Source organism: Micromonospora sp. NPDC007230 (assembly GCF_042869115.1).
Classification (GTDB): Bacteria; Actinomycetota; Actinomycetes; order Mycobacteriales; family Micromonosporaceae; genus Micromonospora.
Genome location: NZ_JBIAFE010000012.1, coordinates 173015 through 230685, shown reverse-complemented (window position 1 = coordinate 230685; position 57671 = coordinate 173015). Strand labels below are relative to the sequence as shown.

General features: G+C 70.6%; 32 protein-coding genes and 2 pseudogenes (2 of these 34 running past the window's edge). 14 read left to right on the top strand and 20 right to left on the bottom strand.

The genetic code is table 11. The features are described from left to right. The 3 genes from ACFYML_RS19290 to ACFYML_RS19280 all read left to right on the top strand — a co-directional run. A protein-coding gene (locus ACFYML_RS19290) for a hypothetical protein (protein WP_387421901.1) crosses the window boundary here: on the top strand, positions 1–679 show its 3' portion. It extends 20 nt beyond the left edge of the window; only the last 679 of its 699 coding nucleotides appear in the window; its start codon lies beyond the left edge, outside the window; its stop codon occupies positions 677–679. Positions 680–1164: 485 nt separating this feature from the next. Further along, complete coding sequence (locus tag ACFYML_RS19285; protein WP_387421900.1) at positions 1165–2151, top strand: hypothetical protein; 987 nt, start codon at positions 1165–1167, stop codon at positions 2149–2151. A 62-nt stretch (positions 2152–2213) separates the two neighbouring features. Next, positions 2214–2810: a hypothetical protein gene (locus ACFYML_RS19280; protein WP_387421899.1), complete on the top strand. Its 597-nt coding sequence runs from the start codon at positions 2214–2216 to the stop codon at positions 2808–2810. Here ACFYML_RS19280 and ACFYML_RS19275 read toward each other — a convergent pair. After that, the gene (locus ACFYML_RS19275; RefSeq protein WP_387421898.1) at positions 2787–5408 is read right to left on the bottom strand and encodes a transcriptional regulator; all 2622 of its coding nucleotides are present in this window, start codon (positions 5406–5408) and stop codon (positions 2787–2789) included. The two genes, ACFYML_RS19280 and ACFYML_RS19275, sit on opposite strands and share 24 nt — an antisense overlap. A 294-nt stretch (positions 5409–5702) precedes the next feature. On the opposite strand from ACFYML_RS19275, the pseudogene ACFYML_RS19270 reads away from it, so the two are divergent. From ACFYML_RS19270 to ACFYML_RS19260, 3 genes and pseudogenes are all read left to right on the top strand, one after another. Then, positions 5703–6665 (top strand): annotated as a pseudogene (locus ACFYML_RS19270) (hypothetical protein); the annotation flags it as partial. A 261-nt stretch (positions 6666–6926) separates the two neighbouring features. After that, entirely contained in the window at positions 6927–7628 is a 702-nt protein-coding gene (locus ACFYML_RS19265; RefSeq protein WP_387421937.1) for a hypothetical protein, read from the top strand. A gap of 103 nt (positions 7629–7731) precedes the next feature. Next, on the top strand, positions 7732–7983 hold the full coding sequence (locus ACFYML_RS19260; protein ID WP_387421897.1) for a hypothetical protein: 252 nt from the start codon (positions 7732–7734) through the stop codon (positions 7981–7983). Positions 7984–8039: 56 nt separating this feature from the next. Here ACFYML_RS19260 and ACFYML_RS19255 read toward each other — a convergent pair whose 3' ends face one another. After that, positions 8040–11798, bottom strand: coding sequence for a carbohydrate-binding domain-containing protein (locus tag ACFYML_RS19255; RefSeq protein ID WP_387421896.1), 3759 nt, complete (start codon positions 11796–11798; stop codon positions 8040–8042). 197 nt (positions 11799–11995) lie between these two features. On the opposite strand from ACFYML_RS19255, the gene ACFYML_RS19250 reads away from it, so the two are divergent. Continuing rightward, positions 11996–12583, top strand: coding sequence for an IS607 family transposase (locus ACFYML_RS19250; protein WP_387421895.1), 588 nt, complete (start codon positions 11996–11998; stop codon positions 12581–12583). Then, positions 12580–13956, top strand: a complete 1377-nt coding sequence (gene tnpB, locus ACFYML_RS19245; RefSeq protein ID WP_387421894.1) for an IS607 family element RNA-guided endonuclease TnpB — start codon at positions 12580–12582, stop codon at positions 13954–13956. Before ACFYML_RS19250 ends, tnpB begins: the two co-directional genes overlap by 4 nt. 194 nt (positions 13957–14150) lie before the next feature. Here the strand turns inward: tnpB and ACFYML_RS19240 are convergent, their stop codons facing one another. The 3 genes from ACFYML_RS19240 to ACFYML_RS19230 all read right to left on the bottom strand — a co-directional run bounded on the left by ACFYML_RS19240 (position 14151) and on the right by ACFYML_RS19230 (position 20007). Then, positions 14151–15242, bottom strand: a complete 1092-nt coding sequence (locus ACFYML_RS19240) for a LacI family DNA-binding transcriptional regulator (protein ID WP_387421893.1) — start codon at positions 15240–15242, stop codon at positions 14151–14153. A gap of 160 nt (positions 15243–15402) precedes the next feature. Then, complete coding sequence (locus ACFYML_RS19235; RefSeq protein WP_387421892.1) at positions 15403–17985, bottom strand: NPCBM/NEW2 domain-containing protein; 2583 nt, start codon at positions 17983–17985, stop codon at positions 15403–15405. A 93-nt stretch (positions 17986–18078) separates the two neighbouring features. After that, a complete protein-coding gene (locus tag ACFYML_RS19230; protein ID WP_387421891.1) occupies positions 18079–20007 on the bottom strand; it encodes a glycoside hydrolase family 97 catalytic domain-containing protein in 1929 nt (642 codons plus the stop codon). Between the two features lie 535 nt (positions 20008–20542). Here ACFYML_RS19230 and ACFYML_RS19225 point away from each other — a divergent pair. Further along, a complete protein-coding gene (locus ACFYML_RS19225; RefSeq protein WP_387421890.1) occupies positions 20543–23203 on the top strand; it encodes a glycoside hydrolase family 97 catalytic domain-containing protein in 2661 nt (886 codons plus the stop codon). Between the two features lie 480 nt (positions 23204–23683). Here ACFYML_RS19225 and ACFYML_RS19220 read toward each other — a convergent pair whose 3' ends face one another. Beyond that, complete coding sequence (locus ACFYML_RS19220) at positions 23684–25066, bottom strand: alkaline phosphatase PhoX (protein WP_387421932.1); 1383 nt, start codon at positions 25064–25066, stop codon at positions 23684–23686. Positions 25067–25399: 333 nt separating this feature from the next. On the opposite strand from ACFYML_RS19220, the pseudogene ACFYML_RS19215 reads away from it, so the two are divergent. Beyond that, a pseudogene (locus ACFYML_RS19215) lies at positions 25400–25480 on the top strand (IS5/IS1182 family transposase); the annotation flags it as partial. Between the two features lie 248 nt (positions 25481–25728). Here the strand turns inward: ACFYML_RS19215 and ACFYML_RS19210 are convergent. After that, positions 25729–26283 (bottom strand): M23 family metallopeptidase, encoded by a 555-nt coding sequence (locus ACFYML_RS19210; protein WP_387421889.1) that lies wholly within the window; start codon positions 26281–26283, stop codon positions 25729–25731. Positions 26284–26354: 71 nt separating this feature from the next. Continuing rightward, the gene (locus ACFYML_RS19205; RefSeq protein ID WP_387421888.1) at positions 26355–26675 is read right to left on the bottom strand and encodes a hypothetical protein; all 321 of its coding nucleotides are present in this window, start codon (positions 26673–26675) and stop codon (positions 26355–26357) included. A gap of 381 nt (positions 26676–27056) precedes the next feature. Between ACFYML_RS19205 and ACFYML_RS19200 the strand changes: the two genes are divergently transcribed. Genes ACFYML_RS19200 through ACFYML_RS19190 form a run of 3 tightly spaced genes read left to right on the top strand, consistent with a single transcriptional unit; the run spans position 27057 to position 29816 of the window. Beyond that, positions 27057–28091 carry a sensor histidine kinase gene (locus tag ACFYML_RS19200; protein ID WP_387421887.1) on the top strand — a complete coding sequence of 345 codons (1035 nt, stop codon included), beginning with the start codon at positions 27057–27059 and terminating at the stop codon, positions 28089–28091. Next, positions 28084–29181, top strand: coding sequence for a hypothetical protein (locus tag ACFYML_RS19195; protein ID WP_387421886.1), 1098 nt, complete (start codon positions 28084–28086; stop codon positions 29179–29181). Before ACFYML_RS19200 ends, ACFYML_RS19195 begins: the two co-directional genes overlap by 8 nt. After that, the gene (locus ACFYML_RS19190) at positions 29160–29816 is read left to right on the top strand and encodes a DNA-binding response regulator (RefSeq protein WP_387421885.1); all 657 of its coding nucleotides are present in this window, start codon (positions 29160–29162) and stop codon (positions 29814–29816) included. The genes ACFYML_RS19195 and ACFYML_RS19190 overlap by 22 nt, the downstream gene beginning before the upstream one ends. A gap of 106 nt (positions 29817–29922) precedes the next feature. Here the strand turns inward: ACFYML_RS19190 and ACFYML_RS19185 are convergent, their stop codons facing one another. From ACFYML_RS19185 to ACFYML_RS19165, 5 genes are all read right to left on the bottom strand, one after another. Continuing rightward, on the bottom strand, positions 29923–30501 hold the full coding sequence (locus tag ACFYML_RS19185; protein ID WP_387421884.1) for a hypothetical protein: 579 nt from the start codon (positions 30499–30501) through the stop codon (positions 29923–29925). 430 nt (positions 30502–30931) lie between these two features. After that, on the bottom strand, positions 30932–33097 hold the full coding sequence (locus ACFYML_RS19180) for a 2-oxo acid dehydrogenase subunit E2 (RefSeq protein WP_387421883.1): 2166 nt from the start codon (positions 33095–33097) through the stop codon (positions 30932–30934). Then, positions 33094–33999: a thiamine pyrophosphate-dependent dehydrogenase E1 component subunit alpha gene (locus tag ACFYML_RS19175; RefSeq protein WP_387421882.1), complete on the bottom strand. Its 906-nt coding sequence runs from the start codon at positions 33997–33999 to the stop codon at positions 33094–33096. The genes ACFYML_RS19180 and ACFYML_RS19175 overlap by 4 nt, the downstream gene beginning before the upstream one ends. Next, on the bottom strand, positions 33996–34229 hold the full coding sequence (locus ACFYML_RS19170) for an acyl carrier protein (protein ID WP_387421881.1): 234 nt from the start codon (positions 34227–34229) through the stop codon (positions 33996–33998). The genes ACFYML_RS19175 and ACFYML_RS19170 overlap by 4 nt, the downstream gene beginning before the upstream one ends. A gap of 109 nt (positions 34230–34338) precedes the next feature. Then, the gene (locus tag ACFYML_RS19165) at positions 34339–35364 is read right to left on the bottom strand and encodes a 3-oxoacyl-ACP synthase III family protein (RefSeq protein WP_387421880.1); all 1026 of its coding nucleotides are present in this window, start codon (positions 35362–35364) and stop codon (positions 34339–34341) included. Between the two features lie 30 nt (positions 35365–35394). Here ACFYML_RS19165 and ACFYML_RS19160 point away from each other — a divergent pair, with 30 nt between their 5' ends. After that, entirely contained in the window at positions 35395–37716 is a 2322-nt protein-coding gene (locus ACFYML_RS19160; protein ID WP_387421879.1) for a lantibiotic dehydratase, read from the top strand. Here ACFYML_RS19160 and ACFYML_RS19155 read toward each other — a convergent pair. The 7 genes in view from ACFYML_RS19155 to ACFYML_RS19125 are tightly spaced (each overlapping or abutting the next) and all read right to left on the bottom strand, a layout consistent with a single transcriptional unit that may run on beyond the window. After that, positions 37678–43014, bottom strand: a complete 5337-nt coding sequence (locus ACFYML_RS19155; protein ID WP_387421878.1) for an amino acid adenylation domain-containing protein — start codon at positions 43012–43014, stop codon at positions 37678–37680. The two genes, ACFYML_RS19160 and ACFYML_RS19155, sit on opposite strands and share 39 nt — an antisense overlap. Further along, positions 43011–47372, bottom strand: a complete 4362-nt coding sequence (locus tag ACFYML_RS19150; RefSeq protein ID WP_387421877.1) for an SDR family NAD(P)-dependent oxidoreductase — start codon at positions 47370–47372, stop codon at positions 43011–43013. Before ACFYML_RS19150 ends, ACFYML_RS19155 begins: the two co-directional genes overlap by 4 nt. Next, a complete protein-coding gene (locus ACFYML_RS19145) occupies positions 47369–49684 on the bottom strand; it encodes a lantibiotic dehydratase (protein ID WP_387421876.1) in 2316 nt (771 codons plus the stop codon). The genes ACFYML_RS19150 and ACFYML_RS19145 overlap by 4 nt, the downstream gene beginning before the upstream one ends. Further along, on the bottom strand, positions 49681–53184 hold the full coding sequence (locus ACFYML_RS19140) for an amino acid adenylation domain-containing protein (RefSeq protein ID WP_387421875.1): 3504 nt from the start codon (positions 53182–53184) through the stop codon (positions 49681–49683). The genes ACFYML_RS19145 and ACFYML_RS19140 overlap by 4 nt, the downstream gene beginning before the upstream one ends. Continuing rightward, positions 53181–54860, bottom strand: a complete 1680-nt coding sequence (locus ACFYML_RS19135; protein WP_387421874.1) for a beta-ketoacyl synthase N-terminal-like domain-containing protein — start codon at positions 54858–54860, stop codon at positions 53181–53183. The genes ACFYML_RS19140 and ACFYML_RS19135 overlap by 4 nt, the downstream gene beginning before the upstream one ends. Further along, positions 54857–57226 (bottom strand): non-ribosomal peptide synthetase, encoded by a 2370-nt coding sequence (locus ACFYML_RS19130; RefSeq protein ID WP_387421873.1) that lies wholly within the window; start codon positions 57224–57226, stop codon positions 54857–54859. The genes ACFYML_RS19135 and ACFYML_RS19130 overlap by 4 nt, the downstream gene beginning before the upstream one ends. Beyond that, positions 57220–57671, bottom strand: the 3' end of a protein-coding gene (locus ACFYML_RS19125) for a DUF6002 family protein (RefSeq protein WP_387421872.1). The gene runs 910 nt beyond the window's last position; only the last 452 of its 1362 coding nucleotides appear in the window; its start codon lies beyond the right edge, outside the window; its stop codon occupies positions 57220–57222. The genes ACFYML_RS19130 and ACFYML_RS19125 overlap by 7 nt, the downstream gene beginning before the upstream one ends.

Here is a 57671-nt window from a genome sequence, read left to right as displayed (position 1 = left end):
GCCCTTTGATTCCGATGCCATCGCAGCCACCTTGCCGAGCCTGGACCTGGTGTTCGTCGAGGCGGGCTCGTCTGAGGTGCACCGCCTGCCGCAGCAGTGGCAGCCGGTCGCTGCGGACACCGATCCCGGGAACCGGCTGGCGATGGCCCTGGCACTGTGGAACGAGCCTTTCCTGACAGCCCTCCCCCGGTTCACCACGGCGCTAAGGACTCAGTTCGTTGACGTCAGGCCATGCCTTGCAGACGGCGAGCCGGCCTTGGTCTATCTTGCGACTGACGACGCCGGCGACCTGGTGTCGTGGATCGGACTCGACCCGGCCGGCTTCGTCGAACCTCATTTCTGGGGGAACTTTCCCGGGCCGTTGCGGGTTTTTCAGCGGCAGGTTCATGCCGGATTCACCTCTGAGGAACCGGACACGTTCGGGCCGATGCACCCGCGATACATGGAGACCATCGCCGAGCGGGCTGGGGAGCCCGACGGCTTCCCGGACTGGGACGAGGTCCAGGAGATCGCCTCGACGCGGTTACTGTTGATTACGTCCAACGGGAGCCAACTCGACTATTGTGTGTCCCCCGACATCGAGACCGACATGTTAGCCCTCGTGCACGAGGGTGACATCGACCCCACCCCCTACGGTAAGGCTTTGGACAACCTGTTCATGCTGCGCTTCGAGTGGTAGACGGCAGCTACGTCGCCCAAGCGTCCGCCCCTACCTCGGCCCGAGGAAAGGGCGTCGTGTCGTGGCCGCGAGGTGTCGGGCGTCCCATCGAACCGCATGACTTCGCCCGCGTCGTCGTCGACCCCCGCCAGCCGAACCCCTCTCACTGCAGATTCCTGGATGCGGCAACCAGCCTCGACACAGCCAGTCGTATCAACGAAAATGCTTGGATGAGACGCCGGCCATGGTATCTGTGGGCGACAATCGCAGCGGTTGGAACGGCCTGCCTGATCACGGCTTCCCTCATCTGGGGCGGCCAGGCGATAGAGTTTGCAAGCTGGGTAGCCGGGATTGGCAGTCTTGTCCTGGCGGCAGTGGCTCTGCTGCCGCGCAGACCGACGCCGCCTGCGGAGCCGACCTTGATCGTGTCCACCCACGAGGGCCGGACTTCTACCCTGCATGACGACGCGGGGAGCCTGCGTTACATAGCTCGACACGACGGCGGAATGCTGCTGATCGAGCCGGAGATCCCCTATCTGAATTCGGTGCGCGATGGCGACGAACTCACGCCACTACACTATTGGCACAGCCCTTGGGAGAAGTCGTTCCACTGGCCGATCCTCGATATCAAAATCGTCAACAACTCGAACAGGACAGTTCTGTTCCACGAGGCAGCGCTGCACGTCAAGGCGTCCCGACCAGATCCACGCCCCGTACCGGTGCTGCACGGGGTGGCGTACGGCACATTTTTTGACCTCCTCAATTTGGGCTGGGGCCCCATGACGAATTGCTCTTTGCGTTTCCAACTCCGAAGGCCCGGGGGCCCTGACGGGGGGAAAGACTTCGAGGCACACTTCGACGTGTCGGCAGGTGGAGGGACCAGAGTGCCCTTGGAGGAGCAGTTCCTTGACGTGGGCGTCGATGTACCGCTACTGGAGAAGCTGAGCCGGTTGGGGTACAGCTATGGAGATTACTTAATACGCAGCGACGTGGGGCTAGGCAGACTCGTCGATGACTCGTCAGGTCCCCGGCTGTGGCGGCTGGACAGGGCCGAGTACGAGACATTACGACTTCGCGCCCTCGGCCCGTTTCCCGACGGGCATGTGGAGCTCGCCGGAACGCTGCAGTACGACCAAGCCGAGATAGACGGATCGCACACTCGTCGCACGAACGCGATTCGATCGGCAATATCCCTCAACGAGCCCCTGGCCGGTGCACCCCTACCGCCGTCGCACAAGTATCTCGTGCAACTCCGTAGCGATGGTAAAAATTACATCGAGACTCTCCCGGTATCCCATTCTTTGGCGCCAGGAGAGAGCGACCGATTCCTCATCAGCATCGCGGCGGATCGGTCATCGGTGCATGAACTGAGCCTGCAATTACGGTACAACGATGACAGGGTGGTCGCCTCCGGTCCGATCAACTTGACGCTCTTCCGCTCAACCGCCGACGAGATGCCCGCCTCGCCCGTCGATCATCAAGAACCTGCCTGACTGTGCCGTCCGGCCGCCAGTGGGCCGTCCTGCGGTTCGGTGGCCTCCTCCCGGTGGCAGCCATGGCCGCCCTGGTCTCCTACCGACACCTGTCCGGCCTCCTCGGCCACTACGGCGAGGACGCCGTCACGGTCACGGTCGGACCGCTGGCCGTAGACGGCCTGATGCTCATGGCGACCGGGGCCCTCCTGGCGACCGGCCGCCCGACGGCCGCAACCGCCGCCTCGGCCACCCAACGGACGCCTGGGCGAGACGGCGACGTGCCGGAGGCCGCCTGGCCGCAAGCTACGGCCACTTTGGACACGACCACCCGGACGGGCGACGGGCGGACCGCCTCGGCCACAGCCACGGCCGCCCGCCGTCGCCGCGTCCGGCCAAGTTCGCCCCTTGCTCGCCAGGCGGACATGGCCGACGACATAGCCGCGAAGGCGGCCGCCATCGTGGCGGACCGGTCGGACGTGACCGCCGGGGACGTGGCCGCCGAGATTGGCCGTGCGCCGAGGATGGCCCGGCGCTATTTGGCCGCCCGTCCGCGCCAACCTTGCGGACGCGTGACCGAGCTGGTGCCTCGTCACGACCTTGAACGGGTAATCCGGGTGCCGGCTGGCTGTGCGTCAGGGCCGGTGGTGCTGTCGCTACGTGGCCAGACTTCTGCATAGCTGGTTCGCCTGCGTGATGGTCGATTCTTTGGGTTCGGCGTCGAGGTCGGCGAGGGCTTTGGTCAGGGCGCGCTGGAGGGTGCGGATGCCGTCGGCGTCGCCGAGGGCGTGGCGGGCGTGCATGGCGCGGGTGTAGAGGGTTTCGTTGTAGCGGTCCAGGTCGATGGCCTTGGTGAGTAGGTCGGATGCGGCCTGCGGATCGGTGTCGAGCAGGTCGTCGGCGAGTAGTAGGTGGGCTTCGGTGCCCCAGCGGCGTACGGTCTCGCGGTGTGGCTGGAGCCATTCGTATTCTTGGCCTTCTGCGAGGGGTGCGGTGTAGAGGTCGCAGGCGGCGGTGAGCAGTTCGCGGCGGCGTGGGCCGGTGGCGATGGCTGCGGCCCGCAGGAGGTCACGCAGCGTCCAGACGTCGACGTCGATGGTGGCTGGGTCGAGCCGGTAGCGTCCGGCGGTCTTGATGACGTAGGCGTTCTTCGTCTCGGCGGTGCCGGCGCGGCCGAGGACGTGTCGCAGGTTGCTCGCGTTGGTGTGTACGCGTTGGTCGGCTTGGCTGATGCGGGCGTCGGGTTCGAGGTATTCGCCGATCTCGCGGGTGGTGACTCCGTCGGGGTGGCAGGCGAGGAATACGGCGAGTTCGAGGGCTTTGGCGCGGAGCGGCCGGCCGGGTTGGGTGATGTTGTCGATGTGCGGCTGCCCGAGCACCCGCAGCTGCGCTTTGCCGGTGACGGCAGGGGCGGACTGCGTGGTGACGGGGGCAGGCTGGTCGGCTGGGTCGGTGTCGGTTCGGTTGGCGTGCAGTGGGACGACCGTGACTGGTAAAGCGGGTGAGGCGACGGCGGGTGGTTCCCCGGTCTGCGCCTCCCGCAGCGTGGTGAGGATGTGGATCGCCGGGTCGGGCTCAAGTACGGGCAGGCGCGGTGGCAGCGGCTCGGCCGCCTGGCCCGACACGAGTGTGGTGTGGCCGTCCGGACTGACCTCGACGGTGGCGCCGTAGGCCCACTCGCCGAGCAGCAGGGCGGACACGTGCAGGTCGCCGCCGAGGGCGAGCGCGGTCTTGGTGCGCATGCGGGCGCTGGCGGGTGGGGTTTCGGTGATGAGCATGGTCGGCGGCAGTGCTTCCTCGTCGGGGGCCTGTTGGCGCAGGGTGTCCAGATCGGTGAGGGCGTGCTCGTCGAGGATGCGGCTGCGGTGCAGGAGTTTGGCTTCGATCACGGTGAGCGCGTCGTCGACGCTGTCGGTGACGTGGAGCCGTGGCCATGGGCTGAGGGCCATGGTGGCGGGGCCGAGCAGTGTTTCCAGGGTGGCGGCGTCGATGATGACTTCGCCGCGGGCGTCGGGGTGGTGCGGGCCGCCGGATGCCAGGACGGCGACGAGGGTGGCGCGGGCGGCGGCGTGCGCGCCGTTGCCGACGATGCCGGTGCCGCCGGGTGGCAGCGGTGCGAGGTCGGGCACGAGCGCGGGCGGCTCGTTCGGATTCGGCAGTTCGGGGTTGCGGGCCACGACGCGGCGCAGGTGGCGCACCGGTGGTGGTAGCTGCGTGGGTGGGTCGGCTGCGGGCTCGCCGGTGTATCGGCGGCGGCGTTGTGCCCAGACCAGTACGGCGGCAGCGCTGATCGCGGCGGCGAGTGACCAGGGCAGCCAGGTGGACGGTGATAGCTGCACGCCGTGCTCGTCGGTTGCCACGGTCGGGCTTTGCGTGTCGCTGATGCCCGGCGAGGCGGACGGCGACGCTGACGCGGTGGGGGTGGGGGCCGCCGGCGGGGTAGGCGATGTGGATTCTGGCGGGCTCGGGGTGGCCGTCGGTGTGCTGCTGGGGATTGCTGCTGCTTCTTGTTCGGTCGTGGCGGGCGGCACTGTGGGACTCGGCGAGTCTGGGGCGGCACTCGGCGATGCCGAAGGAGCCGCGGTCACCGGTGGTGGCGTTGGCGCAGCGGGCGGGGTCGCCGGTGTGGCACCGTTCGGCGGTCGGGCGTCGGCTGGGAGCCGCAGTTCCCAGCCGGGGTAGATGAGGCTGCAGTCGCGCAGGGTGCCACCGACTTGAGGGAAGTGGCGGTGTTTGTTCAGGCGGCAGATCTCCGGCCACCTCTTGGCGTCGCCGAGCCACTCCTTGGCGATCTTGGACAGGGTGTCGTGCCGCTCAACGGTGTAGACGTAGCGGGTGTCGGCGACGTGGATCAGCGCGGGTCCTCGCGCGACGGCTTGTCGAGGAATCACGCCGGTGCTGTCGGCGGAGGCGACGACGGCCGCCAACGTGCCACCGTCCTCCCCCGTGTTGAGGGGTCCGACGGAGGTGACGGCGATCGCGGCGGTGCCGGCAAGGCCGAACACGAGCCGGTGTAGCGGTGCCGGCAGCCGCAGCGCGGGGATCCGCCACCGGGTCAACACCGCGAGCAGCTCTGCGGTCAGGAGCAGCGCGCACGCTGCCCAGAACAGCCACAGCATCCAGATGGCTGCGCCAGTAAGCACATCCGGGGTGAATCGCCCGCTGGGCTCGTCGAACCAGGTGACAACTTGCGGCCACGTCGGCAACCGTCGCACCGGGGCACCACCGACGATCCACAGCAGAGCCGGCACCCCGACCAGGAAGACCAGAGCGCCCACGACGGCGCGGATTACCCCAACGGCAGCCGACCGCCGCTCTGGCGGTCGGGGCGATGACGATTGGTGTGGGGCATAAACCGTGGGACGCACATATTCGGCCAGCCGGTTGCCTCTGTTCGGGGACTGCTGCGGCACGCTGCCTCCATCCGCCGATGCTGATCTTCCTTCCGCATACACGACAATGGCCGTCGATGGCCATGTCCTCAAGAAGGATTCTCACCATACGCGCACAAAAGATCACTGCGCGGGACGGTGGTTGACGATCCACTCCCCTGTCGGGAGAAACTGCCGCACATGCCAAGCGGGGGCGTCCGCCTATCCATCGATCTCAGTTCGTCGGCCATCGCCGCCACCGTCGACCGACACGGCGCCCGGATCCCCGTCATGCTCGGCGGTGGTCTCGTCATGCCGCACGGCGTCGCCCTCGACCCTGCCGGTCACGTTCACGTCGGGGTGGCCGCAGCGTCCCAGCCGTCGGCGGACCATCAATTGTTCAGTGACCCGCTGGAGCTGCTTGGCAGGACGGAGGCCGACCAGCCGGTCGATGGCGTGCATCTGCTCGCCGCACAGCTGTGGCATGTCGCTGACCAGGCCGCCCGCCAGGTCGGTGAGCCGATCACCGCCCTCACTGTGACCATCCCGGCAAGCTGGGGACCACGCCGGAGAGGACAACTCACCGACGCAGCTACCCAAGCCGGCCTGCCCGCCCCCGCCATGGTCACCGCGCCGGCAGCGTTGGCCGCCTACACCACGGCCCACGGGGTCGCTACACCTGACGGCTCCTGCCTGCTGATCTGCCAGGCCGACCGCCATCCGGTCACCCTGACGATCCTCCAGGTCGGCGCCGACGGGTACCGCGAGCTGGCGACCCGATCGATCGACCTGCCCCGCGACGTGAACCAGGTTCTCGCCCAGCGAATCGTTGACGCGGCCACCGAGGACGACGACCCACTGCGAACCGAGATCGCTCACCCCACACAGGACCAGAACAATCGAGCGCTGCTGGAATCCATCCGACATGCCAGACAGCTGTTGACGGCGCAGGATCGCGCGCCGGTGCTGCTCCCCGCACCCCGCAAGCCCGCGGTCATCACCCACGACGACGTCGCCGTCGCCGCGCAGCCCCTCCTCAACAGGGTTCACGACGCGGTTCGAGACATCCTCGACGCCGCTGACATCGACAGGCAACATCTCAGCAGCGCCTTCCTCCGGCAAGCCGAAGCGATACCCGGCCTGCAAGACCGTCTCGCCACAGCCACCGGCCGCACCCCGGCCACCCTTACCGGCCACTCCCACGCCCTCGCCGACGGCGCTCTGGCTCTCACGGCGCCACACCACCACACAGCCACCGCCGCCAACACACAGCTACCACGCGTCCGACTCCGCATCCGGGACCTGACCAGCGCCCTCCTTCTCGGCGCCTGCTCCCTCACACTGCTACTCCAAGCGATCTTCACCGCAGACATCACCGCCACCTACGCTCTCCGGGTCGTCGGCGTCCGCACCTCCCTACCCCAGTTGGGCACCGCCGGCGCACTCGCCATGCTCACTGCCTTCGCCGTCGCGCACCTCGCCCCCACCACCTGGCTCGCCGGAACACCCACCACAGCAGCACCCGAGCCCGCGGCCGGCAGCCTCATCCGGCGCGGTTACCTCGCCGCCGCCGTCGGCGGCGCGGTCACCGCCGCCCTCTACGGCCTCGCCACCGGCACCTCCGTCCAATTCGACTACAGCCAATACCTGAAATGGACGCTCGGCTCCGCGCTACCTCTCGCGGCCTGCGCCGCCGTCATCGCCGCCGCCGCACCCCGGATCCCGGTCCACGCCCTGCCCGCCTGGCTCGCGCGCACCAGACCGGCGATCATCCACGCCGCCATCGCCGTCGCCGGGATCTACCTCATGCGAGCGGCGCTCACGCTCACTGCGCCCGTCGACCTGACCGGCATGGAAGGCCTCATGGGCAGCATCGGAGCGGCGCTTGTCGGCGTCGGCACCGGCCTGACCGCCAGCCGAGGCCGCACCATCCGCACCATCACCGCAACAGGCCTCGCCATCGGCTACGCCATCGTCTTCACCAACAACACCCACGGCGCGCTCATCGTCGGCTACCTCGTCGCCCTCACGTGGTGGGGCGTCCGCCTCACCGCACACACACTGCAACTTGCATTCCCTACCGCAGGCGCAGCCCTCCGCCGCATCGTCGACGGACGAGACACCTGACGCGCTCGGGCCAGCTAGGCCGCCCGCTGGCCATGCGGTAGCTGGGTCCAACGCACGCCGCATCGACCGGCAGGTCGACGACCTGGTTGCCGAGGCCCACGAGATGCCGAGCGTCGGGGCGTACCAGGTGATGGTGCGCCGCTATGTCGAGGGCCGGCTGGCCGAACTGGCCAGGGCGTGGGGCAGGGCCGCGGCCGGCTTCGAGTCCGGCCTGCTCACGGTCTTCGAGGACCTGACCGGTCGCGGGCAGGCCGCCCCGCTCGGGGCGCTCGCGATGGCGACCGGACGGCCGCGAACCGACCTCGACCATCTGCTCGATGTGGCTCGCCAGCGGAATGATCACGATTGGGCGTAGCTCATCCGGGCAGCGGGAGTGGCACCGACCTGGGTGTGCCACTCCCGCGAGGCGCGTCAATCTGCTTGTCCGCCGACCACCTTCGTGAGCTTGATGTAGTCGATGACTATCGACCCTGGTTTCACGGCCTCAAAGCGGATCGGATGCTGTCCGGCGTTCGCGAAGGTCACTCGCCCCAAGTTCACCGGGATGTACTGGTTGGCTGTCGAGCTGTTCTGGTCGACCGCTGCCCCGCTTGCGACGCCGTCCACGTAGGCCTGGACCGTCGCCCTTCCGGACGTGTTTGTTTTGTACTGGTACGAGACGTCGTAGGTCCCCGCGACGGGAACATCGACGAGGAACTGGATCCACTCCCCGGCCGGCACCGAACTGGTCTGCAGGTACGTCCTCCCGTTCGTCGAGGAGGTGGACAGGGTGATGCTGGGGACGCTCCTCTCGACCGAGCCCAGCTGCGACTCTCCCTCGATCACCAGGTCAGGTGAGACGGCGATCCGGTACTCCGCTCGCGTCATGCCGTCTTCCGCAGTGACAGCCAGGATGTCCCCGGTGTCGATCAACGCTTCCGCGCTCCTCGGCCGGCCGTCGGGATCGGTGACCGCATACGTCTGGGCGGTGCCGTCCGTCGACTCGATCTGCGTGGTCAGGTCGGCCGTGGTGGACCCCAGTACCGTCGTGACGACCATCGTTTCGGTGTTCAGGTCTGTCACGTTTTCGTGGCCGCTCCGCTTGAGCTGGATGGCGGTGTTGTGCGGGTCCTTCACTCTCGGCGGATAGGCCTGGGCGTCCGAGACTGTCACGTTGGTGAGGTCTTGGAGTGGAGTCAGTTCGTTTCCCCAGGTGCCGTCGTAGAAGGCGGAGTTTCGGACAGTGATGTTGCTGGCGTTCTTCAATTCGATGACGCTGGGGTTGTTCCTTCCCCTCACCATCGTCAGGCCGTCGAGTTCCGCGTTCTTGACGTCGTCGAGCACGAAGGCGTAGCGGTCGTCGTTGCGCTCGAAGTTCGTCGTCACGTTTTTGAAGCTCAACCCCTGCACGTGCCGCGCCCAGAACCCGTAGGAGGGCTGCACCCCGAAGTCGGCGACGTTGTACTTACCCACGCCCAGCTCGGGAGGGCTGACCTGCGAGTCCTCGTAGCTGTTGCCGCCCTTCACCAGCACGTTCACGTTTTCGAACGTGACGTTCTCGACGTAACCGATGGTGCGGCCGTCCGGGAGGGCCGGTCCGCCCTCACCGACCTTGTAGCCGGCGATGATCGGCGTCGCCTTGTTCTGGTTGGTGTAGGGAACCCATCGCTTCGAGGGGTCGCTGTACTGACTGCCCCCGTAGACCTCCTCGATGTTGACGTCCTTGATGTGCACGTTGCGGACATGCCCGATGTTGACGTTGGTGCTCAGCAACTCGTCCCGCTGCACACCGTTCTCCCAGAACTTCGTTCGCTGCGCCTGTCCGCCGATCACCCGGCCCCGGTTGGAGATCGAAATGAAGAAGGGTGCTCGCGTGCGTCGCATCTGCGCCTGGTGGTGGACCGGTCCGGTCTTACCCGAGTTCAGGTAGATGTTCTCGACGGTCGCGCCGTCATTCGTGGAGATGGAGAAACCGGCCTTGTTGCCGGCCAGCACATAGATGTTGTCGACGTAGGCGTTCCTGATGTCGTCGGCTGTCTCGCTGCCGATCTGGAAGAGGTTGCAGTTTGTGTCACCGATGATGTTCCGGACGTAGAAGTCAGTCGCCGGCCTGGTGAACCCCAGGGAGGAGTCGCTACCGGGTTTGACGATGTCGTCGGACGTCCCCTTGGCGTAGATGTTCCTGGCGGTGACGTAACTGCTCCCCATGTAGTCGAAGACGTCTCGCGCTTGACCACCCTTGCCCTTGTCATAGTAGAAGTCGTGCGTGTTGATGTGGTCCGTGCCGGTGGCCAGCAGTGCGAAGTGTCCGGCGTTGTCGACCCTCAGCATGTTGCTGATGTCCGTCTGCTTCGACTCGGTCGTGCCGTCCTTGCGCAGGCTCTTGATGTAGTACGGCTGGTCGGTCGTGGGTGAGTTGGTCTCCTCGTACCAGAGGTCCAAGCCGTTGTCGAGCCCGCCGAACTCGACGTTGGTGCTGAGCTTCAGGGTCACCATCTTGTCGGCCCTCAGGTCCGGAGCGTTGTCCATGACCTTGTCGGTGGTGACGATGTTGCCGTTGCCCGTGATCCGGCCGTTCCCGATGATCTTGACGTTGTCGACCCGCTCGCCAAAGAACATGCTGTTCCTGAAGTACGTGTGGCCGACATCCTGCTTGGTCGTGTAGTTCTCGGGGTCCTCATAGGGTCCGGGGTCGGTCGGGGACGTACCCGAGCGATACGCCTTGTCGGAAAAATACAAGGCCTCGGGGGCGTCGGCGCCCTTGATCGCGGAGACGGTCGCGTCCCTGTCGACGTACAAGTAGACGTTGCTGAGCAGGTGGACGGTCCTGACGTTGAACGTACCGTTCTCGAACAACAGCGTCCCGCCGCCGATCTCGTTGAGGTAGCGGATCGCCCGATTTATCGCCTCCGTGTCGTCGGCAAGCCCGTCGCCCTTGACCCCCATCAGCTTGGCGTTCAGCTTGCCGGCGAAGAACGATGCGACGTTCGACTCGCCATGGTTCTCACCGCCTCTGACGTCCAGCTTGAAGTCGTACTCGGTGTTCGGTGTCAGGCCCTTGACCTCGACCTCGCCGGCGCGGCGGTCGACCGTGGCGTTGCTCTGCGTCCAGGTTGCGCCCTGGTCCGTCGACTGCAGCAACCTGACGGACACCGCGTGCTGGGGCGCCGTCCACCGCAATCGCGCCTTCGTGTACGTGTCCGGGGTTTCCCGGTAGGTCAGGCTCTTGTCCAGCACCCGACGGAAGTCGCTGACGGTCTTGACGGCCTGGAGGGTCGCCGTCACGGCCGGGCTCCTCAGCTTTTCGGGCTCCGAGGTGGTGTAGGAGGCTTCGAACGAGTAGCTGCCCTGCTTGACCGAGACGTGCGTGAACCGGATCTGCAGGTCGGCACCGTTCGATGGCCTGAGGTCGAGCCCGCGGAACGTGATGACTTGGCTGCCGTCTCGAGCGTCCTCGATCGTGGCCGTCCCCACCTGCTGGAACCGGTAGCCCGCCGCGACCCTGCCGACCGACTGTGTCGCGAGCCCGGACAGTCTGACTTCTCCGCGACCGATGACGTTGACGGTCGTGTTGTCCATCGTGGCGCGGATCCCTCGCGGCACCTTCACGCGCACGTCGGTGGCGGGACTTCTCATCCCGGAGGTGAAGTTCAGGACCACGTCCGAGGCGGTGTTCGCGGTGATGGCGTCGTGTTGCAGCTCCAGCTGGCCGCGCACGGCACCCTTGACGATGTCGATCGTGTACTGGTGCGTCGTGTGTCCGGCGGTCACGGTGAGGACGTCGCCCGGCACGACGCGGTCGGTGGCTTGCTTCTGAGCACCCTGCGAGTCCTCGACCGTGTAGGTCTGAGCGGAGCCGTCCTTGGCGGTGATCTCGTTCAGCAGCTGGTCCACCGTCTTGACCTCAAGCGTGGTGCGGCCCTGACCCTCCGGCGTGTCCACGGTGTAGATGAACGTGTCACCGGAAGCCAGGGTGATGATGCTGCTCGAGACGTCAAGGACGTGGATGCCCTCTGCCGAGGGGACGACGGCCACGGAATCCGGGACAGTGTCGCGGCTGACCGGTGCGGGCGCTGCGACTGGTGCCGCGTCAGGCAGCCGCCCGCCTGCGGCAAGGGCGGGTGGGGAGATGGAGAGCACCAGAGCCGCCAATGCACTTGCCAGGAATATCGCGCGGGTGGCGTTCGTCATCGTTCCACGACCTCTACCTTCGATCTGCCTGGCAGCGTGGGCTCGCCGACCCCGGGGAAGAGTCGCACCTGACCGTAGTTCCGGTGCGGGCCCGCAGACCACCAGTTGCCGTGAGTTGCCATGGCGCGTGGTGAGGGGTTAACAACTGCTCTCGATTGAGTGCTCTCTAGCGCCCTTGCGTGTGCTATGGTGATCGGGTGAACTTGAAGGAGTGGGCGGCGTCTCAGGGCATCGCGTACGTCACCGCGCGGCGGCAGTACGCGGCGGGGACGTTGCCCGTTCCTACTTATCGGCTGGGTCGACTCATCATGGTGGGCGAGCCGTTGCCTGCTGCCTCGGCTGGCGCCGAGCGGGTGGTGGTGTACGCCCGGGTGTCGTCCGCCGACCAGCGCGCTGACCTTGACCGGCAGGTCGCTCGGGTCGTCACGTGGGCGACTGGGCGGAACCTGCCGGTGTCGCAGGTGGTGACCGAGGTTGGATCCGCACTGAACGGGCACCGCAAGAAGTTCCTCGCCCTGCTGCGCGACCCGGCGGTCACGACCATCGTCGTGGAACACCGGGACAGGTTCGCCCGCTTCGGTGCCGAGTGCGTCGAGGCGGCGCTGGCCGCGCAGGGCCGCAAGCTGTTGGTGGTTGACCCGGCGGAGGTCGACGACGACCTGGTCCGGGACGTCACGGAGATCTTGACCGCGTTGTGCGCGCGTCTGTACGGCGGCTGTGCGGCTGGGGCGGATCGGGCGCGCCGGGCGGTCGAGGTCGCCACCACACAGGACCCGCCGTCGTGAAGGCGATACAGGCCTACCGGTTCGCTCTGGACCTGACGCCGTTGCAGGAGCGGGTGGTGCTGGCGCATGCGGGCGCGGCCAGGGTGGCGTACAACTGGGGCCTGGCCAGGGTGAAGGCGGTCATGGACCAGCGCGCCGCCGAACGCTCCTACGGCACGCCCGACGAGCTGCTGACTCCGGCCCTCGGGTGGAATCTCGCCGCGTTGCGCAAGGCGTGGAACGCGGCCAAGTCGGATGTGGCGCCGTGGTGGGCTGAGTGCTCCAAGGAGGCGTTCAACACCGGCCTGGACAACCTGGCGCGCGGCTTGAAGAACTGGTCGGACTCGCGTACGGGTAAGCGGGCTGGGCGGCGGGTGGGATTTCCGCGGTTCAAGTCGCGCCGTCGCGCCACCCCCAGCGTCCGGTTCACCACCGGCGCGATCCGGGTGGGGGCGGACCGCAAGCATGTCGTGCTGCCCCGGCTGGGCCGGTTGAAGACCCACGAGTCGACCCGCAAGCTCGCCCGCCGTTTGGAGGCGGGCACGGCCCGGATCCTGTCCGCGACCGTGCGCCGTGACGGCGGGCGGTGGCATGTCGCGTTCTGCGTCGAGGTCGAGCGGGCCGAGCGCATCCCGACGCGCCCGCAGGCGGTGGTCGGCGTCGATGTGGGGATCACCCACCTGGCGGTGCTGTCCACCGGCGAGATGGTGCCCAACCCCCGGCACCTGGACGAGGCGGCCCAGCGGATGCGGCGTCTGGCCCGGCAGATGTCCCGGCGCGTCGGGCCGGACCGGCGCACCGGCCTACGGCCCTCGAATCGGTGGGAACGCGCCCGCCAGCAGGTCGCTCGCGCGCATGCGCGGGTGGCGAACCTGCGCCGTGACGGCCTGCACAAGCTCACCACCCGCCTCGCCGGCGAGTACGGCACGATCGTGGTCGAAGACCTCAACGTGGCCGGCATGCTGCGCAACCGGCGGCTAGCCCGGCAGGTCGCGGACGCCGGCTTCGGTGAGATCCGCCGACAGGTGGCGTACAAGGCTGAACGCAACGGCGGCCGGCGGATCGTGGCCGACCGCTGGTATCCCTCCAGCAAAACCTGTTCGGACTGTGGCGCGGTGAAAGCCAAGCTGCCGCTGCGTGTCCGAACCTACATCTGTGACTCGTGCGGCTTGGCCCTCGATCGGGACCTGAACGCCGCGCGTAACCTCGCCGCGATCGCGCGTGAGGTCACCACCGCCGGGAGTGGCCCGGTGGCAGGACGTGGAGCCGACCGTAAGACCCGCCCCGGCGGGCCGGTGGCCATGAAGCGTCAACCCGGCCCCGCTCAGGCGGACAAGACCGGGACCGTCCCACCGCAAGGCGGGACATGCCGATCAGTCGCTAGAGCGCACTGACAGGTAACGGGCCGCAGGAGGCGACCCCGCCGCACCCCGAGCGGATGTCGCTGTCGGCGGTCCCGTCGGGCACTCCCCCACCGCGCCTGGGGCCACCATCCGGCACCGGCTCGCGTGCCGCAGAGCCGACGCCGGTGTCGGCGTACGAGCTCGGGTGCTCAGACGGCGGCGATCCGCTCCGGGTCCGACCTGGCCTATCCGTGCTGTTCCGGGCCGACGGGCTTTGCCGCGGGGCGGGGAATTCCGCCTGTTCGGGTGGGGAGCGATCCGGGTCGCCGCGGTTGATCCGTGGAGGCGCGGACCACCAGGCGGGTCGGAATCGTGAGCGGTTTGTCGACCGGAGGCTGGGCGCCGGAGATGAGAGCGAGCAGGCCCTGCACGGCGGTGTGTCCGAGGAGGTGCAGCGGTGCGGCGAGGGTGGTCAGGCCGGGCGTGACCAGGTCGGTGCCGAAGATGTTGTCGAACCCCACGACGCTGACGTCCTGTGGCACCCGGACCCCGACGGCCGAGAGGCCGCGCAGCAGTCCCAGGGCCAGCAGGTCGTTGTAGGCGATGACCGCGCTGCTCGGTCGTCGGCAGTAGTCGGCAGCGGCGGCGACGCCGCCGAGCACGGTGGGCGGATACGGGCCGAGGCGGTGCAGTCGCAGGCCCAGTTCGACGGTGGCCTCACGTAACGCCTGCCAGCGGATCCCGTCCGACCACGCCGCCTCCGGCCCGGCCAGATAGGTGATGTGGCGGTGACCAAGGCCGTGCAGGTGGTCCACGGCCTGCCACATGCCTTGCCGGTGATCCGTCACCACCGATGGCACGCCCGCGACGGCCCGGTTGAGCACGATCAGCGGCCGGAGCTTGGCCGTCATCCGGATCGAGGTGTCGGACATCCGGGTGCTGGCCAGCACGATGCCCTCCACCGTCTGGACGGCCCGGTCCAACGCCTCCCGCTCGAGCTGGTCGGACTCCTGCGCGTCGGCGAACAGCATCGTGTAGCCGGCCTCCATCGCTGCCGCCTGAGCACCACGGATGATCTCGAAGTAATACGGGTTGGTGATGTCGGAGATGGCCAGCGCGATCATCGAGGAACGTCCGCTGAGCAGCGCGCGGTCGACGGGATTGGTGCGGTAGCCCAGTTCCGCCGCGATCTTGCGGATCCGCCCGGCTGTGTCGGCGTTGACCCGGCCCGGGCGGGCGAATGCCCGGGACACCGTCGACGCGGCAACGCCCGCCGCGCGGGCCACATCGTAGATGGTTGGGGCCGCCCGCCCGTCGCTGCCGGTCGAAGCTGCCACCGGGCCTCCTCGAGGTTACGGGGACGTCGCTCAACCTAGGTTGTGCGACTACAGACGACAACCGTTTGCCGCCGTGGCGGCGGCTGCGGCTCATGCAATTGGACGCGCGGCAATACCGCGGGCGGGAAGGACCGGATCGGCTCCCCGCCCGCGGTGATCTTCAGCTTCCCGGAAGGCGGATGACCTTGGCGTCGGCCCAGTCGGCGTGATCGCTGTTGTTGGTGTTGCCGGCGTCGGTGACTCGCAGCACGAGTCGCTCGATGCCGAGGATGTCGAGCTCGACGCGCTGCGGCGGTGAGTACGGCTGCGCGCGCATGAGCCCGCTGTCGTAGACGACCTTGCCGTCGGCGAGCACCTGGAAGGTGATCGATGCGTTCGGCGAGTTGCGCTGCACGTCGTCGATGCCGACGGTTGCGACGAACCTGGTGTCCGCCGGTTCGAGGTCGTAGACGATCTCAGAGTTGGCGTGGGTGCCGATGCCCTTGGCGTACTCGGTGCCGTTGATGCGGATCGGGTTGCCTGATACGGCGTGGTCCTTCTGCACCGTTCGCCATCCGGCGGTCGCCGAGACCCAGTCGCGGTCGCTGAGGTACTCGACGGGGCCGTCGGCGGGTGCGGCCTGCTCCTCGGCGATCGTTCCCGGCCCCTCGCCCACCTCGTTCGTCGATGTCACCTTGTACCGGTAGGGCCCGCCGGCTGCGCCGCGGTCCAGGTAGGAGGTGCCCGTCTGGTCGGTGGCGATGGCCGTGAAGTCGTCGCTTCCCGCCTGTGCGCGGTAGATCGTCGAGGTCAGTGCGCCGTCGGACGCTGTCCAGGTGACGCCGACGTGGTTCCCGACGCGGTAGGCGCCGACGGGGGACGGCGCGTCCGGCACCGCTGTGGGCATGGTGCGGAAGCGCCACTGGCCGCCGGGCGCCACGAGCTTCTGCCCGGTGCGGGGGTTCACGGCGGTGACCTCCCAGTAGAAGGTCCGCCCGGCATCGAGTGAACCGATCGTCGCGGTCGGCTCCTTGACTGTGGCCTCGGCGACGACGTCGGTCATCGCCGCGTTCCGGGCGATGCGCAGGTGGTACTCCCGGGCGTTCACCGCGGGCTGCCAGGTGAAGGTCGCGCCCGTGGCGGGCACGCGGGTCGCGCCGTTGGCTGGCGAGAGGAGCGCGAAGTCCTGCGGATGGGTGAGGATGAGGTCGCCGTGCCGGTTCGGGTTCACGTCGCCGCTGGTGGTGACGGTGACCGACCGGCCGACGGGAACGGTCAGCGTGACCTGGGAGAGCGCTCGGCCGTTGACGTGCACGTATTCGGGCTCTACGGGCGTGCCGTCGACCTTGAGCTTCGGCCAGCCGCCCGGGAACTGCACGGTGACCGTCAGCGGTTGTGGTCCGTCGTTGTGCTTGACGACCGTCTTTGTCGTGCCGTCGTGGCGGACGCCGAAGTCGTGCGCGCCGACCTGGATGTGGTCGAGGTCGAGCCATCCGATGTCGGCGGGCAGGTGTGAGCGCACCGACACGGCGTGCTCGGGTGCGTTCGGCCGGACCCCGGCGAGTCCCTCGACGGTCTGGGATACGAGCGTGAAGCTCGTTTCGGGGTAGTCGCCGTTCGTGCCCTGGGTGGGGACCTCGTGCGGGAGGTGGAGTTTGGCGATGATGTCCTTCATCCAGGTCCACGCCTGCGCGTCGAAGCCGTAGTTGAACAGCGCGTCGGGGACGTAGGTCGTCGCCTCGATGTTCGGGGGCCGGTCCTCGACGTACATGCGGTCGAGGTATTCGAGGTAGTCCCACGTGCGCTTGTCGTGGGCGTCGATGAACTCCTTGACGGCGTAGAAGACCGAGTTCTCGCGTCCGAAGCCGGCGTACGGTTCGTTCGCTGGGCCGCGGCCGCGCACATACTCCCAGGCGTCCCGGGTGACGCCCCATTCGTCCTCGAAGTACCGCTTGAGCTCCGCGGCCTTGCGCTCGAAGGTCGCCGCCGTAGCGGCGTCGCCCTTCTGCTCGGCGAGGTACGCATAGGCGAGGTACGCGCGGTACTGGGAGGCGAGCCCGTCGCCGGCTTCGATGACGGCGTGGTCGCTGCGTTCGTTGTAGCTCGCGGCGCCTTGGAAGATGCCACGGCCGGTGCCCTCGGCGATGCCGTTGCGTAGCTGCGTGTCGTGGAGCGCGACGAAGTCGGTGACTGCTTTGGTGTAGTACCGCCAGAGCACGGGATCGTTGAGGTAGTCGGCGTCGCCGGTCCAGCGGTACTGCTCTTCGGCCTCCTGCACGAGCTCGAACACCGCGGGTACTTCACGTACGAAGTTCGTGTCGCTGCGGTAGTCCACGTTGTAGGGGCTGCCGTCGAAGTTCAACGCCCACAGCGGGTACCACTTGCGCGCCTCGTTCGCGCTCGCCGCGAACGCGGTGAGCATCGACTTGTTCTCGGCCTCCAAGCCGAGTAGGTGCCCGCCTGCGGCCTGGTGGACGAAGTCGCGCGAGTAGAAGGCGGTGCGGTGGGCGTAGCCCGCCCAGTACGACGGGATGTAGTCGGCCTCGCCGGTGCCGGGGTTGCTGTCGTTCCCGTTCACCGGGCCGTGCTTGCCGGTCTGCACATGCTGCCGAGCGCGCGACATGGCCCAGGTGACGGCTTCGGCGAGCTGCGGCGAGGAACTCGCGGCGGTGAGCGTCTCCTCGTCGGGCGCGGCCGTGGTTGCGGGGACCGCAGCGCTGGCGGGGACGACGCCTGCCGGTGCGAGCAGCAGTGACGCGGACACGGCCAGCGCCGCGCAGGTGGTACGTCGCCTCGACGGCGACCTGCCTGATGGTGGTATGCGCATGGCTCTCCCCTCGGGAACTCGCGGGTGCGGCTATGGCCGGTCGCAGGTGGTGAGGTTCGCGTGCCAGCGGCATGCCAGGCCGGCGAAGCCGCCGTTGGCGATCACCTCGACGGGCAGGGTGTCTCCGGCTTGCACGACGCGCTGGCTGCGCACGAGCCCGCTGTCCCCGTCGGTGATCAGTTCCACCAGCCACGGCCCGGCTGGCAGGTTCAGCGGTACGTTCAGGGTCCGGGCGGTACCGGAGGTGCTACCGCCGAGGAACCACCGTTGTCCGCTGCGACGGGCGAAGACGGCGTTGTCGGCGGGACGGCCTGCGAGCAGTTTGGTCTCGTCCCAGACGGTCGGCACCTGTTCGAGGAAGCGCACCGCCTCCGGCCGCGCGTCGTATGACTCCGGGGTGCCAGCGAGGTTCTGCAGGCCGGACTCGAAGACGACCGACAGTCCTAGCTCGTGGGCGTCGGAGGTGGGCCGGTTGCGGTGGAACGCCATCGGTGTGTAGTCCATCGAGCCGACCACGTTGCGGGTGAAGGGCAGCGCGGTGATGTGGCTGGTGGTGAGGCTGCTCTTTTCCGCGCCGTGAACGCCCTCCATGGTCATGACGTGGGGCCAGACCCGGTGAATGCCCTTGGGGATGTTCGAGCCGTGGAAGTTCACCAGCAGTTCGTTGTCGGCGGTCGCGGGCAGGATCTCGTCGTACCACCGCAGCCGGTCCTGCGACTCGGAGTCCATAAAGTCGATTTTGACGCCCTTGACTCCCCACTCGTGCAGCGTCGGCAGCCACTCGGACCGTTCCTGCGCGGTGTCGAGGTCCCGGAAGTGGATCCAGACGATGATCTCGACGTTCCGCTCGCGCCCGTAGCGCACGAGCTCGGGCATCCAGCTGTTGGTGCGCCAGTTCGGGTCGGTGACGTCCCACTGCTGGGGGTCGAAGTACCAACCCGCGTCGACCGCGACGTACGGCCAGCCGCGCTGCGCGGCGTAGTCGACGTACCCCATCTGCCGGGTCAGGCTCTGCCCGGCGGCGCGCCCTCCGGCGAGCCAGGTCCAGAGCACCTGGCCGGGGCGGATCCACGAGGTGTCGGCGAGCCGCGACGGCTGCGCCAGGTCGTCCACCAGCGTCGAGGTGGCGATCGTGTCGAGGTCGCCGACGACCATCACCCGCCAGGGCGTCGCCAACGGCCCGTCGACCAGGACGCTCTGGTCCCAGAGCTTCACCCGGTACGTGCCGGTGCCGTCATGCACCAGGCTGCCGCCCGAGTAGCGTCCGTCGAGGTCGGACTCGGCAAGCATCAGGTAGGTGCCGTGGACGTCGAACAGCGCCGGGGCGAGGTACTCCCGGGCGGCCGCGGCCGCAGCGGTGGTCTGGACGTAGGGGTTTTCGTAGTCCCGGCGGTGGTTCGCCAGCCACGCGGTGCTGTCGGCGGGAACGGTGAACGCGGACGCCTCGCCGAGCACCGACCCGTAGTCGTCGAGCAGTTCATACCGGTAGGCGACGCCGTCGTCGGCGACCCGGACGACCAGGTCGACCCGGGCGTCGCCCGCGCCGGCGAACCGGAATCGCGCCTCCCGGAAGATCGCGAGCCGCTGCACTTCCTTGCCGACTGTCGTCGTGTAGCGCTCGACGTCGGTGCGGTCGCTACGGCCGAGGAACCGCAGCCCGCCGGTCAGGTCGGCGTCTTCGGTCCGGATGCCCAGCGGGCTGGGCGGCAGGATCGTCCGACCGCCGCGGGACACGGCCAACGAGATGCTCCCCGCCTCCGTGTCGTGAGTGACCTGCGCCGTCGGGCCGTCGGGAGCGAAGGTAGCCGTGACCGTCCACCGGGCGGTCTCCGCCCTGGCGGGTGTGGCTGCGAGAGTTCCGGCGAGTAGCGCCGTGACGAGGGCGACCGTGAGGGCCGCGATCCGCGACGTCGAGCGGCGCGCGGTAGCCGGCCAGGTCAGTCGGAGTGGTACGTGCATCACAGGTGTCTCCTCCTCGGATGCGGCGGAGAGACCGGTCGGTGGACGCGGCGGACCTCGGCCGCGCCCCCGGCACGCTCAGGCTCGTCCACGTCCGGTGGCACCTGGGACTGCTGCCGGACATGGGGGTCCTGGTCGGCCTTGCTCCGGGCAGGAACGTTTCCGCGAGATTAACGACCGCAACAGGAACGATCAAGTATGGACATGAATGAACATCAGATGTATAGGGTAGCGGTCCACGGCTACGCGCCCTAGGCTTCGCGTCGCGAGGGCCATGAGGGCGCTCGCACAAACGGCACCCCTGTTCGCCGGTGTTGGATTTTGTGAACGGACAGGAGGGAGGTTGGCTCCTCACGCCGGCCATACCCGGCCGGCTCTTGCCGTCGTAGGCAACGCGACCGCGGTCAGGTTCAGCGGGTCCCGCAACTGGCGGCGCAGGCACGGGCCTCGCGTCGATCACCTGCCGCATCGTCGCCCTGGCACGTGCCTGCTGCTTCGGCATCCGCTGATCGAACCTGTGTAGAAGGGATGATCTATGCGTGTGCACAGCTCGTGGCATCGGCTCATCGTTCGCTGCGTCGTACCCATACTCGCCGCCGCTACGGCGGCAGTGGCGACCAACCCCGCCACAGCTTCGGATACCGCCACCTGGGCGATCGGTGCTCCGTCGCCGGTAACGCCGGTATCGGCGACGGTCGCGCTCGACGCCGACGGGGCGTTGTCGCTCGCCGTCGCCCACCAGGGCAGGACCGTGCTCGCGCCCTCCGCTGTCGGCATCGAGACCACGGCCGAAGACCTGACCAAAGGCCTGACCTTCCTCCGCCGCACCGACCGGACAGTGGCGGAGAACTACATCATGACCACCGGAAAGCAGCGCGTCCGCCACGCCACGCTGGCGGAAACGACGCTCTCGTTCGCCGGCGCCCACGGCACGCGGATGGACCTCGTGGTCCGCGTCTCGGCCGACGGCGTGGCCTTCCGGTACGTCCTTCCCGACGCCGACGGCGTCACCGTCAAGCGGGAGGCATCGTCGTACTCCCTGCCGACCGGCGCACCCGCGTGGCTGCTGCCCTACACCCCCAACTACGAGGGGACCCGGGTCGAGACGACCGCCGCAGCGGCACCAGCGGGCGACTTCGGCTTCCCGGCACTGTTCGACGTCGAGAACACCTACGTCCTGCTCACCGAGTCGGACGTCGACGGGCGATACTCGGGTGGCCGCCTCACGCACCATGCGGGATCGGGGAACTACACGATCAAGCTCGCCGACGCGGAGGTCACCTCACCCGGCCGGCTGGCCACGCCCTGGCGTACCGCGATCGTGGGCGACCTGGCCACGGTGACCACCTCGACGCTCGTCGACGACCTGGCACCGGCGTCGAAGGTGGCCGGCACCTCGTGGATCCGCCCCGGCACGGTCGCGTGGTCGTGGCTGTCGGAGCACGACAGCCCTCGGGACCCGGTGCGCCAGAAGCAGTACGTCGACTTCGCCGCCCGCAACGGATGGTCCTACGTCCTGATCGACGAGGGCTGGGACCGCAGTTGGGTGCCGGACGTGGTGCGCTACGCGCGCGCTCGGGGTGTCGAGGTGCTGCTGTGGTTCCACTGGACTGCCCTGGACACCGCACAGGAACGAAACGAGACGCTCCCGCTCATCAAGTCCTGGGGTGTCGCCGGCGTGAAGGTCGACTTCATGGACTCGGATTCCCAAGCGCGCTTCGCGTGGTACGACGACATTCTCCAGAAGACCGCCGACCTGCAACTCATGGTCAACTTCCACGGCGCGACCATCCCCCGCGGCATCCAACGGACGTGGCCGCACGTCATGACCCTCGAGGCGATCCGCGGCGCGGAGCAGTTCCGTACCCGGGCCGCGACCAACACGATGTTCCCGTTCACGCGCAACGTCGTCGGTGGCATGGACTACACCCCGGTCGCCTTCGTCGTCTCCGACCGCGACACCACTGCCGCACACGAGGCGGCGACGTTCCTGGTGTACGAGTCGGGCTGGCAGCACGCCGCGGACAAACCCGAGAACTACGAATCGCGCCCCGAGGCGCTCCGAACGCTGAACCAACTCCCGACGACCTGGGACGAGACGCGCCTGCTCGGCGGACGCCCAGGGCAGCAGGTCTTCCTCGCCCGACGGGCGGATGAGCGCTGGTACCTCGGCGCGATCTCGGCCGTGCCGGCAAAGACGTTCGAGACGCCGCTGACGTTTCTGGGCAAGGGCCAATGGCTCGTGGAGACCCTCCGCGACGGCCCGCACGGCCTGATCCGGGAGGCCCGGATTGTCGACTCGGACGACCGGCTCGCGGTGCCGGTAGCCACCAACGGCGGCTTCGTCTCCGTGGTCTGCAAGTACGCCAAGGGAATGTCGACCTGTGACCAGCCGGTGCGCCGGGTGCCGCAGACAAATCTTGCGGTGACGCCCACCCAGGCGGAGGCACGGCCAGGCAGCACCATCGACGTACGCGGCACGTTCACCCTGCCCGCCGGCGCGCCGATCACCGACGTCACACTGCGGGTGACACCGACCGCGGGCTGGAGCGTGAACAGCGCGCCAGTATCGACCAAGCGTCTGCGGGCTGGCGAGTCGATCAGTGGCGCGTGGACGGTCACCGCCGCGGACGATGCAGCCCCCGGCTACGTCGATGTCCCGGTCGTCGCCACCTACCGCTTCTCCGACGACCCGCAGAAGCGCCCAGTGCATGTCGAGGAGGCCGTCCGGGTGTTCGTTCCGCCGCCCAGCCCGAGCGGAACAACGTACGTGAGCGACCTGCCGTTCCTGAGCGAGAGCAACGGGTGGGGGCCGGTCGAACGCGACAAATCCAACGGAGAGACGGGTGCCGGTGACGGGCAGACCCTGTCCATCGGCGGCAGGACCTACGCCAAGGGCATCGGGACCCACGCGCCGAGCGAGCTCACCGTGTGGCTGGGTGGGGCCTGCAGCCGACTGGAGGCCGAGGTCGGCATCGACGACGAGGTCAGCCAGTCCGGCTCGGTCGTGTTCCAGGTCCTCGGCGACGGCCGGCAACTCGCCGACACCGGAGTCGTCCGGCGTGCCGACGGGGCACGCCCACTCGGCGTCGACGTCGCGGGAGTACGCATGTTGACCTTGAAAGTCACCGACGGTGGAGACGGTAGGAACTTCGACCACGCCGATTGGGGCGAGGCCCGGGTGACCTGCGGATAAGCCGTCTCAGCAGAGCCACTGGCACCGGGAAGGGCCGGGAGGGCGCGGTCAACACACGCCCTCCCGGATCCCTTCTCCACCCTCGATTGAGAGACCTTGCAACGACCGCTGCCGCCCTCGTAGTGGCGCAACCGACCCTCTCGCCCGGCTGGCCACATGGAAACTGTGGACGGACAAGCCCAGGAAGCCCCGCCCGGATTATCCAACTCCGTCCACACGACCTGTCATCCATGAAGGAGCGGGCGGGTCGGGACTGCCCCGCGCAGCCCACCGACACCAGGACGTGACCACGATCAGCACCCCCGCCATACAGCAATGGCCCGATCGAAGGCGCCAACACAAGGTCAAGCCGTTCGTCCCAGTCCCCTACGCCCAGGCCCGCAGGACGAGCCGCACGGTCGCCGGCGCCCGAGGCCCGGCGAGGCGGCGCTTCCCCGATCACCTGTGGGCCGGGGAGCACCGCAGAGGGCGGCGGCGGGCTCAGCCCTGGCGGCGGTTCCAGGGGCCGGTGACGGCGTACGTGATGCCCGGGTTGTAGACGTTGAAGAACATGGTCCGGCCGTCGGCGGAGAACGTCGCACCGGCCAGCTCGCCGTACTCCGGGTCCCCGGCGGTGCCGACGTTGACCCGGTTACGAGCAAAGACGAACACCTCGCCGTCGGCCGTCGTACCAAGGATGTGCTGATCCCCGACCCCGTCCTCGCACATCATCAGGCCCCCGTACGGCGACATGCAGATGTTGTCCGGGGCGTCGAACTCCGGGTTCTCCGGCGCCGGCGTCGGACGGGTGAAGATGGTCTCCAGGCGCAACGTGTTGGCTCGCGGGTCGAACCGCCAGACCTGGCCGTCGTGGTCGCGGGCCGAACCCAGCTCACGCCGGGCGAACGACGAGACGAAGTAGGCGCAGTCGTCCTTCTCCCCCCACCAGGCGCCCTCGATCTTGTACCCACCGGTGATCGGCTTGCGGTAGTCCTGGGCACGGACCGACTCCGTCGTCGCCAGTGGGTCCGGCACGTCGAGCCACTCGATGCCGGAGAAGGACGTGCCCGCCGTCGTCACCACCGACAGATCCGGCAGGTCCGGGACGTGCAGAGCCTGCAGCACGCCGCCTGCCCGCAGGCTCCCGTGGCCGCCGAGCGGCCGGTTCGGCAGGAAGCGGTAGAAGCTGCCCAGCGGCGCCACGAACGCGTCCTCGGTCTCGTAGACGATGCCGGTGTGCGGGTCGACCGCGACCGCCTCGTGCTGGAACCGTCCCATCGCGGTCAGCGGTGTCGGATCGGCGTTGCGAGCATCGTCGTACGGGTCGACCTCGAAGATGAACCCGTGGTCCTTTGTGTACCCGCGGGCACCCGCCTTGTCCTCGGTCTCCTCACAGGTCAGCCAGGTATGCCACGGCGTCCGGCCACCGGAACAGTTGATGGCCGTGCCGCCCAGGCTCACGTGCTCAGAGACGGCGCGGTTCGACGCGTCGACGGCGAGTGTGCTGGTCCCGCCCCCGGCGGCCGGGTCGTACGTACGTTCCGGCGGAGCCACGACCGTGATCTTCGCCGTCGGGGAGCACTCATGGTTACGGACCAGGCGAGCGCCGCGCGCCTCGTCGGCGAAGGCACCCATACCGTCGAACCGGCTCGGCACGATGCCACCGTCCGGCCGGACGGTGCCTTCGCGCGACAGCACCCTGTAGCGGAAACCCACCGGCAGGTCAAGCATGCCGGCCGGGTCAGGCACGAGCGGACCGTACCCGGCCTCCGGGCCGGACACACCCAGCGCAGGGGCCGCCGTGAACAGGGCGTCGACCGAACCGACCACGGCCACAGCGAGACCGGCTCCGGCCGAGCGGGACAGGAACTGGCGGCGAGACATAGACACGGGCAAGCCTCCTAGACGTCACAGACCGTAGCGGGCCGAGTGGACCGCAGCGGACGGATCAAGCGGCCGGCCGACATCGATTCGAGCCGCTCGATCAACTACGTCACATCCCGCCCCACCCGTCAAGATGTCGATCGATTTGATCCCGCCAGCTGTGACAGCCGACTTGGCTCAACCCGGTCAAATTCTCCGAAACCGAGCGAAAGCTAAGGGAAGCCTCGCAACTCCGGTGCCTGTCCACGGAGGACGATTACCGAGGATGCCGGGGTGCAGGAAATCACGGGCAGCCCAGCCCGAGTGAAACTTCCCGTTCACCGGGCTACAGCCCAGTTCCGCCGGCTGGTCCGTCTAGCCATCGAGCGTGGCGGGAGCTCGATCGCAGACGGGCGGCCGGGCCGGCAATGCCGCAGTCACGACAGCAGATCACGTCCGCGCACGTTCTCGGCTCAACTCTGACCCGGACCCCTTCACGTATGCCCTGACCAGCTGCAACCCGACCAGGTGAGGCAGCAGGGCGTTCCACCCACAATGAATGCGTGGCAATCAACGCAACTCGGTCGGACCTTGTGCCGGAGCCCGTTTCGGGCGTCGTTGACACTTGCGCCCCGGCGCACGGCGTGGCTCGTGTAAGCGATACCGTGCGCCGGGTCCTGCGATCAGGCGTAGTAGTTCTCGCTGACCGGCCAGCTTCCGGTTTGCGGCACCCAGCCCTGGAGGGTGGCGTACAGGCCGACCCGGGTGTTGCAGTTGATCACCTGGAAGTGCAGGTGCGGCGCGGTCGACGCCCCGGTGCTGCCCGACCAGCCGATGACCCGGCCCTGTGGCACCCAGTCGCCGGGCCAGTAGAAGGACCGGTTCAGGTGTGCGTAGTGGGTGCAGGTGCCGTTCGGGTGCCGGATGATTACCTCGATGCCGTTCTGCCAGTAGGGCGACCAGTCCGATATGACGATCCAGCCGCCCTGTGCGGCAGAGACCTCATAGTTCGCCGGGAGGCCGAAGTCCCACGCGTACCGGTTGTACTGATCATAGTGTGAGTAAGAGCCTCCCGGGCCCTGGGTGACCATGTAGGCCTCACCGGCAGGATATGGGAGTTTGAAGTAGTCGGGGGCGGCCGATGCTGGGCTTGCTCCGGCGAGCAAGATCCCAGCCGCCGTGACCAGAGTGATCACCATGGCCAAACTCTTGCGCCACAGTGTTGTCGGTCGTTTCATGAACTCTCCCTTGCTGTAGTACTGGTCGGCAGCTGCCGATGATCGACATCGCCGGCACCAGCGCCCAGGTGCTAGCCGGTGAAGGACTGCGACAGGGGGTGCTGGATGGTGACGGTGTAGCCGCCGGTGCCGTTGTGCGGGTCGTTGGTCACGACACCGCAGCCCACCGCTGCGAGCTGCGTACCGACAGGCATGCTGTAGTCGATGCCGCCGAGCGAGCCCGGGCCGAGATGTTCCTGCCATGTCCCAGTGATCGGGTAGCCGTCGAAGGGTTGTAGAGGCCTGGGGACGGCGCCCATGGCCGCGCCTGCCCCGACACCGATCGCAGTGACGGTGCCGGCCACCACCGTTGAGTGCAAGAAGATCCGCCTGCTGATGCCCTCGCCTGCCATCAATCGACTCCCGCGTCAAGGGGTGCTGTGCCGCTCGAACCTAGGCGGGCACGAGCCGCCAGGCATCGTGCGTTCGACCGACGGTCACTCGGGGCAGGAGGCCGCTCACCACGCACACCATCAAAGATCGTCAAGCTGCACCAACACCTCGATCCCCCGCGCCCAGCCCGGTGTGGAATGCGTCGAGACAGGGCGGTTCCCGGTTGTTAGGGTCTCCGCGTGATCATCGAAGTCGGTCGCAGTATTGTGACGCGGTCGCAGGCGTCCTGCTTCTATCGCGGGACGTGACAGATCGCCATGCTGTCGAGTTCAGGGCCGGGCAGCGTAGAGGCCGAGTTCCTGGCCTCAGCACGCCGGTGCGCGGCGCCTATGCGTGGGCTGGTGCTGTTACTCATCAGCGCGATCGGGCTTCTGGCGGTTCCCGACGATGCCCTGCCGCTAGGGTTCGCACTGTTCGGGCTGGTGGTGGTTGGTGCCGCGGTGGATTGCTGGGCCGGGTTCTCCGAGCGTGCGACGCCATTGGCGCTTACGTTCGCGGTGGCACGCGTTGCGGCGATCTGCGTGACGCAGCAGTGGACTGGTGGACAGCCGCACCAGTGGGCACTGAACACGATGACCACGACGGCGATCACCCTGCAGTGGGACTGGCCGCCGAAGGTATCGCTGCCCGTCACGGCGGGGTTGCTCGCGGCCGACTTCGCCGTGGTTGGCGTCGACGAGGGGAATGCGGTCGGCCTGCGGCTGCTGGTCGAGTGCGTCATGGCGCGTCTGGCGTTCGTGCTGCTGCGGCAGGCCAGCAGGCGCGTGGACGTGTTGCGGGCACGCCAGGCGGTGCTGACGCGGGCCGAGGCGGTGGCGGTGGCGCGGCACTGGCAGGAACGGGAGTTCCTCGCGTTGCTGCACGACACGGCCTCGGCGACGTTCCTCCTAGTGTCGACGCACGGCCAGAACACCCACCCCGCGCAGGTGGCCGAGTACGCACGGCACGACCTGGCCGTGCTCACGGGCGCTACGGGTGGGCAGAACTCGCAGGACAGCCCGGTGGACCTGAATGGCGCGCTGCGCTCCGTCGTGGATCGAAGCCCACTGTGCGTTGACGTCCACTGGCGGAAAGGGACGGTGGTGCCCGCATCAGTGGCACTCGCGCTTGTGCGCGCAGTACGTGAAGCGCTGGCCAACGTCGAGCGGCACGCCGGCGTACGTAACGCGACGCTGAGCATCCAGGTCGAGGAGGACCGCGTAGTTGTCACGGTCGACGACGCGGGCGTGGGGTTCTGCCCTGGCGAGGTGCCGCACTCCCGCCGCGGCATTCGCGGCTCGGTCGTCGAACGCATGACCGCGGCCGGCGGCAGCGCCGTTGTCACCTCGCGCCCCGGTGCGGGGACCTCCGTACGGCTGGTGTGGCCCGGTGGCTGAGAGCCATGCCGAGGGCGACCACGTGCACCCCACGATGCGGATCGCGCTGCTGTGCATCGCCGGCGTCGTGCAATTCGGGCTGTGTGTACGGCCGCTGGTCGAGTATGAGTTCCAGCCGAGGTGGGTCGCCGAGGCTGCATTCACGGCACTGGCGCTCGTCACCGCGGTCTGCGGCGTGTGGGTGGTGCGCCGAAAGCCCGTGCCGGCCGCCGTCGTGGTGGTCGGCACGGTGGTCACGCTGGCAGCCTCGGCCGGCGCCACCCGCGTGCTGCCGGCGGGCGGACACTTCGGCCCACCGGACTGGTCGTTCGGCCTGGTGGGGTGGCACCTACTGCTGCTGCTCCTCGACCGCGTGCCCGTGCTGCTCACCGCCATGACTGTGCATCTGACGACGAGCGTTGGCCAATTCCTGTTGTCGGGCGTGCCCGGCCGCGCCGAGATCGGTGCCGCAGGCATCGTTGCATTCGGCGCTGCCAGCATCCAGCTGGCGGTCGTGCCGATCTCGCGGATGCTGCACCATAGAACCCGTCAGGCGACGTCAGCGGCAGCCGCGCAGGAGCGGCTGATCACAAGGGTGATGTCGGCCGAGCAGTGGGAACGGGAACAGCGCACCGTCTTCGCCGGCCAGTTGGGTGTGACACTGCCGCTACTAGCGGACTTGGCCGATGGCGTGCTGGACCCCCGCGACGACGACACCCGACGACGGTGCTCCCTCGCGGCGACCCAGCTCCGCAGGTTGTTCGCCGAGAACGACGAGGTCCCCGATCCCCTGGTGCACGAAGTCACCGCGTGTGTCGATGAGGCCGAACGACGCGGCGTCGAGGTGTCGCTGGCAGTCAGCGGCGCGGCCGTCGCGGTGCCCCCCGACGTGCGTCGGGAACTCACCAGCCCAGTTGTGGCGACGTTGGCGGCGGCACGGACCCACGCGCGGGTGAGTGTGCTGCGCACCCACGAGGACGTGCGGGTCGCGGTGATGGCGGACGTCGGCACCGACCTGGTCACCACGACCTCCGCCCAGGTTGTAGTCGACTGTGACGCCTATGGCGAGTACATACGAATGGAGGCCAGATGGCGGACGAGGAACAGCTAAGCGCAGTGATCGTCGATGACCACCCAGCCGTGCTGGCCGGGGTGGCCCACTGGCTGTCCTGCGGCACACCGCCGATACGGGTGGCCGCCTCGGGCAATGACGTCCGCGTCGCGTGGCTCGGTGAGGGTGCCCAGGCCGACGTGGTCATCCTCGACCTGCACCTTGGCGGACCGACCCCGGCGATGGGCGACCTGCGTAGGCTGGTGCAGGCGGGGCGACGGGTCGTCGTCTACTCGATGCGCGCCGACGACGTAATCGCACTTCAGTGCCTGGAGTTAGGCGCACTGAGCTACCTGACAAAGTCGGAGGGCACCGAGCATCTCCTCAACGCAACCAGGGCCGCAGCGGCCGGCCAAGCCTACACCGCGCCATCCCTGGCGGGCGCGCTCGCTGGCGACCGCTCCGCCCACCGGCCGGTACTGTCGGCGCGCGAGACCGAGGTGCTGATCCAGTGGTTCCAGTCGCAGTCCAAGGAGTTCGTGGCTCAGCGCCTGGGGATATCACTGAGCACGGTCAACTCCCATCTGGAGCACATTCGGGTCAAGTACGCGATGCGCGGTCGGGCGGCCCCTACTAAGGCAATGCTCGTAGCGCGCGCCATCCAGGACGGGTTGATCCAGCTCGACGATCTGTGATGCGCGTGGTGAGTGGTGGCCCCCTGCTCCGAATGACGGGACTGCCCCGCGTTGACCATCTTCAAGAAATCAATCTAGTGGCGGTGCAGGGCCGACCCGTCAGCCCTCACGCCGGTACGCCCGACACGACGTCCGCGACGTTGCCGCGGTTGCAGGTGGTGGTGGAGATGCTGGGGGCGTTCACCGTCGGTCCGTAGACGACGTACCGCTGGCCCGTCTGCACGTTGCGGCACTGGATCTGGACCCGGTAGGCGCCCGTGTCGCACTGGGCGGTACCGCGGCCGTAGTAGTGGTTGCTCCCCTCGTGGACCCACTCCGCCCACGAGACGCAACCGGTGACACCGACTGTAGGCAGCGGGTCCTCGACGGGGTACACGCCTTCGGCGACGTTCCCGCTGTAGCACTGGGTGGTGGCCGTACCGGGGGCATTCACCGCGTATCCGCCGTAGACGACGTATCCCACGCCCGTCTGCATGTTGCGGCACTGGAGCTTGACCTTGTACCGACCGGTGGCGCACTGCACGTTGCCGCGGCCGTAGTAGTAGCTGTTACTGCCCTCCTGGACCCACTCCACCCACGTCGTGCAACCGGTGGGGGCGACCTGGACGCCCAGGTCGGAGTGCGCCACTGCGCGGGCCGGCGCCGGGGCCGCCTGGGCGGGGGCGGCCTGGGCGGGGGCAGCCACGGCGGAAAGGCCGAGAACAGCCGCCGCGACCAGTGAAAGCGAACGCCTGATCAAGTCTGTCTCCTGAAGGGATGGGCAGAATTCGCCGAACGGCAGGGACCATATTAAGAAGCGCTTTGACGGGCGTCTATAGGGCGACGGGAAAGTGCGCTTTTGTCGTGCGCGAGTGATGGCGGGTCGGAGCTTTTCCACAGGTCCGAGCCGCTACGACGTTCGGGTACGTCGGTCGGTCCCTGCGGAGCTGCCCCGTCCATGCGCCCGCGCCCTTCGCCTCGCCGGGCATGGGAATTGCGTCAGAGTCCGAACGCCGGATGCCGTTGTCGTCGCACGCCGCTGCGATGCCAGTCGCCAGCGCCTGGCGCGCACCTGCCGGACCCCGTCGCCGGACAGCCGGGCGTAGGCGATGATGATGCTCGTGTGGGCTCCACGGTTACAGCTGCAGGGCGGCGCTGAGCGCGGCCAGGTACGCCCCGGCCTGCGCCCCGTTGACCAGCCGGTGGTCGTAGGCCAGCCCGAGGTCCGCCATCATCCGCTCGCGCACCTCACCTCCGACGTCCAGCACGACCTCGCGGTGCACGTCGGGCACCGACAGGGCACAGGTGACGCCGGGCGGGATGATCGGCTGGGCGTAGATCACGCCGGGGGTGTTGTTGAGCGCGACCAGGAAGTTCATCCCGGCCATGTCGTCCTCGCGTAGCCGGTTGCGCAGCGCCTTCATTCGCAGCTCGACCACGGTGTCGGCGAGGTCGCCCAAGTCCAGCTTCGCCGCGTCGCGGATCACCGGCAGGAACAGCCCGGTGCCGACGTCCACGGTGAGCCCGACCGACGGCTGTGCCGCGTCGATGACCCGGCCGTCCCCGGTGAGCTGGGCGTAGAGGACGGGGAACCGCTCGTGCAGCTTGGCCACGGCAGCGATGACAGCCTCGGTCAGGCTGACATCGGCGCCGGTCTCGTCGGCGGCCCGGCGCGCGTACGCGAGGGCGGCGGTCACGTCGACCCGCACGGCGGTGAAGGCGACCGGGATCTCCCGGTGTGAGGTCGCCACCACGTCGGCGATGCGGCGTTGCGACGGTGGCAGCGGCCGCCCCGGCAGCGCCCGTTGCGTCACCACGGACGGCTCACCGACTGGGGGCGCCGCAGCAGGGGTGGCGCCTGCGGACAGGATGTAGCCGATGGTCGAGCCCGGGACGCAGTCGGCCCCGGCGGCGAGGTCCTGGCGCAGGACGCCCCCGTGCGTCGCTGCCAGCTCCTCGATCGCCTTGGAGGTCTCGACCGCCGCGATTGCCTGTCCGATCTCGACGGTGGCACCGGCCGGGACCAGCCACTCCAGCAGCACATAGCTGTCGTCGTTGTTGTTGAGCTTGGGCACGTTCACCGCGGCGCCCTGCTCCGCCGGCCGCGCCTGGCGCAATCTGGTCAGCGGCGAACCGGGGCTGGGAGTCGGAGCCGTACCAGCGCGTGACGGCTCCGTGGCCGCCCCGCCAGCGAGCACTGCAGTCGGCGCCACCTGCGCCACAACCGTGCCGGGCGTTTCCCGTGACGGCGCAGCCCGATCGCGACTCGCCGCTCCTGACGTGGCAGATTCGCCGGTGGAGCGGTGCATGATCCGTTCCAGGATCATGTCCGCGCTGAGCAGGACCTCCCGTTCCAGGTGCGGTGCCGACGGAATGATGCTGGCGGCCGAGCTGACAAGCTCGATCGGCCGGCGCAGCAGCGGCCACGCGGCGGCGTAGAGCCGGGTGGCGACCTCGCTCCCCCAGGTGCCGCCAGCCGTGCTCTCCTCGGCGATGATCACGCCGTCCGCACCGTCGAGCAGGCCGAGCACACCGTCGACATCGAAGGGGTAGAGCCGGGCTGGGACCAGCACCTCGACATTGCGTCCCTGCTCCCCGGCCATTTTGGCGGCGGCGATCGCCCGGTTGGCGACCCCGCCGGGCGCGATGACCAGCGTCGGCGCGGCGGCGGCAGCCGGGTCGTGGACGCGGGCCCAGTTGCGGTCCGCGCCCAGCAGCTCGAAGGCGAGGCGGTCGTCGACGCGGTTGTCCACGTACCTCCGCTGGGTGTAAAGGATCTTGTCTTCGAACAGCATGGACGGTTCGCCGCGGCGCAGCGCGGCGGCGAGCACGTCGGCCGCGTCGTGCAGTGGCGACAGTTCGAAGAGCGCGAGGTGCGGGATGCCGATGAAGTGCTTCTGCACGCTCTGGCTGTGCGTCGGGCCGTATCCCCGCCCACCGCCGACGGGGCAGCGGATCACGACCCGCATCGGGGTGTGCTCGCCATACATGGCGACGGATTTGGTGAGGAAGTTGATGATCTGGTCGAAGGCGAGGCCGACGAAGTCGCCGAACATGATCTCGACGATGACCGTGTCACCGCAGAGCGCCAGGCCACCGGCGACGCCGGTGATGCCGTTCTCGCTCAACGGCGTCGACAGCACCCGGTCCGGGTAGGCCGTCGACAGGCCCTGGGTGACCTTGAAGGCGCCGCCGTAAGGGTCGACGACATCCTCGCCCAGCAGCCAGGCCCGCTCGTCGGCGGCGAACAGCTCGTGCAGGGCGCGGTTGAGGTTCTGGCTCACTCGTTCGGCGCGCGTCACGCCACGCCGCCGCTCACCAGGGGCCGGGCCAGCGCCGCGGCGGAGATCTCCGCGACCCGCTGCCGGGCCTGCGCGTCAGCGGCCGAGAACTGTGCCGGGTACGCGCCCGCGTACCGCTGCAGCCAGTCGAGGTGGCGCAGCCGGCGAATCTCGTCGGCCGGGCGGGAGTCGTCGCCCTTGCTGTGCGGGCCGAGCCGGACCGTGTGCTGCACCAGCACATGCGGCTGCCGGTTGGCGCGGACCCGCTCGACATGCGGCGCGGCGGCGGCACGCACCTCGTTGAGGTCCAGCGAATCCGACTCGCTGAAGGTGATCCCGAACCCGGCGACCCGGCCGCCGATGGTCCCGGCCAACTGCTCGTTGGTCCGGGTGGACTGGGCGATCCGGTTGTGCTCGACCACGACCAGCAGCGGCACCCGCCACAGCTGCGCCATGTTGAGCGCCTCGTAGACCGCGCCTTCGCCCCAGGTGCCGTCACCGATGTAGGTCACCACGATCGCGTCCTGCCCGGCGCGGTTGAGGTGCAGCCCCACGCCGACCGCAGCGGGCAGGCTCTCGCCCTGCACGCCGGTGGACAGGAACCGTTCCCGGCGCAGGTGCTGGCTGCCACCGCGCCCCTGGCACACCCCGCCCTCCCGGCCGAGCAGTTCCGCCAGCAGGCCGTCCGGGTCAGCGCAGTGGGCCAGGTAGTGCCCGTGCCCTCGGTGGTTGCTGAACACGAAGTCCCCGGTCAGCAGCGGGGCCAGCGCGACCGGGATGTATTCCTGGCCGAGGCAGGTGTGCGTGGTGCCGGCGATGTGGCCGTCCGCGTACAGGCGGAGCAGTTCCTCCTCGAAGCGGCGGATGAGCAGCCCGGTGCCGAGGTCGGCGTCGCTGAGCGGCGACGGCGCGGCGGACGTCATTCCGCGACGCCCCGCTGTGCGAGCAGCTCGCGCAGGTCCGCGACCGACCGAACGGATCGGATTTCCCGTGGCGTGATTGCGATCCCGTACGAGTCCTCGACGGCCGCGACGATTTGGAGGTGGCGCAAGCTCACCCAGGCCGCTGTGGTCGCGGGACCGGTGTGGGCGTCGATCTGATCGACCGGCAACTCCAGCACGTCGGCGACGAGCCGCACCAGGCGACTGGACATCCGGTGTCCCTTTCGACGTACTTCCCGGTCAGCGTGCCGGAACCGTCCCCAGAACGGACATCAGGCGGCAGCGGCGGCGCGCTGTCAAAACCGATCGGGCGATCGATGCTTACACCTCGATGATGGTACAGGCCCAGTGCATGCCCCGGCCCAGTGAAATCAGCGCGACCCGGTCGCCTTCGCAGAGTTCACCGGCGGCGAGCAGGCGGCTCAGCCCGAAAAGCTGGTCCGCGGCACCGAGATGCCCGTGCTCGGCTGCCAGTTTCCGGTTGGTACGTGCCAGCGGCACCCCGTGCGCCTGCGCCAGGGACACCATGGACCGCTCGTTGTCGCTGACCAGGATCAGGCGGGCCAGGTCGGCGACCTTGACGTCCGCCCGCTCGCAGGCCCGCTCGGTGACCCACACGGCCCGCTCGTCGAGGTCCCGGGCGAACTGCTCGAACTGCTCGGCGTCGTAGTCGAAGAACTCCATCACGTTCCACACGTCGCGTACGGCAGGCGGCTCGGCACCCGGGCCGAAGGGTGCCGCCGCGCCGCCCACGTCGAGTCGGTAGAACCCGGCGTAGCGGCCGTCGGTGGCGGCCTCCGTGGCGAGCCAGCGCAGCCGGGAATGCCCGCGCCGGGCCACCGTGGCGACCGCGCCGTCGGAGAAGACCATCGGCTGCGTGTCCATCCGGTTCCAGTACGCCTCACAGGTGCGGTTCGCGGCCACCACCAGGGCGGTGGCGTACCGCGGGTGGGTGGCGAACTTGCCCGCGACTGTGTCGAAGCTGAGCACACCCGTCGTGCATGCCTGAGTGAGCAGCACCGCTTCGGCGTTGACCGCGCCGAGCCGGTGCGCCAGGTCGGCGGCGGCATCCCAGTAGAGGTACTCGGTGAGGTCGGTGATGGCCAGCACCAGCAGGTCCACCTCCGCGGCGGCGAGCGTGGCGGCGTCGAGGGCCTGGCGGGCGGCCCGCTCGGCGAGATCGGTCAGGCCAACCTCCGGCGCGCTGCGGTGCACCTGGCGGTAGCCGTACCCGAGGATCCGGTTCACGTCGTCGGTGTACTGCCCCACCACGTCTGCCACCGGTACCGGATCGCCGAGCGCCTCGCCAAAGGACACCAGCCCGAAGCTCATGTTTGCCCGTCCCACCGCAGGTCCTTGGATGCATACCATTGCCGGATGCCCCCAGAGCATCTCACGCCGCTCGCCGGAACCCCGTGGCACGTGTGGCGTTCAGCGCTGCTGCGGTCGGCCGGATTCCCGGTGACGGGGATGCAGCGGTTCGCCGCGCCCGCGCTCGCGGCGGCCGCCGACAGCTGTCTCGCCGGTGCCTCCGGCGTGGCCACCTTCGAGGCCGCGTTCGACGCCGCAGCGGCGGATCTCGGCCGGGCCGTCCACGACATCGCCTGCGACGATACGTTCCGCACTGCGCTGGCCTGGCAGAATCCGGGCGTCCTGCTTGCGGTCGACGCGATCCGGCGCGACGGCCCGCACGCCCCGCGCAATCTGCGTCGACGGCACCGCGAGGAGGTCATCGCGAAATACTGGCAGCGTTACTGCCTCAAGAACGACACTGTCGGTTTCTTCGGTCCCATCTGCTGGACCGAACTGGGCGGCCCCGGTCCGGTCGCCACGGTCCGCCCGGGTGCGGCTTTGACGCGTACCCGCCGGGTTTTTCTGGAGCGGTGGGCACTGGACGCGCTCGGCGCGGCCTTCGCCCGCGCGGAGGGCGTGCGGGACTGGCTGCCGGTGCGGCTGGCGCCCCAGCTGACGCTGCGGGACGGGGTGCTGCTGCATCCGCACCGCGCGCCGCAGGCGCTGCCGGCGGCGGCGGCCGCGCTGCTCGCTGCGGCGCAGCGGCGATCGCGCGTCGCCGACCTCGCCTCCGCGCTGGTCGCCGACCCGGCGAGCGGGTTCCGCCGCGCCGCCGACGTGTACGCGCAGCTCGACGAACTCGCCGAGCGGGGCGTGCTGCGGATCGGGTTCGACCTGCCGATCGACCTCACCGCCGAGGATGTCCTGCGCGAACAGCTCGCCGCGATCGGCGACGACCTGGTCCGCGAACGGGTGCTCGGTGAGCTGGCCACCGTCAGCGCACTGCGCGACGCGGTGGCCGCCGCCGACGGCCCGGACGCCCTGGCCGCGGCCATGTCCGCGCTAGAGCGGAAGTTCGTCGAGCTGACCGGTCAGGCGGCGCGGCAACACCCCGGCGAGGTGTACGCCGGGCGCACTCTGTGCCACCTGGAAACCGTGCGCGACCTGGACATCAGCTTCGGTGACACGCTGCTGGAACGGCTTGCCCCGCTGGAGCCGCTGCTGCTGTCGGTCCGGTGGCTGACGGCAGCGATCGGCGACGCGTACGCCGAAGCGTTGGCCGCCCTCTACCGCGACCTGTCGGCCGATTCGGCCACAGCGGACGTTCCGCTGCCCGACCTGTGGTTCCTGGCTCAGGCGGTCGTGTTCGGGGCAAACCCGCCCGGCGCCGCCGTCGCCGCCGACTTCCTGGCCAGGTGGGCGAAGGTGCTCGGCCTGGCCGACGCCGAAGCCGACGCCCGGGAGCTGCGGTTCGACGCCGCCGAACTGACCGAGCGGGTCGCCGCGGCGTTCCCGGCCACCGCGCCCGGCTGGGCCGCCGCCCGGATTCACAGCCCCGACGTGCATCTGTGCGCCCCGGACGAGGCGGCCCTGCTGCAGGGAGACTTCACCGTCGTGCTCGGCGAACTGCACGTGGCCCTGGCCGCGTTCGACACGCACTTTTTCGCCTACGGGCACCCGGAACCGCAGCGGTTGCGGGACGGTATGCGGGCTGACCTGCCCGAGGGCCGGGTGCGGCTGCTCGCCCCGGTGGACTGGCCGCGGCACACGGCCCGCATCGCGGAATGGCTGCACGGGCCGGCGGACGCGCAGCTCGGCTTCGTCAGCGCCCCCGGCGCCGACCCGGACCGGCTCGTGCCGATCACCGACCTGACCGTGCGGCCCGAAGCCGACGGCAGCCTGCGGGTGCACGCGGGCGACGGACGGCAGTGGCCGCTGCTGGAGGTGTTCGCGCCGCTGTTCGACTACCAGGTGTTCGATACGTGGAAGCTGGCCGGGAACGTCGGGCATACCCCACGTATCGTCGTCGACGGCCTCGTGCTGGTCCGGGAGACCTGGCGCACCACGGTCGGCGACACCGGGCTGCACAAGGTGAAGGGCGAGCGGGAACGCTACCTCGCGGTGCGGCGCTGGAGGCTCGCCCTCGGCCTGCCCGAGCAGATCTTCGTCCGGGTCGACACCGAGCTCAAACCCAGCTTCGTCGACCTGACCAGCGGCGTCTACACCCGGCTGCTGTGCACCCTGCTGCGCGGCGCGCACGAAAAGGGCGGCGACGGGGTCGGGCTGACCGTCACCGAGTTGCTGCCCGGCCCGGGCGACGCCTGGCTGACCGACGCGGCCGGCCAGGCGTACGCCTCGGAACTGCGGCTACAGATCGTCGACCCGGCGGCGGCGCAGGTGCGGTAGCCACTCGGTCGCATCCGCCGGAGCGTCGGGGGTCTCGGTGTCGAACAGGCGCAACCGGCGCTGGCCGTAGGCGCCCAGCGACACCACGGCCAGGGCCAGCCCGGACACGACGAACGCAAAACCGAGCCCTCGGCCGGCACCGGTCCCGATCAGGGCACCGACGCTGTCGGCCAGGGCGCCGCCCGGAGCGAACATCGGCTCCAGCACCGACCCGCTCAGCGGCACCAGTACGGCGAAGCCCAGCGGCAACGTCGCCCAGGTCAGCGTCTGGATGATCGCCAGCACCCGGCCGTGGAACCGCTGCGGCACCTTCACCTGGATGATCGACAGGTAGATGCCGTTGTGCAGGCCCAGGCCCAGTCCCACGCCGAAGCTGCCGAGCGCGACCAGCACAAGGTTCGGGCGTACGCCGCTGAGCACGAGGCTGATCGCGACCCCGAACGCGATCGCGATGAGGGCGGGCATCCGGCGCCTGGTCGGGCCACCCCATGCCGCGATCACGAGTCCGCCCAGGACAGCGCCCAGCGCCTCGGCGAACGCGACCGTGCCGACCTGGCCCATCGTGCCGAACGCGAGCACCATCGGCGGCACCAGCAGCAGGCTGGACAGGCACAGGTTGTAGAGCGAGAAGAAGCCCAGCATGGCCCGGAACCCGGGCTCCGCCCACGCCATCCGCGCCCCGCCGATCAGCTCGGCCAGGAACGGCTCCTTGCGGCGGCGGCCGAGCAGCTTGGGAAACTTCACCGCCGCGAGCACGGTCATCGCGACGGCGTAGCTCACGATGTCGATCAGCAGTATGCCGGTCAGGTCGATCGCCGCGAGCAGGCCCGCCGCCAGCAGCGGCACCGCCAGCGAGCTGAGCCCCACGGCCAGCTGGGCGATACCGTTGGCATGCCCCAGGTAGCGCTTCGGCATGACCTGCGGGATGGCGGCCAGGTAGGTGATGCGCTGGAACACCGACGCCGCGCCGAGCACACAGACCAGGGTGTAGACGGCGGCCAGCCCCAGCTGATCGGTCCACAGCAGCGTGGCCAGCAGCGCCTCCGCGGTCACCGCGGCCGCGCACGCGGCGAGCAGCACCTTGCGCCGGTCGAACCGGTCCGCGACGGCACCCGCGACCGGCAGCGTCAGCAGCGCCGGGAGGTAGGCGATCACCCCGGACAGGCCGAACGACAGCATCGACCCGGTGGTCAGATAGACCCAGACGGGTACGGCCCACTGGGTCAGCGCCGAGCCGGTGGCCGAGATCAGCTGGCTGGCGGTGAGCGCCAGGAAGCGGCGTACGCCGGGCTGCGCGCCGGCGTCGGCGGTGACGGGGTCGGCGCTGGTGGCGGCCAGTTCGCAGGCGTCACCGGCGAGCCGGTCGGCGGTGGCCTGCGCGGTGGGGGGCTCGGCCAGACGGAGATGGGTCTGGGTGAGCACCTCGGCGAGCGCCTTGGCCCGCTGCTTGATGAAGTAGTGCCCGGCCTGGTCGAGGACCACCAGCGCGGTGGATTCGCCGAGGAAGCTCCACTCGCGGTAGCGCTCCTCGTAGTACTCGGTGAGCATGTCGTGGGTACCCACGACGGAGATCACCGGCGCGGCCACCTGGACCGGCGCAGCCTCCAGCCACTCGGTGAACTTCTCCTGCGCCTCGGCGGCCTCCCGCCGCACGTGGTGGACGAACCGGTCGACCTGCGCCTGGTCCAGGTCGGCCAGCTCGGCGCCGATCGAGCGTAGGAACGTTTCGTAACGCCGGTCCGCGCCACGGGAATCGACCCAGTCGACCAGGCGGCCGAGCATGTTGTCCGGCCGGGCCGTCGGGAACACGCCGCCGGCGTAGATCCCTTCGATCGGGCGGCCCTGCTCGTGAAGCCGCCGGGCGATACCGGTCAGCAGGGCGCCGCCGACGCAGTGGCCGTACAGGACCAGCGGGCCGTGCACCCGGTCCTGGATCTCGGCCACGCACCGGTCGACCAGTTCTTCGAACGGCAGCTCCGTGTCGCTGACCCCGACGTCATGTCCCGGGACCGCCACTGAGAACAGCGTGTGCCCGGGCGGCAGCTCGTCCGCGAGCGGCTGGTAGATGCTGGCCAGCCCGCCACCATAGGGTACGCACACGTAGGACCGCACCCGCTGCCCCGCCGGGACCGGCTTGGTCAGTTCGTAGAGCAACGGCCGCCGACGCTCCTGGTCCGTCGGGCCGCCGATCAGCGCGGCCAGCCCCTGCACGGTGGAGTGCTGGAACACGTCCATCACGCCGACGTCGATGTGCCCGTACGCGTCGCGCAGCTTGGCCAGCATCCGGATCGCCAGCAGCGAATGCCCGCCCAGTTCGAAAAAGTCGTCGTCGAGCCCGACGTCGGTGACCCCCAACACGTTCTGCCAGGCGGCGGCGATGGCCTGCTCGACCGGGGTGACCGGTGGCCGGCGCTCGGCGGCGTGGCTGCCGTCGGGCACGGGCGCGGGCAGCGCGGCGGTGTCCAGCTTTCCGTTGGCAGACAGGGGTAGCGCGTCCAGCGGCACGAACACCGACGGCACCATGTATTCCGGCAGCTGCCGCTTCAGCGCCTCCCGCAGCGCCGCCTGGTCCAGGGCCTCGGCCCCGGCTGCCAGCGTCACGTACGCCACCAGTCGCTGTTCGGCGGGCGTGGCGCCGCGTACGGCGACGGCGGCGGAGCCGATGCCCGGCTGCTCGCGCAGCACGGCGACGATCTCCCCCAGCTCGATCCGCAGGCCACGCAGTTTCACCTGGTCATCGATGCGGCCGAGGAACTCCAGCGTGCCGTCGGTGCGCCAGCGGGCCAGGTCACCCGTGGCGTAGAGCCGCCCGCCGGTGTCGTCGAACGGGTCGGGGACGAACGTGCGGGCGGTGAGTTCGGGGCGGTGCAGGTAGCCCCGGGCCACCTGCACCCCGCCGAGGTAGAGCTGCCCGGCGACGCCGACCGGCACCGGCTGCAAGGCCTGGTCGAGCACGTAGGTACGGACGTTACGGATGGGCCCGCCGATCGGCACCCGGGTGACCCCGGCCAGCGCGGTGGGCGTAGCCGCCCAGGCGGTGACGTCGATCGCGGCCTCGGTGGGCCCGTAGAGGTTGTGCAGCGTGGTGGCCGGGAGGGCGGCCACGGTCCGGCGGGCGAGGTCGAGCGGCAGCTCTTCGCCGCTGCACACGATCCGCCGCAGCGACCCGCACCGGGCGAGGTCGGCGGGACCGGCCGTGGCCAGGAAGGCGTCCAGCATCGACGGGACGAAGTGGACGGTGGTGACCTGCTCCCGCTCGATGAGATTCCGCAGGTACGCCGGGTCGCGGTGTCCACCGGGCTGGGCCAGTACCAGCCGGGCACCGACGATGAGCGGCCAGAACACCTCCCACACCGACACGTCGAAACCGATCGGCGTCTTGTGCAGCACGGCGTCGTCCGGTCCGAGCCCGAAGGCGTCCTGCATCCAGTCGAGCCGGTTGACGATGCCGGCGTGCTCGTTGATCACGCCCTTCGGTCGCCCGGTGGAGCCCGACGTGTAGATCAGGTACGCCGCGTTGCCCGGCCCAGCGGCTGTGCCCGCAGCGGTCTCGGGCTGGTCCGGACCGGTCAGCGGCAGCACCACGCCGGGTACCGCCAGCCCCTGCGGCACCTCGTCGGCCAGCAGCACCTCGGCACCGGCGTCCGCGAGCATGTAGGCCAGCCGCTGTGCCGGGTAATCGGGATCCAACGGCAGGTACGCCGCACCGGCCCGGTGAATGGCGAGCAGTCCGGCGACCAGGCGACTGGAGCGGGGCTCGTGGATGGCGACGATCGACTCAGGCCCCACGCCGTGCGCGATCAGCCGCCGTGCCACCTGCTCGGCGGCGGCGGACAACTCGGCGTAGGTCAGCCGGGTGCCGCCGTCGACCAGTGCGACCGCGTCCGGCGTACGCCGGGACTGGCCGTCGAACAGCTCCGCCAGGGTGGTCTGGCGCACCGGGGCGTCGGTGGCGTTCCAGCCGGTCACGACCTGGGCGCGTTCGGCGTCCGACATGATCGGCAGCGCGCTCACCCTGGTCCGCGGCGCCGCGGCAGCGGCCGTGAGCAGTAGCAGGTAGCGGTCCGCGAACGCCTCCATGGTGGCGGCTGCGAACAGTGCGGTGTTGTATTCCAGCCGCAGTTCGTCCCCGGCGATCTCCAGCGACAGGTCGTCCATGGCGCCGCCGAACGCCGCACCGCGGCCGGTCGGCAGATGGTGGAATGTGAGCTGATACAGCGGCGGTACGCCGGGGTCGCGCCGCACCGCCAGGTCCTCGACGAGCTTCTGGAACGGCATGTCCTGGTGGTCCCACGCGTCGAGCACGACGTGGCGCACCCGGCGGACCAGGGTCAGGAACGGCGGATCATCGGAGACGTCGACCCGCAGCGTCAGCATGTTCATGAACATGCCCAGCAGCGGCGCCAACTCGGTACGGTCGCGGCCCAGCACCGGCAGGCCGACCACGATGTCGTCGCTGCCCGATAGCCGGTGCAGCAGCGCGACGTAGGCCGCCAGCTGCACCATGAACGGGGTCGCGGCGGCCTGCTGGGACAGCTCGGGTAGCGCCTGCGCCAGGCCTTCGGGCAGGGTGCGGCGTATGTCCCTGCCGTTGAACGTGCGAGTCGGCGGGCGCGGATGGTCGGTGGTCAGCGCGTGCACGGCGGGCAGGCCGGTCAGCGTCTCCCGCCAGTAGTCGCGCAGCTGACCCCACCGAGGGCCGTCGAGGCGATCGCGTTCCCAGGCGGCGTAGTCGGCGTACTGGATGGGCAGGTCGGGCAGGTCCGGCGCCCGGCCCGCGACGGCGGCGGCGCACAGCTCAGTCAGCTCGGCACGCAGGTTGAGCAGTGAGGTGCCGTCAAGGATGACGTGGTGCCCGGCGAACAGCAGCCACCAGGTGTCCGCGCCGAGCCGCAGCAGCCGCGCCCGCCACAGCGGTGCGTTGTCCATCGGCAGGTCGAGGCGGGCGTACTCGGCGACGATCTCGGCGCGGGCGCGTTCCCGGTCCGGCTCGGTCAGCCTGGACAGGTCGGTCACCGGCAGTTCGATCGGCACAGTGGGGTGGATGTCCTGGTAGAGCTCGCCGTCGGTCAGGCGCAGGGTGGTGCGCATGGCCTCGTGCCGTTCGGTGACCGCCCGCAGCGCGGCGAGCGCCTGCTCCGGCCCCGCGCCGGGCGGCAGGGTGACCGCATCGGTCATCGTGAACAGCGGCTGCGCGGGGCTGAGCTGGGCGGTGAACCAGACTCGCTCCTGAGCGTAGGAGGCGGGGACGGTGTAGACGTCGCCCACCGCCGTGAGGTCCTGCCGCGTCTCGGTCATGTGGGTTGTCCCGGTCTGCGGAGGCGCGGGATGGGTGCCTCCGTGTCGGCGGCCGGCGGGGCGCCGCGCAGCGACTCGATCCGGGCGGCCATCGCGGCGACGGTCGGCGCGTCGAACAGCACCCGCATGGACAGCCGGGCGCCGACGGCTTGGCGGATGCGCAGCACCAGCTGCGCCGCCACCAGCGATGTGCCGCCCAGTCGGAAGAAGTTGTCGTGCGGGCTGACCTCGGCGACACCGAGGACGTCACCCCAGATCCGGGCGATGGTGGCGGTCAGGTCGCCATCAGCGGCAGCCACGGTGGAGGTCACCATGGCGGCGGCCGAGCCCAGGCGCCGCTCGTGGTCCGCGACCGCGGCCACCGGGTAGGCGCCGATCGCCACCGAGCCGGTGCGGCCCTCGGCGAGGACCCGCTGCCCCGCGGCGACCGCCGCCTCGGGGGGCAGCCCGTCGTGTTCGGGCACGCCCTCCTCCTGCCACGCGCCCCAGGCCAGCGACACGAGGCGGGCCGGCCAGCCGTGCGGGCTGCGCGCGTACGCGTCGAGGAATGCGTTGGCGGCCGTGCCGTCGGCCCGGCCCAGGCCACCCGCGAGCGCGGTCACCGACGAGGTCAGCGCCACGAAGTCAAGCGGCAGGTCACCGAAGACCTCGCGCAGCACCAGTGTGCCGGTGACCTTGGGCCGCAGTTCCGCCGCCGCCTCGGCCAGCCGCGACCCGGCGGACAGGCCGGTGTCGGGCAGCTTCGCGGCGTGGATGATGCCGTCGAGGCCGCCGAGGTCACGCAGGACTTCGTCGCGTACCGCCCGCATGGCGGCTACGTCGGCCACGTCGGCGGTGAGGTGACGCACCCGGGCGCCCGCCTGTTCCAGGGCCTCGATCGTGGCCGGCGGCGGCTGCGCGGTGCGGCTAACCAGCACCAGCTGCGCGCCACGCCGGGCCAGCTCGGCGGCGAACGCGCCGCCGACCCGGCCCAGCCCACCTGTGATCAGGTAACGCCCGCCGTCGCGGATGCCCAACCCCGAGGTGGTACGGCCACCCGGCCGGACTGGAGCGAACTCGCGGGTCCAGCGGCGCCCGCCCAGCCGCAGCGCGACCGCCTCGGCCCGCTCGGTGCCGAGCAGTTCGTCCACCACCGCGTCGACGCCGACGTCGCCCGGGTCGGCGTCGACCCAGCGACAGCGCACCTGCGGGCGTTCCAGCGGCACCGAGCGCACCACCCCGGCCACCGTGGCGTGCTCCGGGCGCACCAGGTCGGCCCCGGTCACGTCGGCCACTCCGGCGGTGACCACATCCAGCTCCACGCCGGCGGCCGGCAGCGCGTCCAGCAGCGTCAGCAGCGCGTAGTACCCGTGCTCCTGGGCCGCCGACACGGCATCCACATCGGAGCCCGCCGGGTCGCCGTCCAGCGCCCACACGTGCACGATCCGGGCGGCCCGGCCGTCGTCGGCGCACTCGTCGAGCAGCCGCTGATAGTCGGCGGCGTTGGTCGCACGCAGCTGGTAGCCGCCCGGGCGGACGGCGAAGGCAGCCCCAGGGCGGACCACGGTGACGTCGGTGCCGCGCTCACGCAGCCGGGCCGCGAGGGCCGTTCCACGCTCACCGGCCGCGAAGAGCAGCAGCTGACCGGGCGCCTCGGCGGGTGCCGTGGCGGGCAGTTGGTGCCAGACCGGCACCTCGACGACCCCGTCGTCGTAGCGGCGGTCGGCGGCCGGTTCGGCAGGTGGAGCCACCGGCGCCGGGTCGATCCAATGCCGGGTCCGCTGGTACGGGTACCCGGGCAGGGACACCAGGCGTGGCTTGCCGGGCGTGGGCAGGCGTACGGGGACCCCGGCCGTCCACAACCGGCCCGCCGCCTCGTAGGCGGTCTGCCGGTCGGTCAGCTTCTCCCCCGGCGCGGGCAGCGTCCGCAGCGGCGCCCTGGCCCCCGGCGGCAGGCTGAGCCGGGCGAGCCCGGCGAGCTGGCGGCCGGGACCGCACTCCAGCAGCAGCCACTCGTCGGCGGCACCCGTCGCGGCGAGCCCTGCCACCGTGGCCCCGAACCGCACCGGCCGGCACAGCTGCTCCCCCCAGTACGCCGGATCGGTGATCTGCCCGTCGGTGAAGGGTGCGGCGGCCGCGGCCGACCACACCGGCAGGCTCGGCGCCCGGCGCGGCACCGCCGCCACCAGCGCCGCGAAATCGTCGCGCACCGGGTCCAGCAGCGGCACGTGCATCGCGTACGGCGACCGCAGCAGCGTGCAGCTGACGCCGCGTTCGCGCAAAGTGTCGGCGAAGGCGGTCACCGGCTCTGGTGCGCCGGCCAGCACGCAGGTGTGGGGCCCGTTGCTGATCGCCACGGCGACCCCGGCGGGCAGCAGGGGCGAGATCTCGTCGGCGCCGCGCTGCACGGCGAGCATGCGGCCCGCAGGCAGAGCCTGGACCAGCCGACCCCGGGCAGCCGCGAGCCGCAGCGCGTCGGGCAGGTCGAAGACCCCGGCCACGGTCGCCGCCACCAGCTCACCGATGGAGTGGCCGATCATCGCGGCGGGCGTGACACCCCAGTGCCGCCACAGCATCGCGGTGGCGTATTCGACGGTGAACAGGGCGGGTTGCAGCACCGTGGGTTCGGCCAGCCGCTCGTCGGCACCGGGTTTCGTGCTGAAGATCAGCTCGTGCGGGTCCCAGCCGAGGATCCGGGCGCATTCGTCCACGGCGGCCGCGAACACCGGCTCGGTTGCGGCGAGGCGCGCGCCCATGCCGGGGTGTTGCGAGCCTTGGCCGGAGAAGAGCAGGCCCACCCGGGGCGCCGTCGCGGCGTCCCCGCTGGCCCGACGCTTCGGGTCGGCCAGCGCTGCGGCCGCCTGGGCATGGTCCACCGCGACGACGGCGGCCCGGTGCTGATGGACCGGCCGGCCCTCCCGCAACGTGTACGCCACATCGCGCAGCTGAAGCTCCGGCCGGTCGGTGAGCCGGGTGGCCACCTGGGCGCACGCCGCCGCCAGCGCGGCCGGGGCCGCGGCGGACACCTGGATCAGCTCGCCACCACCGTGACCCGGTGCCGTGGCGGGTGCGGGCGGCGGTGCCTCCTCGAGCACCAGGTGGGCGTTGGTGCCGCCGAGGCCGAGTGAGCTCACCCCGGCCCGCAGCGGCCGCTGCTGTTCGGGCTCCCACTTGGTCAGCGTCGACACCACGTAGAACGGGCTCGCCTCGAAGTCGATCTCCGGGTGCGGCCGGTCGTGGTTGATGCTGGGCGGGATGAGCCGGTGCTGCATCGACAGCACGGTCTTGATCAGGCCGATCACGCCACCGGCCGCGCTGAGGTGGCCGATGTTGGCCTTGGTCGAGCCGACCCCGCACCAGCCCCGCTCGGTGGTGCGCCGGCCATAGGCCGCCGTCAGCGCCGCGATCTCGATCGAGTCGCCGAGGACCGTGCCGGTGCCGTGCGCCTCCACGTAGCTGACCGAGCGCGGGGCGACGCCGGCGACGGCGAGGGCCTGCACGACGACCTCCAACTGCCCGCTGACGCTGGGCGCGGTGAAGCTCGCCTTGGTCATGCCGTCGTTGTTGACCGCGTTGCCGATGATCAGTGCCCGGATGTCGTCTCCGTCGGCCAGGGCGTCGGACAGCCGCTTGAGCACGACGACCCCGACGCCGCTGCCGTAGACGGTGCCGTTGGCCTGCGCGTCGAACGGGCGGCAGTGCCCGTCGGCGGAGGTGTACCCGTCGTCGGCGACGTACCCGACGGCGTGCGGCAGCTCCACGCACACCCCACCGGCAAGCGCCGTGTCGCACTCGCCGTTGCGCAGCGCCTCGCTGGCCAGGTGTATCGCCACCAGCGACGACGAGCAGGCGGTCTGCACGGTCATCGCCGGGCCGCGCAGGTTGAGCCGGAACGACACGGTGCTGGCCAGGTAGTCGGGCTTGTTGCCCAGCGACACCCGCAGCTCACCGGCGCCGGCCAGCGCCTGCGGGTTCCGCCGGACGTTGAGCCACTGGTAGAGGTCGGCGTTGCTGCCCGCGTAGACGCCGATCTCGCCGTCGTAGCGGGTCGGGTCGCAGCCCGCGTCGATCAGAGCGGCGTGCGCGTGCTCCAGGAACAGTCGCTGCTGCGGGTCGGCCAGCTCCGCGTCGCGCGGGCTCATGCCGAACAGGCCCGCGTCGAGATGGTCGAACTGGTCGAGCACGGCCGCCACCGGCACGTACGCGGGATCGTCGAGTTCGTCCTCGCCGACCCCGCGCGCCAGCAGCTCAGCCCGGCTGAACCGGGTGAACGACTCGGTGCCGTCGACCAGGTTGCGCCAGAACTCCTCCGCCGACGACGCCCCTGGTACGCGCAGGCTGAGCCCGACGATCGCGATCGGCTCCACTGTCTCGTTCACGGCGTCCCCTCCGGCTCGGCCGAATCTCTGATGTGCAGGCGCAGCTCGCTGGCGTAGTGGCGGCCCTGGCCGTCGGGCAGCCACGCCTGTGGCAGCCCGGGCAGCAGCTCCGACACCGTCACCGGCACGTCGTCGCCGCCCGCCTGGTGTGCCGCCCGCAGCAGCAGGCACAGCCGGTTGGCGTAGAGCGGGCTGGTCAGGTCGGCGTACGTGGGTTTGAGTTCGGTGGCCACCCGGATGAAGACCCGCTCCGGCAGGCCCAGCGCGGCTCGCCACCGGCGTACCGCGAGGTAGCGCTGTGCCTGGTCGATGGCGCTGGTCAGGCCGGTCTGCCCGACCGTGGTGCGCCACGTCTCCCGGGCCAGCACCAGTCTGTCCACGGTGACCCGGGGGCTGTGTGGGCGTTCGGTCATCAGCTTGAACGCGTCGGCGGCGTGCACCGCGATCAGGTCGGAGAACACCTCGACCAGCGGCCAGCGGGTGCCGTCGGGCCCGGTCGCCACCAGGGCACCGCCTGCGTCGGACACCAGGGCGGCGTTGGCCGGCACGAGGCGGTCCCGCCCGGCACCCGGCGCGTCGGCGAACGCGAGCTGGTAGTCGCCCGGCGCGAACAGCGACGGCGACAACCGGCCGCCGACCCGGGGGAATTCGACCGGGTAGATCGGGCGCAGCCGTCCCGAGCCCAGGTCCGCCGCGTAGGCGCGCCGCAGCCGGTCGAGGTCGGGATGGCAGTGCGTGAACAGTTCGGCGTTGAACGTCGTATACGCCGCGTGCAGCTCACCGAGCACCGCTGCGAACTCGCCGTCGGCCAGCGCCTGCGGCGACTCCGCGAAGATCTGCAGGTCCGGGCTGTGCACCCGGCCCGCGCTCCAGCCGGGACGGGTCGCCGGGAACTGCTCGGCCACCCGGGGCGCCAGCTCGCCCGAGCTGACCTGCAGTCGCGTGGTGTCGGCGGGCAGGTCGGCGAGCCGGAGCACCCGTTCCCAGCGGGAGGCGAATTCGTGCGCGACCCGATCGACGGGCCGGTCGCCGGGCCCGAACAGCAGACCCTGGGCCAAGAACCACAGGTCCCCGAGCCGGACCGGTCCATCGGCGCTCAACTCGGCGTACAGGTCGCGCAGCGCGTCGCCGTACGCCGTGGCCAGCTCGGCGGTGAGCCAGCGGGCCGCCTGCAACGCACACGCCAGTGCCGGGGCCAGGGAGTCGAGCAGGCCGGTGCCGACCGTGAACTCCACGTCGCGGGCGGTCTCCTCGTGGCACAGCGCCCGCCCGGCGTAGTTCTGCCCGGCCCGCCGCCGCGGCGGCAACCCGGTCAGGTCGGTGAACTCGGCGTCCAATGCGGACATCGCGTCGGCCAACGCGGTCGGGTCGCCGACGGCGTCGGCGACCCGGGTACGGGCTCCGGTCAGCCGGTTCAGCCCGGCCAGGGCGGTCTCCCGCAGCGCCGGATCGCCGATGGCGTCGATCCGCTCGCGCAGGCGCGCCTCGGCGGCGAAGCCCTGCGGCAGGTCGAAGTCCCAGCGCAGCAGGCCCCGTTCGGCCAGGTGCGCCAGCAGCAGAAACCCTTCCTCGGTCCGGCGTACGCCGGCCTGCTCGTCGCGAACCAGGTCGTCGACGACCTCCCTTGCGGGGCGGCTGCCGTCGCACCACGCCAGCGCGATCGACTCGGTCAGCGACACCGGCGTCGGGCGCTGGGCGGGCCGGTGCACGACCCGCCCGTCCAACCAGGCGTGCGGCGCCAGGGCCGGGGCCAGCCACGCCCGCACCCGCGGGTCTGCCGCCAGTCTGTCCGAGTACGCGGACAGGGCCCAGTATTCGAGGTAGACGGCGCGCTGGCGGAGCAGGCCGGGGCCGGGCTTGGTGGTGATGGTGGCCGGGCCGGGTTCGACGGTGCCCCAGCACACCGGCCCGAAGAAGCCGATGGTTTCGCACTTGGCGACATAGCGCTGCCAGTACCCGGCGACGACGTTCTCCCGGCCCCGGCGGCGGACGTTGCGTGGCCCGTCCGGGCCGTCCTTGACCAGCCCGTCGAGCGCCACCAGGACATCCGGGTTCTGCCAGGTCACGGCCTCACGGAACAGCGGGTCGGCGGCGATCTCGCACACCGCCGCCGAGGATGCCCGGGTGGCGTCGGCGTACGCGGCCGTGAACGCCGGCGCATCGAGGTCACCGGTGAGGTGACGGTCGGCGGCGTCGGCGCAGTCCGGTGCGGCGAAGCGGTCCAGGCCGTCGGCGGGGAACCCGGCGCTGCGCAGCAGCGCGTCACGCCAGACCGACCAGCCGGTGTCGCCGAGTGGGACCAGGTGCGTCACGCCGGATCCTCCTCCATGGCGGGCTCACCGGTCGAGCGGCGCCGGGCGCGCTGGAGGCGGACGGCACCGCGGCGCGTGGCCCGTTCCACCGCCGCGTCCTCGGCGCTGTCAGCAGGTGATTCCGTGGACGCGCGGGTGCTGTCCAGGTGCGTGGCGAGCGTGCGGACGGTCGGATGGCGGAACAGGTCCACCAGCCGCAGGTTCGTGCCGAGCAGCCGGTTGAGCTGCCGCTGCACGACGGCGACGGCCAATGAGCCACCGCCGACGTCGAAGAAGCTGTCCGTCGCCGCGACCTCTGGTACGCCGAGCACGTTGCACCAGACCGATGCGATCTGGCGTTCGGTGGCGGTGGCCGGGCGTTCGGTGATCGCGCCCGACCGGCCCACGGCCCGCTTGGCCCGGGCGGCCCGGGTGACGTCGCCCGGCGTCCCGGCCGGGATGGTCGTCCAGCCGGGCAGCTGTGACACGGGTTGCCCCGGATCGGCGGCTCCGGCCCGCAGCACCTGCTCGACCTCGCCGAGCACGGCCGCCATCAGGCCGGTGCCGTAGACATCCGGGTTGAAGACGATCTCCACTCGCAGCTGCCCGTCCCGGGTCACGCCGTAGAGGGTGAGGTCGAACGGCGACCCGGGCGCGGGCACCGGCACCGGCTCGCTGCCGAGCCCGGCCAGGTCCAGCTTCGGCTCGTCGAACGTGTACATGTTGAACAGCACCTGCACCAGCGGGCTGCGGTCCAGCAGGCCGCTGAGGCCGAGCCCGCCGACGATGCGTTCCACCGGCGCTTCCGGGTGCGCGAGCGCGGCGAGGAGTTCCTCCCACGCGGCGCGCACATGCTCGGCGAAGCCCGCCTCGGGGGCCTGACGCAGCCGCAGCGGTGCGATCTCGATGAAAAATCCGACCATCTGCTCGAAGTCGGCGGCTCGCCGGTCCACCGTGGGCGTGCCGATGACCAGGTCCGGGTGGCCGGTGCGGCGGGCCAGCACCAGCGCGAACGCGGCCAGCACGGCGGCGGCCGGGGTCGCGCCGAGCCCGGCGGCGAGATCGGTGACGGCGGCCGTCGCGGCCCGGTCCAGCCGGGTGGTCACGGTCGCGCTGGTGAAGGTCTGTTCGGCGGGCCGGTCTCGTCCCCCGGGCAGTTCCACCACGACGGGTACGCCGGTCAGGTGCTCCAGCCACCAGTTGAGGTCCTGCTCGGCGCGTCGCCGGGACCGGTCGGCGCGCCACGCGACATAGTCGCCGTAGGTGGCGGGCAGTGGCGGCAGCGGCGCCTCGTCGCCGAGCGCGGCGCGGTAGGCGGTGGCGAGGTCGGCGTAGAACAGCGACTGGGACCAGCCGTCGAACACGGCGTGGTGGGCGTAGATGGCCAGCACGTGCTCGTCGGTGCCGGTCCGGATCAGTTCGGCCCGCCACAGCGTGTCGGTGGCCAGCGTGAACGGTGTCGCCGCGCCTGCCGCGAGGTGTGTGGCGAGGTCCGTGCCCGGGGCCAGGTCGCGCACGGGCAACGGCACCGGCGCGGGCGGGTCGGCCACGGCGTACGGGATGCCGTCGGTGTCCGGGATGCGCCAGCGCAGGATCTGCTGGCGGTCCGCGACGGCGGTGAGCGCCGTGGCCAGGGCCGCGATGTCGAGGGGGCCGGTGAGCCGTTCGGCGAAGGCGACGTTGTAGGCCGACGCGGCGGTGTGGAAGTAGCGGTCGAGGAACCACAGCCGCTGCTGCGCCGGGGACAGGGCCGGCGGACGGCCCCGGGTGACGGTGGCCGGGCTGGCTTCGGCGGCGGCGTCGGCGCGGGCGGCGATGCCGCGCAGCGTACGCCCGATCAGCACGTCTTCGATGGCGATGTCGCGGCTCAGCCGCTCCCGCAGGTCGGCGACCAGCCGCATCGCGGTGATCGAGTGTCCGCCGTGGTCGTAGAAGTCGGCGTCGCGGCCGACGGCCGGCTCGTCCAGCAGCACCGCCCAGGCCTGCGCGATGAGGCGCTCGGTGTCGGTGGCCGGTGCCGCGCCTTGCGGTGCCGGGGCGGGTTCGGCGGTGGTGAGTGCGGCCAGCTGCTCGGTGTCGATCTTGCCGTTGATGGTGATCGGCAGCGCGGCCATGGTGAACATCCGCGCCGGGACGGCCGCGGGCGGCAGCAGCCGTGCGCAGTAGGCGCGCAGGTCCGCCACGTCCAGGCCGGTCGCCACGTACGCGACGAGTTCCTGGCCGCCGGGGCCGCCGCGCGCCTGGACGCTGGCGTTGCCCACCTCGGGGTGGCGGCGCAGCACCGCCTCGACCTCGCCGAGTTCGATCCGCTGTCCCCGGATCTTGACCTGCCGGTCGGCCCGGCCGAGGAATTCCAGGCTCCCGTCCGGCAACCATCGGGCCAGGTCACCGGTGCGGTAGAGCCGCTGCCCGGGCTGCTCGGTGAACGGATCCGGGATGAACCGCTGCGCGGTGAGCGCGGGGTCGAACAGGTAGCCGCGGCCGAGCCCCGGCCCGCCGGCCAGCACCTCGCCGATCTCACCGGGACCGACCTCCCGCAGGTTGTCGTCGACGAGGTGGATGCGGTGGTTGGCGGCGGGCTTGCCGATCGGGATGGGCCGGGTCCAGGTGCCGCTGCCCTCGAACCAGGTGACCAGCACCGTCGCCTCGGTCGGGCCGTAGACGCTGATGAACCGGCGGCCCCCCTCGGTCCACCGGCCGACCTGCTCCGGGCCGGTCGCTTCCCCACCGGTCATCACCAGGCGTACGCCGGGCAGCCGGGCCGGGTCCAGCAGCGGCAGGATCGGCGGCGGCAGCACCACGACGTCGACGTGCTGCTCGGCGCACATCCGGTAGAGCCGGGTCGGGTCGGCTCGTTCGGCGTCGCCGGCAAGCACGACCGTGCCCCCGGCGGCGAGCGGAGCGAGCATGTCGGCCACCGACGCGTCGAACCCGATCGAGGCGAAGGCCAGGCACCGGGTCGCCTCGCTGTAGTTGGCGAAGTCGGCGATGTTGATGACCTTTTCGGTCAGCGCCCGGTGCTCGATCACCGCACCCTTGGGCTGCCCGGTCGACCCGGACGTGAACATCACGTACGCCGTGGTGGACAGTGTCGCGGGCGTCGGCTGCCAGGGCGCCGTTTCGGCTGGCACGCCCAGCACGGTCAGGTCGCCGAAGGCGTCGGGCGCGGCGGTGGGCGTACCCACGATGACATGAAGGCGGGCTTCGGCGGCCAGTTCGCGCAACCGCTGCGGCGGCAGCGCCGGGTCGAGTGGGACATACCCCGCGCCTGCCGCTTGCACGCCGAGCAGGGCGACCACCAGGTCCGGACGGCGATCCACGCAGACACCGACGAGGTCGTCCGGGGCGATGCGGTGAGCGCGCAGCGACGCGGCGAGGGCGGCGGCCCGGCCGACGAGGTCGCCGTAGCTCAGTGTCAGGTCACCCTGCACGACCGCGGGCGCGTGGGGGCGCCGCTGGGCGTGCCCGGCGACCAGGTCGGGCAGGCACAGCTCGGGATAGGGCAGGTGGGGGCCGGTCATCGCGTTGCCTCGATCCAGTGTCTGGTCCGCTGGAACGGATAGCCGGGCAGCGGAACCCGCCGCCCCCGCACCACGGGCAGGTCGCCACCGTCCAGCCAGGAGCGCGTTGCGGCGTCGTCGGCCACCGGTCCACCCTGCGCGAGCGCGGTCAGCTGCCCCACCGCCTCCTCGGTGTCGGCACACCCGACCGCACCCCGGTACGCCAGCCGCCGCCGTCCCACCGCCAGCGTGTGGGCCACGTCCGCCACGGCGAGGTCACCGACGGCCAGCCGCTCGGCCAGCCGCCGGGCCAGCTCCCGCAGCGCCGCCGGGCTGCCCGCCGACAGCCCCAGCACCACCCGATCGCGGCATTCTTGTCCGAGCTCGCCGCCAGGGCTGTCCGACTCGTCATGGTCGTTCGCACCGTGCGCCTGCTCCACCAGCACATGCGCGTTGGTGCCGCCGAGGCCGAACGAGCTGACCCCGCCCCGCCGCTTGCCGGCCCACGGCCGGGTCTGCGCGCTGACCTCGGCACCCGCCGCAGCCAGGTCGACGTCGCCGTGCGCGCCGGCGAAGTGCGCCGTCCCCGGCACCTGTCCGGTGTGGACGGCGTACACGGTCTTGATCAGGGAAATCACGCCGGCGGCGGCGTCCAGGTTGCCGAGGTTGCCCTTCACCGAGCCGAGCAGCAGCGGGCTGCGGCTGCCACGGCGTACCCGAGCCAGGGCGTCGACCTCGATCGCGTCCCCCACCGCGGTGCCGGTGCCGTGGCCCTCCAGATAGCCCACGTCGGCCGGGTCCCAACCCACCGATGCCAGTGCCTCCGCCAGCACCGCCGCCTGCCCTGCCACGCCAGGTATGGTGAAGCCGGGCCGGTCAGCGCCGTCGTTGTTCACGGCCCAGCCCGGGAGGACGGCGTAGACGTTGTCGCCGTCGGCACGCGCCTCGGCGAGGCGTTTGAGCACCACCGCACCGGCGCCGTTGCCGAACACCTGCCCGGTCGCGGCCGCGTCGTAGGGGCGACACACCCCGTCCGTGGCCAGCAGGCCGCCCGGCCGCAGGCGGTAACCGGCCTGCCGGGTCGACACCACCGCCGAGCCACCCGCGATCGCCACGTCGCAGCGGTAGTCCAGCAGGCTCTGCGCCGCCTGGCAAACCGCGACCAGCGACGTCGAGCAGGCGGTCTGGATCGCCACGGCCGGTCCCGCCAGCCCCAGCGCGTACGCGGTGCGCGTCGGCAGGTAGTCGCAGCCCGAGCCGGTCAACGCGTCGTCCCAGTCCTCAGCCAGACCACCGAAGCCGGGCTTCAGAGCGGGATTGCCCAGCAGGTGATGGTGCAGGTAGCGGTTGGGGCCACACCCGGCGAACACGCCGACCTGGGCCGGGTCGCGGTCGGGATCGATTCCGGCGTCCTCCAGGGCACGCCAGGCGACCTCGAGGAACAGCCGGTGCTGCGGATCGAGCAGCGCCGCCAGCTCGGCGGGATAGCCGAACAGGTCTGCGTCGAAGCCGTCCAGGTCGTCGAGCCGCCCGAACACCGGCACCCAGTCGGGGTCGGTGAGGGCGCCCTCGGCGGCGGTCAACCAGCCCACCGAGTCCACCCCGGACAGCAGGTTTCGCCACATGGCGGGTGCGTCGTCCGCGCCGGGCACCCGGCAGGACAGGCCCACCACCGCGATCTGGTCGTCCTCGCTCACGTCCCACCCTTCCCGCCGCCACCGCCCCGCGCGGCTCTGCGCCGCGCCATCCGGTTCCCGACTGCCGCCAAACGACCATCCGCCGGTACGCCATCCGCGCCGGTCGCCGCCGCCAGGTGTGCCGCCTGCGCCGCCACCGTCGGGAACTCCATCAGCCGGGCCAGCGGCACCCGCCGGTCGAGGCGTTCCTCCAGGTGCCGCTGCAGCAGGGCGAGCTGGAGCGAATGCCCGCCCAACTCGAAGAAGCTCACCTGACGGTCCACGGCGGGCAGTCCCAGCACCGCGCACCAGATCGCCGCGATCGTCTCCTCGAGCGGCCCCGACGGCGGCCCGCCCGTCCCCGCGATGGTTCGCACGGCCTCGGCATCCGGATCGGGCAGGGCGGCCTGGTCGAGCTTGCCGGTCGGACCGATCGGCAGCTGCGCCACCGCCACCACGGCCCTGGGCACCATGAAGTCCGGCAGCACCGCCGCCAACTGCTCCCGTAGCCGTCCCGGCTCGATGTTCGCCCCCACGGCCGGGACGGCGTACGCGAGGATCTCGTGCTCGCCGGTGCCGGCCGCGCTGCGCCGGGCCACCACGGCCGCCTGGCCCACCCCGGGCAACCCGGCCAGGTGGGCTTCGATCTCGCCCAGCTCCACCCGATAGCCGCGGATCTTCACCATCCGGTCGCTGCGGCTCAGGTAGACCAGCATCCCGTCGGGCCGCCGCCGCGCGATGTCCCCGGTCCGGTACGCCCGCACCCCGCCGTGCTCGATGAACCGAGCCGCCGTGAGTTCCGGCAGGCCCAGGTACCCCAGCGCGACGTGCGGGGTACGCACGATCACCTCGCCGGTCAGGCAGGTGGGGCGGCCGGCCGGGTCGGCCAGCACCACCTCGATGCCCGGCAGCGGGTGCCCGATCGGCACGACGGCTGGCTCCAGCTCCGCACCGGGCGGCAGGTGGTGCTGCGCGGCGAAGCTGATCTCGGTGGTGCCGTACCCGTTGACGAACACCACACCAGGCGCGAACGACCGCCGGGCCAGCGCTACATCGTGCCTGGTCACCTCCTCGCCGCCGAGCACGACGGCGCGGATTGACGGTAGCCGACCGCCCTCGCCCAGGCTCGCCACCAGGTATCGGTAGACGGTCGGCGTGGAGTGGTAGATCGTGACACCCCGGTCGGCGAGGGCGTTGCTCAGGTGGCCGAGGCCGTGTGCGCGAACGTCGACGGGGACGGCGGCGGCGCCGGACAGCAGGGCGCTGAACGTGTCGGTGACCGCCATGTCGTAGCCGAACGAGGTGAGCACGCTGGTGCGGTCTTCCGGCCGGATGGCGAAGTTGCGCACGTGATTGCGTACGCCGAACAGCACGTTGCGGTGACTCTGCACCACACCCTTCGGCATCCCGGTCGACCCCGAGGTGTAGAGCACGTACGCCGGGTCGTCCGGCCGGGCGAGCCCCCGCAGCACCGACAGGTCGGCCTGGGAGGTGCCCGGCTGGAGGCGCACGATCGGCAGCTCCGGCAGCCCGGCTTCGGCGGCCAGCGTGGCGGCGAGCCGCGCGTGCTCGGGGTCCGTGACGATGGCCCGCACCCCGGCATCGCGCAGCATCCCGGCCAGCCGCACCGCCGGGAACACGGTGTCCAGCGGCACGTACGCGGACCCCGACGCCAGCACCGCCAGGATGCCGGTGATCGTGGCGACACCATGGCGGCACAGGACCCCGACCGGCGCAGGCGGCGCTCCGCCGTGGCCCGAATCAGCCAGGGCCACGGCGGTCGCGGCCACGGCGGCACCGAGCTCGCGATAGGTCACGGTCGCGTCGTCGGCCAGCACCGCCACCCGCTGCGGGTACGCGGCGACGACCGATGCGAACGCGGACGGGATCGTGTCACCGCGTACACGGCCGACTTCGGTGCCGTCGCCACCGTGCAGCCGGGCCAGTTGTGGTGCCGGGCGCTGCTCGTAGCGAGCCGATGTCAACACGTCGGCCGACGACGCGGCCGGGTCCAGCGCGGACAGGAACTCGGCCAGGTCGGCGCACAGGTCGTCGGCGTAGTCACCGGGCAGCCCCGACGGTGCGGCTTCGCCCAGGTCAGGGCCCAACTGGACGCTGGCGTCGGCGGCGGAACCCGGCGGTGCCGGGCGCACCGACCGCCACAGCTCGCGGATCGGGGCGTCGGCGGTCAGATCCAGCGCCACCAGGTCGTCGCCGTGCCGCAGCGTCACGACCTGGGCGCCGGTGTACCGGCGCACCAGCAGGGCGGTCGCGGTGAGGACCACCGCAGCCGGGGTGACCCCGGCGGCGTGGGCCTGAGCGGCAAGCCAGGCAGCCCGCTCGGGTGACAGGCCGAGCGGGCGGTCGGAGGACGCCGGGCTCACCATGCGTTCGAAACGGCGGCCACGATGTCGGCGACCGTGGACACCTCGGCGTCGGCGTCGGCGACGGTGAAGTCGTTGGCGTAGCTGCCGGTGCCGTGCACCACGATGTCGTGCCCGACCGGCACCAGGCCGCGGTCGATGGCGTTGCAGACACCGGTCAGCGCCATCACGATCGACCACTCCCGCAACTGCTCGGGGTCGGCGGGCAGCTCGAGGCCGGCGTTGGCCAGCCAGTCCCGGGCCACCGGGTAGCGCTGGGCGCATTCGCGCCGCGACACGACGATGCCGTCGCCGCCGTGCCGCTCGATCAACGCGTTCATCGCCGGGGAGGTCACCGGGCGGTGGGTGTAGAAGGTGGGGTCGAGCACCTCGGCCGGGTCATCGGTGACGGCCGGGAAATGCGGGTCCTTGTCCTGCGTCCAGGCGCCCACGCCCTCATCCAGGGTGT

Bases quoted from the DNA above. Each gene is read 5' to 3' on its own strand.
- ACFYML_RS19285 (WP_387421900.1), top strand. From the start codon at position 1,165: ATGCTGCTGATCGAGCCGGAGATCCCCTATCTGAATTCGGTGCGCGAT.
- ACFYML_RS19280 (WP_387421899.1), top strand. From the start codon at position 2,214: ATGGCCGCCCTGGTCTCCTACCGACACCTGTCCGGCCTCCTCGGCCAC.
- ACFYML_RS19260 (WP_387421897.1), top strand. From the start codon at position 7,732: ATGCCGAGCGTCGGGGCGTACCAGGTGATGGTGCGCCGCTATGTCGAG.
- ACFYML_RS19255 (WP_387421896.1), bottom strand. From the start codon at position 11,798: ATGACGAACGCCACCCGCGCGATATTCCTGGCAAGTGCATTGGCGGCT.
- ACFYML_RS19230 (WP_387421891.1), bottom strand. From the start codon at position 20,007: ATGCACGTACCACTCCGACTGACCTGGCCGGCTACCGCGCGCCGCTCG.
- ACFYML_RS19225 (WP_387421890.1), top strand. From the start codon at position 20,543: ATGCGTGTGCACAGCTCGTGGCATCGGCTCATCGTTCGCTGCGTCGTA.
- ACFYML_RS19220 (WP_387421932.1), bottom strand. From the start codon at position 25,066: ATGTCTCGCCGCCAGTTCCTGTCCCGCTCGGCCGGAGCCGGTCTCGCT.
- ACFYML_RS19210 (WP_387421889.1), bottom strand. From the start codon at position 26,283: ATGAAACGACCGACAACACTGTGGCGCAAGAGTTTGGCCATGGTGATC.
- ACFYML_RS19205 (WP_387421888.1), bottom strand. From the start codon at position 26,675: ATGGCAGGCGAGGGCATCAGCAGGCGGATCTTCTTGCACTCAACGGTG.
- ACFYML_RS19190 (WP_387421885.1), top strand. From the start codon at position 29,160: ATGGCGGACGAGGAACAGCTAAGCGCAGTGATCGTCGATGACCACCCA.
- ACFYML_RS19175 (WP_387421882.1), bottom strand. From the start codon at position 33,999: ATGACGTCCGCCGCGCCGTCGCCGCTCAGCGACGCCGACCTCGGCACC.
- ACFYML_RS19170 (WP_387421881.1), bottom strand. From the start codon at position 34,229: ATGTCCAGTCGCCTGGTGCGGCTCGTCGCCGACGTGCTGGAGTTGCCG.
- ACFYML_RS19160 (WP_387421879.1), top strand. From the start codon at position 35,395: ATGCCCCCAGAGCATCTCACGCCGCTCGCCGGAACCCCGTGGCACGTG.
- ACFYML_RS19155 (WP_387421878.1), bottom strand. From the start codon at position 43,014: ATGACCGAGACGCGGCAGGACCTCACGGCGGTGGGCGACGTCTACACC.
- ACFYML_RS19140 (WP_387421875.1), bottom strand. From the start codon at position 53,184: ATGACCGGCCCCCACCTGCCCTATCCCGAGCTGTGCCTGCCCGACCTG.
- ACFYML_RS19130 (WP_387421873.1), bottom strand. From the start codon at position 57,226: ATGGTGAGCCCGGCGTCCTCCGACCGCCCGCTCGGCCTGTCACCCGAG.